This window comes from Paenibacillus sp. NPDC058071 (assembly GCF_042885235.1).
Taxonomy (GTDB): domain Bacteria; phylum Bacillota; class Bacilli; order Paenibacillales; family Paenibacillaceae; genus Pristimantibacillus.
This window is the reverse complement of record NZ_JBHVSK010000026.1, coordinates 1-57,671: the sequence shown is the minus strand read 5'-3', so window position 1 is coordinate 57,671 and position 57,671 is coordinate 1. Positions and strand designations below refer to the sequence as shown.

General features: G+C 46.0%; 56 protein-coding genes and 1 pseudogene (1 of these 57 running past the window's edge). 10 read left to right on the top strand and 47 right to left on the bottom strand.

Annotated elements, in window-relative coordinates:
- The 9 genes from ACFVTB_RS26810 to ACFVTB_RS26770 form a co-directional block, all read right to left on the bottom strand.
- Positions 1 to 1,170 carry the 5' portion of an AraC family transcriptional regulator gene (locus ACFVTB_RS26810; RefSeq protein ID WP_387756325.1) on the bottom strand. 813 nt of this gene lie to the left of the window's left edge, so the window shows 1,170 of its 1,983 coding nt (coding positions 1-1,170); its start codon is at positions 1,168 to 1,170; its stop codon lies beyond the left edge, outside the window.
- A gap of 131 nt (positions 1,171 to 1,301) precedes the next feature.
- Positions 1,302 to 2,384: a serine hydrolase domain-containing protein gene (locus tag ACFVTB_RS26805; RefSeq protein WP_387756323.1), complete on the bottom strand. Its 1,083-nt coding sequence runs from the start codon at positions 2,382 to 2,384 to the stop codon at positions 1,302 to 1,304.
- A 152-nt stretch (positions 2,385 to 2,536) separates the two neighbouring features.
- Positions 2,537 to 2,818 carry a hypothetical protein gene (locus tag ACFVTB_RS26800; protein WP_387756321.1) on the bottom strand — a complete coding sequence of 94 codons (282 nt, stop codon included), beginning with the start codon at positions 2,816 to 2,818 and terminating at the stop codon, positions 2,537 to 2,539.
- Between the two features lie 114 nt (positions 2,819 to 2,932).
- On the bottom strand, positions 2,933 to 3,307 hold the full coding sequence (locus tag ACFVTB_RS26795; RefSeq protein WP_387756319.1) for a hypothetical protein: 375 nt from the start codon (positions 3,305 to 3,307) through the stop codon (positions 2,933 to 2,935).
- 92 nt (positions 3,308 to 3,399) lie between these two features.
- Positions 3,400 to 3,861, bottom strand: coding sequence for a hypothetical protein (locus ACFVTB_RS26790; RefSeq protein WP_387756317.1), 462 nt, complete (start codon positions 3,859 to 3,861; stop codon positions 3,400 to 3,402).
- Between the two features lie 351 nt (positions 3,862 to 4,212).
- Positions 4,213 to 4,785, bottom strand: coding sequence for a hypothetical protein (locus ACFVTB_RS26785; RefSeq protein WP_387756315.1), 573 nt, complete (start codon positions 4,783 to 4,785; stop codon positions 4,213 to 4,215).
- A 111-nt stretch (positions 4,786 to 4,896) separates the two neighbouring features.
- A complete protein-coding gene (locus ACFVTB_RS26780; RefSeq protein WP_387756313.1) occupies positions 4,897 to 5,592 on the bottom strand; it encodes a GNAT family N-acetyltransferase in 696 nt (231 codons plus the stop codon).
- A gap of 472 nt (positions 5,593 to 6,064) precedes the next feature.
- Complete coding sequence (locus ACFVTB_RS26775) at positions 6,065 to 6,628, bottom strand: ATP-binding protein (protein WP_387756352.1); 564 nt, start codon at positions 6,626 to 6,628, stop codon at positions 6,065 to 6,067.
- Between the two features lie 122 nt (positions 6,629 to 6,750).
- Positions 6,751 to 7,563 (bottom strand): AAC(3) family N-acetyltransferase, encoded by an 813-nt coding sequence (locus ACFVTB_RS26770; protein ID WP_387756311.1) that lies wholly within the window; start codon positions 7,561 to 7,563, stop codon positions 6,751 to 6,753.
- A 479-nt stretch (positions 7,564 to 8,042) separates the two neighbouring features.
- On the opposite strand from ACFVTB_RS26770, the gene ACFVTB_RS26765 reads away from it, so the two are divergent.
- Positions 8,043 to 8,435 (top strand): hypothetical protein, encoded by a 393-nt coding sequence (locus ACFVTB_RS26765; RefSeq protein ID WP_387756309.1) that lies wholly within the window; start codon positions 8,043 to 8,045, stop codon positions 8,433 to 8,435.
- 309 nt (positions 8,436 to 8,744) lie between these two features.
- Here the strand turns inward: ACFVTB_RS26765 and ACFVTB_RS26760 are convergent, their stop codons facing one another.
- The 9 genes from ACFVTB_RS26760 to ACFVTB_RS26720 form a co-directional block, all read right to left on the bottom strand.
- Entirely contained in the window at positions 8,745 to 8,903 is a 159-nt protein-coding gene (locus tag ACFVTB_RS26760; RefSeq protein ID WP_387756308.1) for a hypothetical protein, read from the bottom strand.
- A 73-nt stretch (positions 8,904 to 8,976) separates the two neighbouring features.
- The gene (locus tag ACFVTB_RS26755) at positions 8,977 to 9,627 is read right to left on the bottom strand and encodes an ABC-2 transporter permease (protein WP_387756306.1); all 651 of its coding nucleotides are present in this window, start codon (positions 9,625 to 9,627) and stop codon (positions 8,977 to 8,979) included.
- A gap of 5 nt (positions 9,628 to 9,632) precedes the next feature.
- The gene (locus ACFVTB_RS26750; RefSeq protein ID WP_387756304.1) at positions 9,633 to 10,481 is read right to left on the bottom strand and encodes an ABC transporter ATP-binding protein; all 849 of its coding nucleotides are present in this window, start codon (positions 10,479 to 10,481) and stop codon (positions 9,633 to 9,635) included.
- Positions 10,478 to 10,858 carry a GntR family transcriptional regulator gene (locus tag ACFVTB_RS26745; RefSeq protein WP_387756302.1) on the bottom strand — a complete coding sequence of 127 codons (381 nt, stop codon included), beginning with the start codon at positions 10,856 to 10,858 and terminating at the stop codon, positions 10,478 to 10,480. Before ACFVTB_RS26745 ends, ACFVTB_RS26750 begins: the two co-directional genes overlap by 4 nt.
- Positions 10,859 to 11,363: 505 nt before the next feature.
- Positions 11,364 to 12,212, bottom strand: coding sequence for a TIGR02452 family protein (locus tag ACFVTB_RS26740; RefSeq protein WP_387756300.1), 849 nt, complete (start codon positions 12,210 to 12,212; stop codon positions 11,364 to 11,366).
- 41 nt (positions 12,213 to 12,253) lie between these two features.
- Complete coding sequence (locus ACFVTB_RS26735; protein WP_387756298.1) at positions 12,254 to 12,805, bottom strand: riboflavin biosynthesis intermediates N-glycosidase; 552 nt, start codon at positions 12,803 to 12,805, stop codon at positions 12,254 to 12,256.
- Positions 12,805 to 13,695, bottom strand: a complete 891-nt coding sequence (locus tag ACFVTB_RS26730; RefSeq protein ID WP_387756296.1) for an NUDIX hydrolase — start codon at positions 13,693 to 13,695, stop codon at positions 12,805 to 12,807. The genes ACFVTB_RS26735 and ACFVTB_RS26730 overlap by 1 nt, the downstream gene beginning before the upstream one ends.
- 527 nt (positions 13,696 to 14,222) lie before the next feature.
- A complete protein-coding gene (locus tag ACFVTB_RS26725) occupies positions 14,223 to 14,792 on the bottom strand; it encodes a YdeI/OmpD-associated family protein (protein WP_387756294.1) in 570 nt (189 codons plus the stop codon).
- A gap of 187 nt (positions 14,793 to 14,979) precedes the next feature.
- The gene (locus ACFVTB_RS26720) at positions 14,980 to 15,444 is read right to left on the bottom strand and encodes a VOC family protein (RefSeq protein ID WP_387756292.1); all 465 of its coding nucleotides are present in this window, start codon (positions 15,442 to 15,444) and stop codon (positions 14,980 to 14,982) included.
- Between the two features lie 99 nt (positions 15,445 to 15,543).
- On the opposite strand from ACFVTB_RS26720, the gene ACFVTB_RS26715 reads away from it, so the two are divergent.
- Positions 15,544 to 16,455 carry a helix-turn-helix transcriptional regulator gene (locus ACFVTB_RS26715; protein WP_387756290.1) on the top strand — a complete coding sequence of 304 codons (912 nt, stop codon included), beginning with the start codon at positions 15,544 to 15,546 and terminating at the stop codon, positions 16,453 to 16,455.
- 141 nt (positions 16,456 to 16,596) lie between these two features.
- Here the strand turns inward: ACFVTB_RS26715 and ACFVTB_RS26710 are convergent, their stop codons facing one another.
- The 4 genes from ACFVTB_RS26710 to ACFVTB_RS26695 are packed head-to-tail and all read right to left on the bottom strand — an operon-like array spanning position 16,597 to position 19,938.
- Positions 16,597 to 17,244, bottom strand: coding sequence for a cysteine hydrolase family protein (locus ACFVTB_RS26710; protein ID WP_387756288.1), 648 nt, complete (start codon positions 17,242 to 17,244; stop codon positions 16,597 to 16,599).
- A 2-nt stretch (positions 17,245 to 17,246) separates the two neighbouring features.
- Positions 17,247 to 18,044 (bottom strand): ABC transporter ATP-binding protein, encoded by a 798-nt coding sequence (locus ACFVTB_RS26705; RefSeq protein WP_387756286.1) that lies wholly within the window; start codon positions 18,042 to 18,044, stop codon positions 17,247 to 17,249.
- Position 18,045: 1 nt separating this feature from the next.
- The gene (locus ACFVTB_RS26700; protein ID WP_387756284.1) at positions 18,046 to 18,819 is read right to left on the bottom strand and encodes an ABC transporter permease; all 774 of its coding nucleotides are present in this window, start codon (positions 18,817 to 18,819) and stop codon (positions 18,046 to 18,048) included.
- A gap of 27 nt (positions 18,820 to 18,846) precedes the next feature.
- Positions 18,847 to 19,938: an ABC transporter substrate-binding protein gene (locus ACFVTB_RS26695; RefSeq protein ID WP_387756282.1), complete on the bottom strand. Its 1,092-nt coding sequence runs from the start codon at positions 19,936 to 19,938 to the stop codon at positions 18,847 to 18,849.
- 273 nt (positions 19,939 to 20,211) lie between these two features.
- Between ACFVTB_RS26695 and ACFVTB_RS26690 the strand changes: the two genes are divergently transcribed.
- Positions 20,212 to 21,903, top strand: a complete 1,692-nt coding sequence (locus tag ACFVTB_RS26690) for a PucR family transcriptional regulator (RefSeq protein WP_387756280.1) — start codon at positions 20,212 to 20,214, stop codon at positions 21,901 to 21,903.
- Here the strand turns inward: ACFVTB_RS26690 and ACFVTB_RS26685 are convergent.
- From ACFVTB_RS26685 to ACFVTB_RS26665, 5 genes and pseudogenes are all read right to left on the bottom strand, one after another.
- Entirely contained in the window at positions 21,890 to 22,918 is a 1,029-nt protein-coding gene (locus ACFVTB_RS26685) for an amidohydrolase family protein (RefSeq protein ID WP_387756278.1), read from the bottom strand. The genes ACFVTB_RS26690 and ACFVTB_RS26685 overlap by 14 nt on opposite strands.
- Positions 22,918 to 23,970, bottom strand: a complete 1,053-nt coding sequence (locus ACFVTB_RS26680) for a ring-opening amidohydrolase (protein ID WP_387756276.1) — start codon at positions 23,968 to 23,970, stop codon at positions 22,918 to 22,920. Before ACFVTB_RS26680 ends, ACFVTB_RS26685 begins: the two co-directional genes overlap by 1 nt.
- 147 nt (positions 23,971 to 24,117) lie before the next feature.
- Positions 24,118 to 24,975: a fumarylacetoacetate hydrolase family protein gene (locus ACFVTB_RS26675; protein ID WP_387756274.1), complete on the bottom strand. Its 858-nt coding sequence runs from the start codon at positions 24,973 to 24,975 to the stop codon at positions 24,118 to 24,120.
- Positions 24,972 to 26,189 carry an amidase gene (locus ACFVTB_RS26670; protein WP_387756272.1) on the bottom strand — a complete coding sequence of 406 codons (1,218 nt, stop codon included), beginning with the start codon at positions 26,187 to 26,189 and terminating at the stop codon, positions 24,972 to 24,974. The genes ACFVTB_RS26675 and ACFVTB_RS26670 overlap by 4 nt, the downstream gene beginning before the upstream one ends.
- A 556-nt stretch (positions 26,190 to 26,745) precedes the next feature.
- Positions 26,746 to 26,964: pseudogene (locus ACFVTB_RS26665) on the bottom strand (BBE domain-containing protein); the annotation flags it as partial.
- A gap of 663 nt (positions 26,965 to 27,627) precedes the next feature.
- On the opposite strand from ACFVTB_RS26665, the gene ACFVTB_RS26660 reads away from it, so the two are divergent.
- Positions 27,628 to 29,073 (top strand): pyridoxal phosphate-dependent decarboxylase family protein, encoded by a 1,446-nt coding sequence (locus ACFVTB_RS26660; protein ID WP_387756270.1) that lies wholly within the window; start codon positions 27,628 to 27,630, stop codon positions 29,071 to 29,073.
- 152 nt (positions 29,074 to 29,225) lie between these two features.
- Here the strand turns inward: ACFVTB_RS26660 and ACFVTB_RS26655 are convergent, their stop codons facing one another.
- Positions 29,226 to 31,499: an InlB B-repeat-containing protein gene (locus ACFVTB_RS26655; protein WP_387756268.1), complete on the bottom strand. Its 2,274-nt coding sequence runs from the start codon at positions 31,497 to 31,499 to the stop codon at positions 29,226 to 29,228.
- 497 nt (positions 31,500 to 31,996) lie between these two features.
- Positions 31,997 to 32,686 (bottom strand): LuxR C-terminal-related transcriptional regulator, encoded by a 690-nt coding sequence (locus ACFVTB_RS26650; protein ID WP_387756266.1) that lies wholly within the window; start codon positions 32,684 to 32,686, stop codon positions 31,997 to 31,999.
- Positions 32,687 to 32,848: 162 nt separating this feature from the next.
- Between ACFVTB_RS26650 and ACFVTB_RS26645 the strand changes: the two genes are divergently transcribed.
- The 3 genes from ACFVTB_RS26645 to ACFVTB_RS26635 all read left to right on the top strand — a co-directional run bounded on the left by ACFVTB_RS26645 (position 32,849) and on the right by ACFVTB_RS26635 (position 36,623).
- Positions 32,849 to 33,934, top strand: a complete 1,086-nt coding sequence (locus tag ACFVTB_RS26645) for an NAD(P)-dependent alcohol dehydrogenase (RefSeq protein WP_387756264.1) — start codon at positions 32,849 to 32,851, stop codon at positions 33,932 to 33,934.
- Between the two features lie 440 nt (positions 33,935 to 34,374).
- A complete protein-coding gene (locus tag ACFVTB_RS26640; protein WP_387756262.1) occupies positions 34,375 to 35,262 on the top strand; it encodes a hypothetical protein in 888 nt (295 codons plus the stop codon).
- Positions 35,263 to 35,855: 593 nt separating this feature from the next.
- Positions 35,856 to 36,623 carry a class I SAM-dependent methyltransferase gene (locus ACFVTB_RS26635; RefSeq protein ID WP_387756260.1) on the top strand — a complete coding sequence of 256 codons (768 nt, stop codon included), beginning with the start codon at positions 35,856 to 35,858 and terminating at the stop codon, positions 36,621 to 36,623.
- A gap of 55 nt (positions 36,624 to 36,678) precedes the next feature.
- Here the strand turns inward: ACFVTB_RS26635 and ACFVTB_RS26630 are convergent, their stop codons facing one another.
- From ACFVTB_RS26630 to ACFVTB_RS26565, 14 genes are all read right to left on the bottom strand, one after another.
- A complete protein-coding gene (locus ACFVTB_RS26630; protein WP_387756258.1) occupies positions 36,679 to 37,353 on the bottom strand; it encodes a DNA alkylation repair protein in 675 nt (224 codons plus the stop codon).
- A 200-nt stretch (positions 37,354 to 37,553) separates the two neighbouring features.
- The gene (locus ACFVTB_RS26625) at positions 37,554 to 38,708 is read right to left on the bottom strand and encodes an ABC transporter permease (RefSeq protein WP_387756256.1); all 1,155 of its coding nucleotides are present in this window, start codon (positions 38,706 to 38,708) and stop codon (positions 37,554 to 37,556) included.
- A complete protein-coding gene (locus ACFVTB_RS26620; RefSeq protein ID WP_387756254.1) occupies positions 38,708 to 39,802 on the bottom strand; it encodes an ABC transporter permease in 1,095 nt (364 codons plus the stop codon). The genes ACFVTB_RS26625 and ACFVTB_RS26620 overlap by 1 nt, the downstream gene beginning before the upstream one ends.
- 45 nt (positions 39,803 to 39,847) lie before the next feature.
- Positions 39,848 to 40,786 (bottom strand): ABC transporter ATP-binding protein, encoded by a 939-nt coding sequence (locus ACFVTB_RS26615; RefSeq protein ID WP_387756252.1) that lies wholly within the window; start codon positions 40,784 to 40,786, stop codon positions 39,848 to 39,850.
- A gap of 127 nt (positions 40,787 to 40,913) precedes the next feature.
- Positions 40,914 to 42,041: a sensor histidine kinase gene (locus tag ACFVTB_RS26610; RefSeq protein ID WP_387756250.1), complete on the bottom strand. Its 1,128-nt coding sequence runs from the start codon at positions 42,039 to 42,041 to the stop codon at positions 40,914 to 40,916.
- Entirely contained in the window at positions 42,041 to 42,736 is a 696-nt protein-coding gene (locus tag ACFVTB_RS26605) for a response regulator (protein WP_387756248.1), read from the bottom strand. The genes ACFVTB_RS26610 and ACFVTB_RS26605 overlap by 1 nt, the downstream gene beginning before the upstream one ends.
- 417 nt (positions 42,737 to 43,153) lie before the next feature.
- The gene (locus tag ACFVTB_RS26600) at positions 43,154 to 43,420 is read right to left on the bottom strand and encodes a hypothetical protein (protein ID WP_387756246.1); all 267 of its coding nucleotides are present in this window, start codon (positions 43,418 to 43,420) and stop codon (positions 43,154 to 43,156) included.
- Between the two features lie 287 nt (positions 43,421 to 43,707).
- Positions 43,708 to 44,937 (bottom strand): methyltransferase domain-containing protein, encoded by a 1,230-nt coding sequence (locus ACFVTB_RS26595; RefSeq protein ID WP_387756244.1) that lies wholly within the window; start codon positions 44,935 to 44,937, stop codon positions 43,708 to 43,710.
- Positions 44,938 to 45,044: 107 nt separating this feature from the next.
- Entirely contained in the window at positions 45,045 to 45,995 is a 951-nt protein-coding gene (gene nudK, locus ACFVTB_RS26590) for a GDP-mannose pyrophosphatase NudK (RefSeq protein WP_387756242.1), read from the bottom strand.
- Between the two features lie 135 nt (positions 45,996 to 46,130).
- On the bottom strand, positions 46,131 to 46,565 hold the full coding sequence (locus tag ACFVTB_RS26585; protein WP_387756240.1) for a gamma-glutamylcyclotransferase family protein: 435 nt from the start codon (positions 46,563 to 46,565) through the stop codon (positions 46,131 to 46,133).
- A complete protein-coding gene (locus tag ACFVTB_RS26580) occupies positions 46,562 to 47,347 on the bottom strand; it encodes a LamB/YcsF family protein (protein WP_387756238.1) in 786 nt (261 codons plus the stop codon). Before ACFVTB_RS26580 ends, ACFVTB_RS26585 begins: the two co-directional genes overlap by 4 nt.
- A 14-nt stretch (positions 47,348 to 47,361) precedes the next feature.
- Entirely contained in the window at positions 47,362 to 48,366 is a 1,005-nt protein-coding gene (locus ACFVTB_RS26575) for a 5-oxoprolinase subunit C family protein (protein ID WP_387756236.1), read from the bottom strand.
- A 135-nt stretch (positions 48,367 to 48,501) separates the two neighbouring features.
- Complete coding sequence (gene pxpB, locus ACFVTB_RS26570; RefSeq protein ID WP_387756234.1) at positions 48,502 to 49,197, bottom strand: 5-oxoprolinase subunit PxpB; 696 nt, start codon at positions 49,195 to 49,197, stop codon at positions 48,502 to 48,504.
- Positions 49,198 to 49,431: 234 nt separating this feature from the next.
- Positions 49,432 to 50,772: a vWA domain-containing protein gene (locus ACFVTB_RS26565; RefSeq protein WP_387756232.1), complete on the bottom strand. Its 1,341-nt coding sequence runs from the start codon at positions 50,770 to 50,772 to the stop codon at positions 49,432 to 49,434.
- Between the two features lie 155 nt (positions 50,773 to 50,927).
- Here ACFVTB_RS26565 and ACFVTB_RS26560 point away from each other — a divergent pair, with 155 nt between their 5' ends.
- Together ACFVTB_RS26560 and ACFVTB_RS26555 are read left to right on the top strand one after the other, a co-directional pair.
- Positions 50,928 to 51,230 (top strand): hypothetical protein, encoded by a 303-nt coding sequence (locus ACFVTB_RS26560; protein WP_387756230.1) that lies wholly within the window; start codon positions 50,928 to 50,930, stop codon positions 51,228 to 51,230.
- A gap of 173 nt (positions 51,231 to 51,403) precedes the next feature.
- Positions 51,404 to 51,841, top strand: a complete 438-nt coding sequence (locus tag ACFVTB_RS26555) for a GNAT family N-acetyltransferase (protein ID WP_387756228.1) — start codon at positions 51,404 to 51,406, stop codon at positions 51,839 to 51,841.
- Between the two features lie 220 nt (positions 51,842 to 52,061).
- Here ACFVTB_RS26555 and ACFVTB_RS26550 read toward each other — a convergent pair whose 3' ends face one another.
- The 4 genes from ACFVTB_RS26550 to ACFVTB_RS26535 all read right to left on the bottom strand — a co-directional run bounded on the left by ACFVTB_RS26550 (position 52,062) and on the right by ACFVTB_RS26535 (position 57,029).
- Complete coding sequence (locus tag ACFVTB_RS26550) at positions 52,062 to 53,024, bottom strand: aldolase catalytic domain-containing protein (protein ID WP_387756226.1); 963 nt, start codon at positions 53,022 to 53,024, stop codon at positions 52,062 to 52,064.
- A gap of 108 nt (positions 53,025 to 53,132) precedes the next feature.
- The gene (locus ACFVTB_RS26545) at positions 53,133 to 54,104 is read right to left on the bottom strand and encodes a hypothetical protein (RefSeq protein ID WP_387756224.1); all 972 of its coding nucleotides are present in this window, start codon (positions 54,102 to 54,104) and stop codon (positions 53,133 to 53,135) included.
- A gap of 1,383 nt (positions 54,105 to 55,487) precedes the next feature.
- The gene (locus ACFVTB_RS26540; protein ID WP_387756223.1) at positions 55,488 to 56,234 is read right to left on the bottom strand and encodes a GTP cyclohydrolase II; all 747 of its coding nucleotides are present in this window, start codon (positions 56,232 to 56,234) and stop codon (positions 55,488 to 55,490) included.
- A 30-nt stretch (positions 56,235 to 56,264) separates the two neighbouring features.
- Positions 56,265 to 57,029: a dioxygenase family protein gene (locus ACFVTB_RS26535; protein ID WP_387756221.1), complete on the bottom strand. Its 765-nt coding sequence runs from the start codon at positions 57,027 to 57,029 to the stop codon at positions 56,265 to 56,267.
- A 147-nt stretch (positions 57,030 to 57,176) separates the two neighbouring features.
- On the opposite strand from ACFVTB_RS26535, the gene ACFVTB_RS26530 reads away from it, so the two are divergent.
- Complete coding sequence (locus ACFVTB_RS26530; protein ID WP_387756219.1) at positions 57,177 to 57,500, top strand: winged helix-turn-helix transcriptional regulator; 324 nt, start codon at positions 57,177 to 57,179, stop codon at positions 57,498 to 57,500.
- The last annotated feature ends 171 nt before the right edge of the window (positions 57,501 to 57,671 follow it).

Genomic DNA, 57,671 nt, shown 5'->3' with positions numbered 1-57,671 from the left:
ACCTTGACTATCCGTATAATTTTTAGTTGCAGCATCCGAGGAGGGTTGTGTAGTAGCTTGTCCCGCAGACTGTTGTCCCGACACTTCCGTCCCTCCCTTGCCTGTACTGATATTTCCTGCGTTTGGACCACTAGAACATGCAGTGAGCAATAATGTAAAACATAATAGCAATGTAGCCGCAGCCATAGTGGCTGAATGATTTCCTTTGAACATGCGTAAATCTTCCCTTCCGCTTATCTGATAATGATTCTCATATACATTATCAATATAACGAAGTGGTCGGCTTGACACAATGGCAGATCGGGAACGGATACGTGGCAATTTCAGAACCGGATCTACACCAAGATTCTTCGTCCTGTATATTGCAGGCGGCACACCATAATGCTTCTTGAAGCTGCGGCTTAACGTATGCGCATCGGGATAGCCTACCTGCTGAGCAATCTCTTGCAGCGGGGCCATTGTTTCCGTTAATAGCTGCGCGGCCTTATCCATGCGAATTTGCGTGAGAAAACGAATAGGGCTTTCATTCATTTTGCTTTTGAACAGTTTGGTCAAATACCTCGTGCTGCAATCAAGCAAATCTGCCATCATATCGAGCGTTATAGGCTCCATGTAGCGCTCATTCATAAAACGAAGCGCCTGCGCAGCCAAATCGGGGCGAATAGGCTCGATACCCTGACGCTGCATTTGCCATAATAGCTCGTGCACAAATTGGTAAAAAAGCGTCCTTGCATGGAATTTATCCAACGGTTCCGGCTTCATCCAATCTTCAAATAGATGTCTCACCTTTTCCTGCAGGGAGAGCGGGTACAGCGGTATGAAACCATATTGATGCTGAAATGGTTTGTTCAATGCTATAAACCGCACCCATTCCTGAGAGGCAGGCAATGTCAACGTAGCTTTGTATAGGATCAAAAAATATTCGAACTGCTCTTCAACTGCTATATCAAGACGAGCGCCCTTCCCTCCGTGCAGCACATGGGCCCCGTCTACACTATGCATAGTATCATCCAGCCAAATATTTGCTCGTCCGCGAACGGCATATAGAAAGGCGCTGGCTGGAAGAAAATATTCCCGCACTACTTCTCCTTGCTCCAGAAGCACATAGCGTACATCCATCATTTTAATTGAAGCATGGTTCCATAGCGTAATATGTTCATTCAAATTCATCGCAGCGTATTGTTCCCTCCGGCCGCAGAACTGCGGTTATTCTCCTTTTTTCATTATATTGATAACTATTCTCAATGTAAATAATTGAAGCACCCAAACCTATAGAACTTTTTTATTTGACAGTTTTGTTTTTAATCACACTTTTCCAAAGTTCTTAGCACATGAAATAAGAAGCGAATGCACGGTCCCGTAGATCCTGCTTTGTTAAAGCTGCCTACAAGGTACACATCTAACCCCGGATTATAGAGCATGAAGGAACCCATTGAACCCAGGTGCCCCCACACATTGTATTTCTGGGAAAATAGGAACATACGCACACGCATCAAGCCATAGCCGTAATCAATCCCCACCCGCATCTTCTTCCACTGCATCATCTGAGCTACATGCTCTTTCGGCACCAATCGGTTCTCGTTCAAAGCCTTAATAAACTTGAGTAAATCCTCTGATGTACTTACAGCCTGCCCCGCAGCGAAAATACTTGTAAAGCTAAGATGCTCTTCAACATCAATCTGCTTACCCATTACGCTAAGTTTCGCAACTGACAATGGACTTTTCACCAATGGTTCCGTGTAGTGAGATAAATAGGATTGTTCCATATTCAGGCGCTGAAATAGGTACTCGTGCAAAACCTCATGGTAGGACTTCGATGTGACATTCTCAATAACTAGACCCAGCAAGTTAAATCCTGTATTGGTATAAAGCGTACCGTTACCCGGCGAGAATCGGGGAGGAAGATACTGCTTCGTCCATTCTATGGTTTCTTCAGGCGTCCATACACGTTTAGGATCATTAAGCAGCACTTCCGTGAACTGGCCATGCCTCGTTTTTCCTTCAAAATAATCGGCTAATCCCGAAGTGTTGCTGACGAGATGCTCAATTCTTATGTCGGAAGAGTAGTCTGTACCTTTGTAGGTATGCAGTCCCTCCAATAACGTGGCCGGCAAATACTTCGTTATTGGATCAGAGTAAGTAAGCTTCCCTTCTTCCACAAGAATAGCGATGATGGCTGCTGTAAATGATTTGGCGATGCTTGCCGTGTGATACGGTTGCTCCGGAATCGCATGCTCCTTATCAGATTGTCCGAAAGCCATATTCCAGTGAATGTCCAATTTGTCTGAGTGAATGAGAAGGAATGTATTGCTGCTTTTTACACTGGAATCTACTATTTTCTTTAATTTCGCTTCAATGCTGGATCTAGCAATTTCCTTTTGCATAACAAACCCCCATTTAGAATTTGATGAGATTGCTAAAATGAGCAGATTCACTTCACTAGGTTTACTGACCCTTGTCTGTAATGAAAAGTTTTAGGGCCATCCTTTGCAAGATGGCCCTTTCTTACCTTAGCTTTATTTAATTGTAGTCTCCGTTACTGTAATGTTTTATTGTAATGTACTATTTTCTTTATAGTCCGTTTTATCTCTTCTTCAAAGCAGCCCCAAAGCAATAAAAAGATACCGCAAATTATCATGATAATTGAGTAGTTGAAAGCAGTTGCTCCACCCATTTCATTCAAAGCAGTCCCTAGTCGTCCGGGAGGAGTGGTCCAACCTCCCAACTTGGATGCATGAAATGACATGGGTATATAGATTCCTAAAAATAAGATTACTCCACTTAATAATACGATTCCCCCAGCAATGATCTTCTTCAATGAAGTATTCAACTCCTTGTGTTATTTGGTATAGCTGAACCTACCAAGTAACATAATAGTAAGAAAAAATTGACTTCAGCAATGCTGATTTAAGAAGGAAAGAAATGCAATTTGTCACGGTTTTAGCGGTAAAACATCGTAACCTAGCTCACTTAGTATTTCTAGTCCATCATTGAAAACTATCCTGTTTGCTCCATTCCAGCCATTTTCCAAACCATATAATATAAAATGCTTAACTATTCTTGGATAATGCAAGTTGAAATTTTCAATATTGCCTGTCGCTTTCTTCTTTAAGTGGAAACCAACTAAAAGAGGGCTCCCTGTAATAGGATCATCCCAAGTATGAAAGTGGAATGAACAGGTTTTGTTCTTCAGTTCCTTTACTGATACTGAAAGAGAAACTTCATTTGCACCATGATTGTACTTATTGTTAATCATAAATACGTATTTCTTTTCTCCAACATTAATTGTCCTTATTTTTTTCTTCATGCTCTTGGCCCCTCTTTGGAAATTGGAGTGCCGAAGTCTCTACCCTTTAGCTTAATAGAGTATCCGCTATTATAGGATAATATTATTTTTTTTCAATCGTTAATTGCTTCCTTCCTTATTATATTAATGCAGGATTTTGTTGCCTCAAACCATCTATCAAAATTATCAAACATATGGCACCCCACCTTTTCGATGTCAAGCTCTTTTATCAGTTCGGTTAACGCCTTTGCGGACAATTCTGATACAATAAATGATCCAACTGCTGCTGATTTCTTTACAGCTTTTTGTACAACTCTATATTCTTCCTCCATTTGTTTTCGTTCCTGTTCACTAATCTCAATAATCCCAATCGAGTGCTCTGAGTACTTCTCAAAGTAATACAGTAGATAAGATATCTGTTCTATAAGATTTGAATAAGCTTCTTCCTTTTTCTCCCACCATTTTTGTGAGTAAAACTGGCTCTTGGATAGCCGAACAGTAATGTATGAACTAATCATTGCAACAATAACAGCAGGAATTATTGCCATTAGTAATCCAGATGTAAATTCATTCATAAAACTCCTGCTCTCCTTTGATCTCGCTTTTATTTCATAAAAAGTCTTAGTTTTTTTCACGAACTTATAAATACCTATGTTATAGCGTAAACCGGAATCAAATTAGCTATTCCCAATCATAATTCCCCTATTAAATCCGCTTTAGTATCAAATGCCCGCATCGACTAATGCCGGTAGGTCATGATGTCAAATTCTCAACCTCTTTGTGGGCGCAAAAGTTGGTACGTAAGCATATCATAATTATGACATTGTTTCCCCAATTATCTAATCACCCGATATACCTGCTCCAACAGCATCCGCCACATTTATAAAACCAAGTGGCACTTACCACAGCGGGAGCAAAAGGTTAAACTATTTCTTTAACATTAACTTAATTATTTTCCTGGTATCCCCATCATCAGGAATGGCTTCATCCCATCCATGCCCGTACCACCGATCAGTATTCCTTATCATAAAATCAAGTTCGATCCATCGTTCTTCAATTATTAACTTGAATATGTACGCTATTCTATTCACCATGAATTTATTTAGAGTCTCCATATCTATTTCGGAGAGTTGATTATTTGGATGTGCATGCATGTCTTCAACTGGACCATTTCTAAATGCAAAATGAGTAATGGCTTTTGCAATCATTGTTACGTTTCCTTCAACTAAAAGTTCAGCCTTTACTTTGTTATTCATTTCTTTTGCATGCCCAGTTTTAACAAATAAGTAATCATCAAGTATTGAATTTCTGATAGTAATTCCGTATTTTTTACGTCTGTACGTAATTTTTGATTCTTTTACTTCAAAAAGTTGAGAAATCATATAGTCTGATTTCTGCTCATTTACAAACATCGTTTTGAGATCTTCTTTAGTAAGATCATCTAAAGAAAGTACTTCTCCTGCAGCCTTCTTTGCCTTAAACTCATCAAAGATGCTCATGAAATAGCTCCCCCTTTGGTTTAGTGATCTCTAAGCACTATCGTTTAAGCACACAGTGACATGCAGTGAGAAATACGTTTTTAACGACGTACTTAGCACCTTGATTTACTTTCATATTTTTATTTTATGTACTTGCGCTTCCATCAAAATTGATTTACTTCTTTCTTTTGATACTCTTTTAAACCCGCAACGTCTGTAATATTTTGATAGTCTACTTGAACTATTGAAGTCTATTTGAGTTTTTGAAAGCCTTGACTGCATTGGCTTAGCAATCAAGAAAACAATACCCTGAGCGTTTCTTAACAAATACTTGAATGAATGGTTAATCAACTTTATTCCGATCCCTTCCCCCCTGAAATTAGGGTGAACATCTAACCTCTGGATATAATACAAACTTCCAAAATCGAAATCTTCTTCATAAATATCGTCGTTTACTATTTGATCTGCCCTTGCTCCAACTATAGCGTGATCCCCATCGAGAGCATCCAACCATTCAAACCATGAAGTTTCCATTTCCTCTTTCCACTCATCTGGAAACTCAGTTATTTCTAATCTTGCAATTATTATTTGATCGTCTTCCACATGATATTTAGCTTTGATTTGATTCTCAATATCCTCTGTTAAAGGGTAATCCAATTCAATAGACTCAAATGGGTATACAATTTTTACAGAATGGGAAATTGGAGAATATTCATTGAATGTTATCTCTGGGAATTCGAAAAGGCTTCCATATGTCACCAGATCAACTTGAGGTGAAATATCAATTTTTATTAATTCTTTTTCAGATGTTTCAAATTCAATAAACATTTCTCGTAAATCCCCTTTGATTCTCAAGTATTTATTCACACAAACCCTATCATTTTCCCCAATATGCTTAGTGACCGAAATCGATAACCTTTCCTCAGCATACCACACTTATGGAAAATAGTGGTCAGATTTCTAGTCACAAAGAACCAATTAGCCCTTGAGTCCAAAAATCCACTATTCCAAATGTTATCAATTTTGATAAATTTCTGCCTCTTCTTGTTTTGGTAAAGCAGTACACGTCATTAGCCGCCTTAAAATCAAAGTATTATATTTGAATGGACAAGTGTTCATTCATATCCAGCATTCTATGTTGATGTGACGCATGAACTGTTGTATCGAAATGTAAGACACGCATGCCTTTGTTGCGCTGTAAACAAGCAAGAAGCACAAATGTCTAAGAATAGACTTTGTGCTTCTTTTTCGGATAGTTATGTTAAACTTTATTTCAATCAGCCCATTTAATTTTGTTAAACTATTGGTCTCCGTTAGTTGGGAATCCATTGCTTGTTTTAAGATAATCTAGAACAATATTTACTCTTTCTTTAACGGTATGATTACCCTCAATCCTCAAGACCGGGCAATTCAAATCTGACATCCAATGCTCGTGCAAAGACTTGCTTCTAACTTCCAAGCCAGCCTCATCATAGAGCGATGCCCAATCTAAAAAAGCTTTTGATTGCTCGTAATTATTCCCTCCAGGTAATATGGTAGCGCCATATCTTTGAAATTCTCTTTCTTTTAACCTTTGTAATCTTATTTCTTCAGGTACATAAAGAAAAATAACCAAATCAAATTCTGACTTTAATTCGTCACCCCATCCACAAACAGCCCCAGAAAGGATCCATTGCTTGCAATTCGAAAGGTTTTCTTTTAATAATCGAAGCCTATCCTTTGGCTCCCTCTGTTTAGTAAATTTCTCAATCCAGTAGTAATCATCACCATCATAACTTATATGGGGTAATAGTAAGGTTAGCTCGTTTCCAAGAGTCGACGCTCCTGATCCCGAGGCTCCAAGAATATGTATTTTATTCTTCATGCTACCCTCCATCCCATTTATTTGTTCCTTACTCAATCGCAGTTCCCCCGTACCCCAGCTTTTCACCCAACGGAGCTATCAGAGAAATTTCAGGCACCTTGATCAGGTGATCCGCATTTAGATTAGTTATTCATTCGATGTTTCTCAAGATATTTACTTGCAAAATCAACCGCTTCCTTCAAATCGAATAAGACGCAGTCCGCGTTCCCGATTTTACCGCGTTGAAGATTGCTTTCTGCTTCAAAACGCTCTCCAATCATAGTAAAATCACTAGAATCATACGCAAAATCCGTAAACCACTCCCACACTCGCTCACCGTCTTTCATCATGGCCGTTCCCATCCGCTTTGTAGGCATATTAGTAAGCTTAGCCTCGGCAAGATGAAAGCTCGTACAAGAGTCAAATCCTACACCAAGCAAGAGTACCTTAGCACCGATATCGTAAAGCTTGCCAAGCGGGGAATCCACACCAAATTGCGGAGTTAAAGGATGGTCGCATGTGACATGTTCAGCATATTTGCCGTTCGAGCAAAAAGAAACCTGAGGATGCTGCGATCTAAAAGTGCCCGGGAACAGCCTAAATAACTCCGCGATGCGCCCCATCCCTCTAGTAGGAGTTATTAGAGCATCGAATGCTGGCATCTCATCATAAATCGTATTAATCCATTCGCTTGGCACAGGCGGATTTTCCCATTCCCGGGGGTCAGACCAGTCCCCGCTCTGTGCAGGCATGATTACCGTTCCACCCACCCCTATGGAGTTTAATAATGCCTGAATTACAGCCTGTGCCCCACCGCAAACCCATCCCAGACTGGACAATGAAGAATGGACAAGAACATTGTCATCCTCCTGCATGCCTAAATAACGCATATCTCGCATCATGCTGCTCACGGTAATTGGTACCGCTGTTCGGTTAATAATTTCTTGTTCGTTCAATACTCTCATTCCTTCATACACTTTTTCCCCGTCAATTATGGTACGGTTCAGCTATACAAAACCAGCTTATTTTTCTCTAAAACAATCGATACACACTCGCATTCACAGGCCTAATCGTTTTATTTTTTTATCGTCATGTTCAACACTAACTACAATCAAACGAACGAGTGGAAAAACCTTCGCAATTTGATGTAATAAACTCCCGATAGCTTTCCGATACAATTTATATGTGCCTCACAGTAGGGGCAGCTACGTTCATCCCGAAACCGAGCTTCACAAATATCTTCCAAAATCGTTAATTCTGCACTGCTCCGCTGCAATTCATTGGCTAGGACTCTTGCAGAATCTGCACCAATAATTACTTTTTTTACTTTATCAAGTTCAGTCCAGCACAGGAAACCGATAATTTAGCGCTTTAGGCGGTACTAAGGAATAATTGATGACGCCAATATTAGAAGATTACAAAGGAGAAGTTTTTTTTGGAAAAGAAAATTGAAGATTATATTAATGAATTAGAACGATTAATAGAACGAGCTGATAAGGAAAAAGATAAATATTTATTCCAAGACCCAGCATATGAAATAATGGATGAGATTAAAAAGTTAGATAATGCATTTGATTTTGTAGAGCCTATATTTCTATTAGTTGAAGGAAGTCCAGATATTGATTTTGGCGGTCCAGGACCATTTGGTAGTTTTTTAGAAAATTTTTATCATAATGGTTATGAAGACATATTAGTAAAATCATTAGAACGTAAACCTAGAGAGTATACAATATTCTTATTAGAACGTCTTTGTAATGATGAAAGTAATCAAAAAAGAAAAGAATATTGTACCTTATTAGATTCTTTAAAAAAAGAGAACAGTTTATAGCAGCTTCGTCGCCAGGATAATAGTCATGCATCTATAGAAAATCACCCTACTTATGATACGGTTCACCGCAAGTCATCCGATGGTAAAGCGGATTCCGTAAAGGAATCGTCTTCTGTGAACCAAAAGACTCAATATCTCATCGACTACAGGCTGTTGATGCTGACCATGCTAGCGGCGCTTCCTTATTCAATCTACATAACCTGATCGCTGTGTCTCAGTTAAAGTCCTGCGTATCACCCGAATGGATCAGTTGGGCGAATACACTTTCTAATAAAATGCAGTTTCTGGTCGAATCTACCCCGTCTCTCTTTATTTATTCTTCGTTCGCCAAGCACTCATGAAAAAAGCGACTGAACCTATAATCGGAAATATCGCAAGATAATTCTTTTCAATAGCTTGAGCCAAAGCGGTTGCAGCAAGAATTGTCCCCAATAAACTATAGATGATCTTTTTTTGTTTTAAGTTCATCGCTATTCCCCTTCTTTATCATTGAACAAATCTCGCTCGACATAGCAACTATTACAATAACCCCATCCTCAATTCATAAGCTTTTGTTAGAATAGATTCGAATCGAAATTCTTAGCGATATTAACCCTATAACAAGAGCCATCAAGACAAGTAACAAACCCATAATCGACTGTGAAATTGAAAGCAAGTCTACAACTGTGATTCCATTACTTTGAAAAATCTTCATCATATTTGGCAATAAGAAAGGCGTCAGAAATATCAAAAAAAAGAAGATATACCTTGATTTTTCATAGCCAAATCGATATTGAACTGGGATAATCACACTAAAAACGATAGTTACAATAAAGAATGTTTGACCAATGTCAGATATGCCGAGCATGTTGATCTTAATGGGACTGAACAGAGTTGTAAGAGTATATAAGACATAGCAACCAAGGAAAATTGCTATAATAAAAAGGTACTTCGATCTAACGATAGTATTTCTCGTGTAAGGAGTTGCACAAAGATACGCCGCCCCCCTGTGCTTGTCTTCCATCATCGAAACGGTACTGAACAACAAGAAAATGATGTACAGAGTACTAAGAAAGAAAGGTAGAAACCCTGCTTCTGAGAAAAACGCAATCTTCGTATGAATAAAGACTGGTAACGCTATTGCTGCAATAAACATTACGATCCAATATTTTTTCGTGAGCAAGAAATCCTTTTTCACAAGATTTAAGAGCATCTTGGTCACCTCCCGATGTAGCTCAGCATAATATCTTCAATCGTTGGTCTTTCAATGAGTATATTTTTCATTTGCTGACGAACAGTTGCTTTATCATCAGTCAAACCGGAAAACCCATATTCTGTTTCATGTAAAGTTAGGAACATTTTTCTTGTTAGATTATTCAGTTCCTTTTTATCCCCTTTAATAAGTCCATGACTATCCAGCAGGATATCTTTCTCTTCACTAAATACGATTCGACCATTATCAATTAATATCAGAGTGTCAGCAACCTTATCTAAGTCAGAAGTAATATGTGAAGATAAGAAAACACTTTTCCCATCTTTCACATAATCAAGTAAAATATCCATCAATTCAAGTCTAATCTGAGGATCAAGTCCACTTGTCGGCTCATCCATGATTAATAACTCTGCATGGTGGGAAATAGCCAAGGCAATTGCAAACTTCATACGCATACCTTTGGATAGTGTTCCTATTTTCTGATTCAACTGTAACCCAAACCGTTCAATATTATGGTTAAACAGAGTGTTATCCCAATCGGAATAGGCTGCCGCGATAACGCCCTTCATTTCAAACAATGTTAGCTCATCATAGAAATAACCTTCATCTAGTACAATGCCAATTCGGTTTTTGAATTCCCGTTCGTTTCTTTGAATATCGTCTCCGAAAAATTTTATTTCTCCAGCATCTTTTATTATTAATCCAAGTATCAGTTTTATTGTTGTAGTTTTTCCAGCACCGTTAACACCAATGAATCCATTAATACAGCCCTCGGTTAAAGAAAAACTAACATCATCCAACCTGAAATTTCCCAAGTGTTTCTTCAAACCATTTACCTCTAATATTGGTTTCATCCTTCCCCCTCCTCGAAAAGCAAATCCATCATGGAATATAATTCGCTTTTACTTATGCCAAGAGATCGGGCAGTTTCCCAAGCCTCGCTCAGCTTAACTTCAACCATATGCCGTTTAGATTCCAAAAGCAGTTCAAAATTTTCTTTGGCTACGAATGATCCTTTGCCTGCTTTAGTTGTAATAAATCCTTCTGACTCAAGCTCATCATATACTCTTCGAGTGGTAAGTACGCTTACGTGCAGATCATTTGCTAAAGCTCGTATAGAAGGAAGCAATTCACCTTCATTTAACTCGCCGTGGAATATGGCAGCCTTTATTTGATTTTTGATTTGCTGATATATTGGCGGGTCAGACGTATTGGAAATAATAATTTTCATGTTACCTCCATGAAACACAACTGTGTATTATATACATACACAGAATACACAGCATACACATCTTTGTCAATGCACTTCATCATGTTGTAACTTAGTCAATCAAATGTACACAAAAAAACGGCATTACTGCCGTTTTACATTAAACTGCGGAATGTAGGGATCGACCTTCCGCACCTTCGGGTCAAAATGTGCCGCATTTTATACCCCTATTTGGAGATTTAGCATTAGAACGCCAACCTTTAACTCAACTCTCTGCTTTACCACTAACGATGATACGGTTCACCGTAATGTATCTAAGCACAAAGTCCATTTTGACCACAAAATATACATCTCCATATAAAACAAAGCCACTCCAAACAATGGGGTGGCTTTGGGCATTGGAAAACTCGCTGATCTTAAACATGGCTCCTTCCTTACATTGAAGCTGGAATGAATTCCTCAGCAATTTAGTATAAACCTTCCACACGCGGGAAAAGTCAAGCAAATTCAAAAAAGAAATGAGCACCTAATCGGTCATTATGTTAGCTGTGCCATCGAACATCTTCTCAAAAGCATGAATGCACTTAGCATCCTTGGATGTATCCAATACTGCAAAGCGAATTTCTGAAAACAGTAATCCCAATCCTTCATTCTCCAGAAGCTCCCGCCACCATCCTGCCACCTTCACCGGTTCGTTCCGGAAAACGCCGCAGCCGTAAGCGCCCAATATGAGGTTCCTATCTCCTTTGTGGGCGAATATCGCCAGGGCCAGTCGCATCCGGTCTTTCATCATCATTTCCGCCTTCTGGCAGTCCTCTCCCTTAAGTAGAACCTGCCCATAATTCACGGCGGGCAGCGTCAATACCGAAGCTGTCACCGGTCGTTCAATAAGGTGGAACCGCTGGTCACGGAAAAACACTACGTCCGGTGAATAGATGGCGTGATCCGTATACATCATCGATTTCCAGGCCCGGTTAGCCTTATAGTAGCCTTCATTGCGCAGTTGCGTTTCATATAATCCGCTGGAGGCTGCCAGGCTTTCTTCCTGAGCCATTGCCCCATTTAAAAATCCTCCACCGGGATTTTTCGCGCTGGCGAAGTTTAACACCCCGACGCGTTCTTTACCTGTCTCTGCAAAATCCAAAATCGCTTTTACTGTAGCTTCGTTGGCGACAAAACAAGCGGCGCCTTGCGGCTGCTTAGGCAAACCGGCAATTCCTCGTACTAGTGCCTCTCCATGCTCCGGCGTAATCAGCTCGCTGCTGTCCTCGGAATGCTTTTGCGCAGTGGCGAATTCTACCCGTCGTCCTTCATATTCATAGAAGCCTTGCCGCTGTATCCGTAATGTTTCCTCTGCAATTTCTTTTCGGTTCATTTCATCCCCTCTTCTCTCATCAATAACAATTCCGGTAAAAGTTAACTCCGCAGCAACTCATCCCTTACTTCGGTCAGCACGAATCCGAGTAGGTTCCTCCCCCGCCATTTTACGGGATTCTCAGCGTCCGGATTGGACTGACCCATGCCGATCCCCCAAATGCGATCTCGCGGGCTGGCTTCGACGAGAATACGGTTTTTCGTTAACTTGAGATATTCGCCAAGCTTTGGATTTTGCGAAAATTTGGCCAAGTTGCCTCTTTTGACGATGTTATAGCATTCGTTGTCCCAAGTATCCTTTTCGAAGTTTCTGACTGCACGCCCGTAGGCTTTCATCTCCTTGGGATGCTTAGATTTACGGATCGCATCCAACATTTCATCATCTCCAAACAGCCTTGCTTTCTCTGCCATCATAAACTGCTCGACACAGGAATACTCAATTCCCTCTACCACAAAAGGGCTCATCCACCATTGGCTGAAGCAGCTTTTGTCGACAACGTCGTTCTTTAGCGGTGTATGTCCCCAAAAGAAAACAAACTTGAACGTTTCTCCTGCGATATATGCTTTTTTTAACTGCTCAATATTGTATATCATTAATAGTCCTCCATATTTCTTCGATATAACCGGGACGGACGGTGTCCCGCATTTTCAGTATAATGATCGGTCTCCGCCACGAGATCCGTCACTTTACGCCGAAAGGCAGCTTTCAGCAGCTCTTTGTCCAGAATTACCTCGTATACCTGCTGCAGCTCCGTCAAAGTAAAAAGTTGTGGCATCAAGTGCAGCGCAATATTGGTATAATTCACTTTTCCACGCAGTCGCTCAATAGCGTAAGCAATAATCTTCGCATGATCGAAAGCCAGTCCTTCATTTGATTCAATGGAGTATACGGTTGAGGTAGAGGCTGCCTTTGATGTTATCGTCCGAGCCACAACTGCTGTAAGCTCTGCCTCTTCGCTGCTGAGCTTGAGCTCGTATTCCATTGTTTTTACATACCCATCTTCAACAAGCTCTTTCCGCTCGCGCAGAAGCTGATAGGTTACCTTGAACCAGGCGGCTTCGACAGCGTCATCGCCCGCTTTCAGCTGTATCTGATCGCTCTTGATTAAGGCCATGTAGCTGCAGCTCATCACCCAGGTACGAGGGTCCCTTCCAACATCGCTGAAGGTGTACAACTGCTCCAAATATACGTCACCCACACCGGTTTCCTCGCGCAGCTCCCTCACTGCCGCCTGCTCCGTCGTCTCGTCCGGCCGGACGAAACCGCCCGGAAGCGCCCACTTGCCTAAGAACGGGTGACCCCCCCGACGAATGAGTAGAATTCGCAGCTCTTTTTCCGGAAGCTTGCGGTAGCTGTCCGACTCCGTATTCGTGACGGTGAAAATGACCATGTCCGTCGCCACCGAAGGCCGCTCATAATCCCCGGCACGGTACTGCTCCAAAAACTCACGTTCTGTAAGTCCATTGCGATCCAACAAATTCATTTGTCCCTGCCTCCTTTGTTCTTTATGCTAGCCATGCAGCTCTCCGAAATAGTTCCGGTAAGGCTCAAATTTCGCCAAAACCTCGTTTACTTTGTGCATTCGTTGTTCCAGGTTTCCACGCAGCGTGATAAAGGAAATCCGCCGCTCTTTCAAATCCGCAATGATTTGCTTATGAAAAACATACCGCTTCTGATCTCCGCTGCCACATGATATTTCTTAGTAACAATTTGATAATAACAATTTATTACTAACAAATATAGCAAAAAGGTGTGTGAGATGCAAGTAAAAGGTGAAGATGATTCCCCTCTAAACCTCCCTTAGCCCTTGTTAATGCTCGACACAGCAAAAAGGCACCCCTTATCGTCTCCATTGGCCTACGTATCAGGATTTTCCAATGTCGACTATATGGGGTGCACTTCGCCTAAATGTAATGATCTCTTTCATGAATGATTCTAGGTGATCTTAGAGGAATATAACGTACTGTGGCCACTGGTGATCTGCCTAGATAATGGCGCTGATAGGGCATCTCAATAATCTAGCAGGCGTCCATTATCATTCCATTGACCGTACATTTTGTTTTCTTTCGTGTTGGTTATGAATTTGTCTAATCTGCTTTTAAACAATTCTGGCTGATTCTTAATGCTTTGTATCGTGTCGATCCGAATTCTTTTATAAAGATCTGGAAATGCCATGAAATTCTCATATACTTGCCTTTCCTCTTTTAGCCTTCCTTCTATAACTCCATCTATTCTGAAAGAATCGCAATCCATATCAGGAAGAACCTTTCTTCCTTCGTCTGTCATCAACCCCAACTTTTCGAGGCGGCGGACACGTTCTTTATTCAATTCAGTCCAAGAGCTTTTTTTGCTTCGAGGAGACAGTCTCTGAGCCAGCTCCGTTTCAGATATTTTCTTCTTGACTCCATCGATCCATCCAAAGCACAAAGCTTCCTCGACCGCGTCCAAATATAAGAGCGTATCCGATTTGGGCGTCATACTGACCAAGACCCAACAACATTTTTCAGTCTTACTATTTTCCTGCAGCCAAAACCTCAACTCTTCTCTCGATTGTACAGGAACCAGATTATCCATTTCCATAATTACCTCTCCACATTTATCATATACCCGTTAATTCATGCTTGCATTCTCAAGCATACACCAATTAGAGATGGCAAACATCAGGATAGAGGAAAGTAAAATTGCTTTTCGATTCATGCCGTAAATTATGCCTCCATCGGTATATAAAAAATGGCCTTCAGTTTGGAAGACCATTTTTCAGAATGAGTTACTGTTTGTTGGATATTACGTTATCAAGAAACCGATCTGCGTCGCTATTAAATTTCCAGTTGACCCCAAACTTATCAACTAGCATTCCAAAGCACGAAGACCAAGGAGTATTGGATAACGGCATGATGACATGGCCGCCAAGGGACAAATGATTAAAGTATTGTTCCAGTTTTTTCTTATCATCGAGGACTAGACTAATCAGAATATTATTCCCTTTCACCAACTCGCCAGTTACCGCCTTCATTGAAGGCAAAACGTCCGACATCATGATTTTCCCGCCTTCGAATTCGATAGAAGATTCCATGATCATATTTAACTCATTTTCCGGCAATGGGTAGTTTGGATCTTGCGGGATATCCCCAAAAGTCACTTTTTTTACTTCTATTGCGCTTAAAGCCTCCGAATAAAATTCAATCGCTTGTTCTGCGATTCCATCAAAGTTTAAATAGGAAATAGCTGACATAAAACACAACCTCCTTCTTGTTATAAATGTAGTATAATTTATAAGAGGTGACAGCTATATGTCACCGTTTCATGCTGAAGTTGAAAAAGAGGGGAACCTATGGATAAGGTTGAGAGATTAATATCTATCATCATGATATTGCTGAAAAAAGATATCGTTTCAACAACAGAATTCGCACAATTATTTAACGTTTCCAAAAGAACGATTCTTCGTGATATGGAAACACTGAGTTTATCCAACATCCCGATCTATTCTATCATTGGAGTTAATGGCGGCTACGGCATTATGGATGAATACAAGGTGGATAAACGTCTTTTAAGCAGCTCCGACTTGGATAATATTTTGACTGCGCTCAGTGGATTGGAACAAATTCTAATTAGCGAAGAAGTTGAAGTGACGATCAAAAAAATAGAAGCCATGGTTAGCCCATTGGCTCCGAAAGGTTCCATTCAACTGTCTTTTTATGATTGGGAGGGTCGGTCTGAGATTCGTCTAACCTTGAAGACATGTCAAGAAGCCATATTAAAGAGAAGATTAGTTTCATTTAATTATATTGATAAAAATGACACTGCGACAAAAAGAACGGTCGAGCCTTATCAGCTTCATTTCAGCGAAACGAGTTGGTATCTGAAAGGATTCTGTTTACAACGAATGGGATATAGAACGTTTAAACTATCTCGGATCGATGATCTTAATATGAACGAACAAACGTTTACCCCTAGAGATGATTTGTTGGAGCACGAGCAGGAGCCAAGTTATCACCCGGAACTAGTCGCAGTCAAGGCGTTGATTTCGCCTGGCATCAAAGATCAATTTATTGAAAGGTACGGACGAAAGAGTATTGAAAACTATAGTCCTGAATATTTATTAGCAACCATTTATGTCCCTCAAAACAGTATGGGATTTGGATTTTTAGCAAGTTTCGGTACAAATCTAAAAATCGTAGAACCAAGCGCCTACGTTGAAGACTTTCGGAAATTTCTAACTAAAACAATGGATAAATATGGTTGATGAAAGGCCGGCAGCCACTTGAGTAAGTGGAAGCTGCCGGCCTTCTTAAATATCAGTATCAAATTCGAACCCTTCACGATTAAGCGAGCCGATTCAGCCGCTCGAATACCTATCGCAGCAGCTTTTAATTAAAATAGGACGTTATATCGTTCTTTTCCCAGCTGTCCTCCATTGCTGAACAATAGCCTCCGAACCGCTAACAATGCCGAAGTGCCGGTCAATGTTGCGCAGGCTAGGTTCAAAAGCATCAGGGAATGCACATGCGGTTGCATCCTCGGCAAGCACGACATGGTATCCAATGAGATGAGCATCACGCAGCGTTGATTCGACGCATGTGTTCGTGTTAATACCTGCTGCAATGATCGTTTGAATGCCCCTGTCCGCCAGAAGCTGATGCAATTTCGTTTGGACAAAGGCGCTGTAACGATGCTTCCACACAATCATTTCGTCCATACAGTTTTCAAGCTCATGATACAAATCCGCTCCCCATGTGCCCGTTCGGCAGCTGGGAGGATGATTTCGGCCCGCTCTCCGCTTCGTCCAGGCATCCTTGCCGTCATTCAATTCGTTATGAGACATTCCAATCCAGACAACGGGCACTCCCGCTTCTCTCGCTTCCTCAATCATGTGCTTCATTGTCGGAATGATCGCTTGATAAGGCTTGACGGAGTAACCCGATTGTGCGAATGCACCTCTATCATGAACAAAATCATTTTGCATATCAATAATCAACAGAGCCGTCGGAACATTCATAACAACATTTAAATTATAATCATTGTCACGCTGCATCCCTATACCTCCGCAAGTACGCCTTGTGATTGAAATACACCGCGTATTTCCCGTACATATTGAAGGAAACGACTATCCATGCGAGTGTCCATTCCCCTCGGACGTTCCAGATCAATCCGAATATCTTTAACAACAGAGCCAGGTCTGGGACTCATCACCAGTACCCGATCTGACAGGAATACGGCTTCCTCGATACTATGGGTAATGAATACGACCGTACATTTATACTGATTATACATACGAAGCAAATCATACATCATCTGTTCCCGCGTCAATGCATCCAGCGCCCCGAACGGCTCATCCATCATTAACAGCGTTGGCTTCTGTATAAGCGCCCGGCAAATCGATACCCGCTGTCTCATTCCGCCGGACAGCTCAAAGGGATACTTGTCGCCAAACCCTTCAAGCCCAACCATCTTGAGCATATCCTCAGCCAATTGGCGATTGGTTGTGCGGTCTTTTCGGTCAAACCACGTAATATTCTGCAATTCGAAGGGCAGCAAAATATTCGCCATGACCGTTCTCCACTCCAGAAGAAGATCTTTTTGAAAGACGACCGCATTCCCGTCCTGCGGCTCCTTCATGGCGACCCCGCCGATTTCAATCGTTCCGCCCGAGGGAGCATCGAGGCCGGCCAGCAGGTTCATGAGCGTACTTTTCCCGCAGCCGCTTGGACCTACGACAGATACGAAGGATAAAGGCTCGATTTCCAAACTCACCTTCGACAGCGCCTGAACGGGTCCCCCACGCGTTTGAAAGGTTTTTTCTACATCACGAATGACAATCGTTTTTTCCGGCATACTATTCTCCCCCTCTTGCTGCCCGATACCACGGAATCGCAATTTTTTCAATCCAACCCACAAGGTTGTAGCATACAAGGCCAATGATGGCCAACGTTATAATGACACAAAACTGCATCGTTATATCTAGCTTGGAGTTAGCAACCAGCTGCAAATACCCGAGCCCTCGATTCGAGGAAACAAATTCGGCAACGACGGCCCCCACGACCGCGAGTGTAATTCCCACCTTGAATCCCCCGAATATGCTTGGCAAAGCCTTTGGAAGTCTGAAGTGAAGGAATACTTGCAGCGAGTTCGCTCTCAGGGACGCGGCGAGCATCAGCATATCCTTCTCTGTCGACTTCAAACCTACTACCGCGTTTACGATAATAGGGAAAAAGGAAATCAGAAATGCGATAATAACCTTCGTGACCATGCCGAATCCCAGCCAGGTAATTAATAAAGGCGCGATCGAAATCATGGGTACGCATTGCAAACCAATCAAGATCGGAAAGATGGATCGGGAAAAATACTTGGAATACACAATAATAATCGCAGCAGGAATCCCGAATACAACAGACAAACCAAAGCCTGACAATATTTCGAATATCGTGACGCCGCTATGGCGAATCAGCACATCCCAATCCACGATTATCCGCTGGATGATATCCAGGGGTGTAGGCAGGAGATAGACTGGCACTTCAAATATGATGCATACCAATTGCCAGATGACAAGCATTCCCGCCACTGTTGCAATAACAGACAGCGATTGCGATAAATTCATTTGTTGCTTCATCTCGACGGCCCCCTTCAAAATGGTCCATTACTGCGGCAAATATTCATTTGTAAAATAATGCTCTACGGACTGCCTCTTCTCCATCAAATCGCTCTCGAGTAACCGGTCTACCATCGTGCTCAGCTTATCTCCGTCGATCCATCCATACGCTTTCCCTTCCGGACGCAGCGCAAGCTCACCCGTACGCTTGATCTGCTCAACGACGATAGCTTCATCCACCACCTCTGGGAACAGCTTCTTGGAAATTTGGGCCGCCTCCTCTGGATGCTCCAGCGTATAGGCGAAGCCTTCGTTCACTGCAGCCAGAAAACGTTTCACTGTATTCGGATTCGCTTCCATGAACTTGTCATTCGCAATTAATGATAGGCCTGTTAAATCAAAGCCGTAATCAGCCAAATAGAGGGGAACAAGCTTCTCACCTAATGTCTGCTCAAATATCGGATACTCGTTTGTCGAGAATACGGCGACGGCATCGGCCCCTTTATTCAGAAACAGCGTATTTCTCGCTCCCGTCTCGACCATAATGTGCTCCACCTGATCGTAGTTCGTATCGTTAAATGCCAGAAACTTCTCATATACGCTTGTGAACGTAGAGCCTGAGGAAGAAACAAGCGACTTGCCCTCCAGATCCTTCGGCGATTTGACCGGATTATTAGCGTAGGAAAGAATCATAATCGGAGATCTGGACATATACGATGCGATAATCTTGACCGGCATTCCCATTTCCACGCCCTGCACAGGCTCCACAGCGGAAGTAACTCCGATTTCCTCTTTATTCTGAGAGATCACCTGCAGTACAGACACCGACCCGGAGCCTTCTTCCACTGCCACTTCGAGACCATACTTTGCAAAGATCCCTTTCTCTTTTGTCACATAGAACGGCGCAAACTCGCCTTTGTACTTCCAGTTCAGTCTCAGCGTAATCTTCTGCTGCTCCGGCGGGGGCAAGTCTATGCCATCCCCTGTTCCCGTGACATCCGCGTCGCCTTGGGCTGTCACCGTCGTTTGCAGCGGCTCCTGCGCCTTGTTCCTATTTTGGTTTGTATTCGCGTTTGTACATCCTGCCAGAATCAACGTCAGCACCAATAGAAACGCAACCGCCTTGTATGCACTTTTCATTTTTTTCTCCTCCCCATACCATGGTGTTATTTTTTATAACATAAACCGAATAACTCTTGCTTAACTCTTCCTTTATGTTATATTATTTCACATATATATCCCATGGTATCGGTGCACAATTTAGATCCTCCCATAATGAGCAATATGTACAAAAAACCTATAAATCATAAAGGAATCAATGAACTTACTCATGCACAATAAAAAAGGCCCCAGTTAGGTTACAACCGAGACCTTGAACGAAGAGTCATATTTTCTTACATAGGAGTGATTGAAATGGCATTAACCATTCAAAGAATTTTAGAGCTGCCCTTATTTTCAGAAGCAGTTGTAGCAGGAGGAACCGGCGGACTAGACAGTCAGATCGATTCGGTTAATGTCATGGTGAAGCTGCCCCAGGAGAAAACGGATACTGAAGCGAACCTATCGGTTCACGACATTTCGACCTGGCTAAGCAAAGATCAACTTCTTTTCACAACAGAGCATGTTATTCATGAAAATATTGATCGCTTCCTTCTCTTCCTTCAACAAATGCATGGAGCGCAATGCTCTGGCCTTGTCATCAAAGCGAACCACCGCATTGCCACCCTGCCAGATTCCCTGCTCGCCCAATCCAACGCTCTTAACTTGCCGATTATTGCCCTGCCGAATAACACCTCTCTGGGGGAAATTATGAGTCAGGTGTTGAGCATCATATTAAACCAGAAGCAGGTAGAGCTTGAACGAACCTTCGAAATTCATCGCAAGTTCTCAAGGCTGTTCCTGAACGGAGCGACGATGTCCGATATCGCCCAGACCTTAACTGGAGTCATTCATCATCCCATCATCATTCAGAACAGCAAGCGCCAAATGGCAGGTTGGTCTGCTACAGCCCGCCAATGGGCAATGTCGGCATCCTTCCAATCCGAACTGCTCCAATTGCTTGTTAATCATGTGTCGCCGGAGAACAGGCTGTCTTATTTTACAACGGAAAAAGGAGAGAAGCTGGGCATCTATACGATTCACTCTTCCGGGATGTTTAAAGGCTGCATCATCGTCATGCATACAGATCAAACGTTGACAACGCCGTTGATGCCGCTCGAGCAGGCCGCCCAGGTCATTGCTTACGAAAGCATCAAACAGGATGCGCTGCAGGAAGGCTCTAACCGGCTTCGAGAGGAGTTTTTCAGTGAATTTCTGGAAAATGAGCTTACCTCAAGCGAAGATATTTTGAAGCGGGGCGAGAAATACGGATTGGCAAACGGGAGAAATCATTGGATCGTCGTGTGCAAGCCTTTATCTCACTCCTTCGACGGCCAGACTACCTTCCAATTAGGACCCTCTCAGCTTGATCATCTCATGAATGAAATACAGGCTTATTTTGACGCCTCCGAAATACAGACTATTGTAGTGACCAAGGGAGATCATGTTGTGATCATCCTCTCCTCTAATCCAGACACGCAGCCTGCCGAGCAGGAGGGAGATTGGATTCGTGTCCTGCTGCAGCTTCAGGCCCATCTGGAGAAAGGGAAGGATAAGTGGTCGGCATCCTTCGGGATCGGCAATCAGGCAGAGCAGCTGGAACGATTCCCCCGAGCCTATCAAGAAGCTTGCCTGGCGCTTAAGCATCGTCTCGAAACAAACAATCAGCCCTTTGTCGTATCCTATCGCGTGCAGCAAGTACCGGATTTAATCAAGCTGCTGCCTTACCACAAGCTCAATGAATTTTATATCAGTATTTTGAAGCAATTGGCTTACCCCAAGAGCGAGGAAAATCTGGAGCTGCTGCAAACCCTCGATACCTATTTACAGCATAACTGCAACGTAAAAGAGACGGCGAGCGTGTTATTTCTACACCGCAACACCGTCTTCTATCGACTGAATAAATGTGAAGCGCTGCTTGGCCTCTCCTTCAAGGACCCTGTAGACCTGCTTAAGCTGCGCATGGCAATAATCATTCATCAAATTCTATTGGCTAATGGGAAATGAGCGAGGAACCGTCCCTTACGAAGGAGGGACGAGGCGCGTGAGCCAGAAGCTCATGAGCCTCGTTGGTTTCATAAGCAACCTTAATATTTAATCGACCAAGCCGCTCGGCGGAACCTGCATCTGCCGGCTCAATCAACAGCATATTTAACAACGCCTGCTGCTCAGCCGGCTCATAGAAGCGCTGTACGTACGCGAGCAGTTGGGCATAATTCAACATATTTCCGCTGCCGAGCGGATTAAACAAGTCTTTCATATTATCGCTGCCTAGACTGATTCGTACGCCCGCCTTCATTAGCTCCTTTGTTCTGGTAATTGCCCGGGTCGCGATAGCCGTTGGACATACCACAACATGCATACCCGATTTCACGACCAGCTCAATGGCTTGCTGAGCTTCGCCATCAGATACGTTGGCAAGCGAATTGCAATGAATCGCATAAACTTTGCCTTCGCAGCCTCTATTAATGCTTTCCTTGGCGATTGCCGGCAGCAGAAAATGCTCGGGCTTTCCGCTTTCATCGGTATGAAATTCCAGCCAAGGCGCATCCTTCTTCTCCGCAAGCTCGAATAACCGGCTAATATGCGCCTCTCCGTCCGAATCCGTAAGCGTATGGCCGCCCAAGCCCATCCTGCCCATGCTAAGCGCTTCACTCAGAAGTTCAGCCGTTTCCGGAAACCGTTCAAAGCCTTCTTGATTAAATGCCGTAATATCTATAACGACTTGTTGTGAATAGTTGGCTTTCAACTCCAGAAGCGCTTCGATTCCTTTCAAGCCTACTAAAGGGTCCACATCCACATGTGTCCGTATATAGGTGGTGCCATATTGAAGCATATGCTGCAATGCGGCCTCCGCCCGTTGATAAATGTCTTGTTTCGTAAAACGAGACTTGCATTCCCGCGTCCAACCGCCGCGGACAGGCGCCGGGGCATCGGTATAGGCGATGCCGGGTACAAGCATTCCTTTGTCCAGGTGAGCATGCTCGTTCGATAATCCTCTAATGATCCAAGGCTGATCCATTATCCTGCTCCCCCCGCCTGCTGCACCTCCGCTACTACAGCAATCAGATTCGCCCCTTGCGGCCCTTGATGCTCAGATCCTGCAGAGCATAATATGGCCGCATCATTCACAACGCCGCCTACAACGGCGTGTGCTACTGCTTTAGCTACAATGCCGCTGTGCATGCTAAGCGCATCTGAATGAATGGTATGTCGCTGCCCCCTGATATGGGGCAGTGCATCCGCGCCGGCATTAATGAACACTTGCCGAATCCGCTTTTGATCCTCGCCAGCGAGCACAGGCTGCACCTGCATGCCCAATGATTCAAACACCTGATACAGTCCCGGCAGATCAAAACCGTCGTTCATCATTCCGGAGCCGATCGCGAGCGAACTGTCCGCCCCTTCCCTGTTCCCCATTACAATAACTCTTACAGCACTCTGTTCCCCTCCCGCAGATACAGATGTCCGAAGCGAATAGAGACTATGATCGCCATTGATAGAATCCTCTTGAATACGTTCTCGGTCCACCTCGCTCAGCGCAACTGCAGAGCCTAGCGCTGAAGCGGCCTTCGATCGCGCCCCTCCGATTCCCCACGGACACTTGATCTCTACGCAATGTACATCCGCCAAAGAGTCAATTCCCGCATCGGCAATCGCTTGTCTGACCGCCTCTGCGGCAATGTCAACTTGAATGCTTGTACCAATCTCTTCTGGCCTCAGCGCTCGGCTGGATGCCACGCCAAACGAAAACCGCTTGCCCGGCAGTAACTCGCCTAATTTACTGTCGCTACGCAGAAAAACCGTATAATGCGGACTCATATAACCGCCGGTCTTGCCGATCATCATCATCGGAATACGATCGAATATTTCCGCATGAGACCAGCCCAAATAGCTGGATAATAACACTTGAAAAGCTAATGTGCTATAACCTCTCGAATAGCCGTCTCCTTCGGTCTGAGCAATAATCCCCTTAATATGCTCCGCTTGAATCTGCTCGGATTTCAGCAGATGCTCCAATTCACTCACATCTCCCGGATGTGCCATGTTTAGCTTCAGCAATTCGTAACGCATATGCAACCATTCCCTTCTCATTGGCCTCTCGGCAAATTGATCAGCTTCCCTGATTACATGTTAATAAATACGGTCTAGGCAAACTATGGACTGACTGCACAAATATCAATCCCAAGATTTATTCATCAGGGACACTCGGTCATTGCGTTATTTCACAATATTAACTAGAGGCTCGAAGCCATCGATTCGGCATTCGACGCAATCCCCCGGACGAATAACGACGGAGCCCGGCGTCCCAGTCATAATGACATCTCCCGGCAACAGCGTCATAAACCGGGAATGGAAGGATACGATAAAGGCAGGCTGATAGCGCATAAGACCGACAGGCTTCCTGGCGATTACCTCTCCGTTCCTTACCGTCGCGACAGTCAAATCAGCAAGATTAGCCAGTTCCTCCGTTGTCACCAGCTCAGGGCCAAAGCTGAAGAAGGTGTCAAAGCTTTTGGAGCGAGTCAAATATCTGGGGTTGCTGCTATGAATATCATCCGCCCCAATATCAAACACCGCTGCATATCCGGCTACGTATTGCAGCGCGTCATCCTCGGATATCTCCTTGCAAGTCTGTCCAATAATAATCGCAAGCTCGGCTTCCGCTATCGTCCTTTCCGACTGCAAAGGAATTTGAATGGTATCGCCATACCCAATCAGGCTCGTATCCGGCTTCATAAAGCCAACAGGCTCTACCTCCCGGTCTACCCGCCGCAGCTCTTCTTCATCCGACGTGTAATTAAAGCCCACCCCCCATATCTTTCTGGGATGACGGTATAAAGGCGCATATTTCAGTTCCGATGATGCGATTGTCTTCCACTCGCGAACGGAAGAGGCCGGTTGACTCTGAAGCCACGACGTCAGAGCTTTCAATTGCCCCTCCTGAAGCAGGACGAACATCTCGGTGCTCCATTGCGTCCCGCAGTCCGCATTAATCGTCGCAATGAGAGCTATGCCGTGCGGAGTCACAACACCAAGCTGCTCGCGCCCGCCGCTGTGCACAGTTACGTATTTCATTTGTGTTCCTCCTTCTCCCGCGAACAGCCGATGATATCCGCAACATTCTGAACCAGTCGAATTAAATTCAGATCCTGACCCGGTCCAGCTATAAACGACAAACCCAACGGAGCCCCCTCATGCTCAATCCAGGGCACAGTAACCTGAGGCAAACCCGCCAGACCCGAGACGCAGCATAGCTGCAGGGTTTTGTTGCGGCGATGCTCTGCAGCCTCGCCCCTCAGCTGTCTCAACGGCGCAATCCCCGGAGCAGTGGGGACAATCAGCACCGTATCCCGTCCGAGAAGCTCGGCCAGCCTGTGGCTCACAGCCCACTTGATTGCCAGCGCGTTGCGGGCATCCTCCTCGCGGATCGTACTGGCCCATAGAAACCGCGCGGCAACGTCAGCCGCGAAGGACGGCTTCGTCTGCTCGATCCACTCTTTATGCGCGCTCCATATTTCGAAGCCTTGAATGAGGCGAAAGGCATCTAACCAGCCCTGTAGACCGTTCGGCGATATAGATTGCTCGCAATGAACAACCGGAAAGCTGCGTACTCGATGAAGCAACGGCTGAATACTTGATCGAACCTCTTCATCTAACAATTCCCACATCTCGGTTGCCCAGATGAATCGATTCAATGATCCCGTGCTCTGCCCTTTCTCCGGCAGCAGCACTTCGCCAACCTTAAGCAAGGAGGAGAGACTGTTCGCCATCCAGCCAGCGGTATCAAATGTGGACGCCAATGGAACGATTCCTTGCATGGAGACTTGCCCGTAGGTTGGTCTGATCCCATATACACCGCAGTAGCTGGCAGGAACTCTTACAGAACCCGCCGTATCAGTCCCCATTGCAAAATCTACTAAACCGGAGGCAACCGCTGCGGCAGAACCGCTGGACGATCCTCCTGGAATGCGCTGACTGGCCCTCGGATTGACCGGTGTGCCATAATGCTCGTTCTCGCCATTTAAGCCAAACATCAGCTCATCGGTATGCGTCATTCCCAGCAGCCTTGCTCCTTGCCCGGATAATAGACGGATCGATTCCGCGCTTGCTTGCGCCGCCTTATGCGTCCGCTTCCAATCCGGGTTGCCTGCGCTGGGAACATATCCTTGTATATCGTACACATCCTTGACTGCATACTTTAACATTTCAAGACTCCCGCCAGCTTTACGCGGCAAGCGTGACACAAACGGATTGTCCAGATCTACAAATGCATTCCAAGCATCTTTCATTTTCCCACTCTCCTGACTTTTCCTTTTATTTTAGGAGATGGGCCTCGTCTATACATTAGAATCCATAACCAAAAAAGCCCGAGGAAATTATACCCCGAGCCCAAATATGTGCCTCTAAACTAAGCAGATCGTAATAACATGAAAAAAAGGCTCCAAACCGAAATCAGTGAATGACATGAAGGGAGGGGAAAAGCTGCGTGTCCTTTACCTTCCGTAAGAGGGTTGTGCAATCAACCCGCCTCAATCGATCCGCAAGATAAGCTTGTGGGAAGGAGTGTTTGAATAGTTCACAATGGACAGCAGCGTTATCGAATCAATCAAGCGGTCAATTCTGACCGTCAGAGCAAAAAACAAAGCATATTCCCTTTCTTTAAGGACACTAGTGACCGTTAGAAGATGATTTCACGCTATTCTCCGCCCGTATCCCTTTCTTAGGGACAATAATGTCCATAAGCGAGCCGAAACTTCGAATAATCGACGCTAACGGTCACTACTGTCCATTAACCAGGCTACAAAACCGAAATCAGTGCTTGGTTCAAAAACATACGGCTCATTCTCAGACCTTTTTCCCCACCGGAATGCTTTGAGGAAAACGAAATACATTATGAGGGTCGTACTTTCGTTTCACCTGCTTCAACCTTCCGAAGTTCACTCCATAATAAGCCTTGGGCCAATTTTTAATCTGCAAATCGGGAAAGTTCACGTAATCCCCTTTAACAAAGGGACGCAGCGCTTTGCGGAACCTTTTCACCCACTGAATGTTCCGCCGCTGCTCTTACATAAAGGTTATTTCCATATGCAATAGCTCTCAAGCCCACTGGACTTGTTAATGTCCAAACGTAGGTATCTTCGGCTGAACCCGCCTTAGCTGGAGTCGGTGCAAATAGCCCTGAATTAATTAGTAAGGTGACGATTATAAAAATGGACATGCTTCTTCGCAAATAATGCTGCAATTTACTCACCACTTTCTATGTTATAAAGCGTTTCTTCTTTTACGCTCTTTTTAAAAAGTATTAAACCGACTTTTATTAATGAAATATTAATGAAATTTCAATATATTTACATTTCATAGATGAAAAACTTGACATTATGCTCTGCGTAACTTTATGCGGAAGATCGTAACGGATTATTAATGGATGAAGGAGAGGAAGTGTACGGGGCTATCGACGAAAAATGCGAAAGGACTGTCAGGAAGCACTGAACATCCCAGGTGCAACCTATCTGGTTACACAAAAATACCCCTAGAGCCATCTCTAGAGGGATAAACATATCACTATAGCACCTTTCTTCTTCACAATTCTATGGAAGAAGAAAGGAACGCTCACGAACGATACGCTGCAACGGAATAATGTTCGAATTGATGAGCAACATATCAAAATAGTTGTCGTGTTAAAATGAATTTGTTTCTAGCTCATATATTACATGGAGGTTATTTTTTTTGACCAATAACACACAAAACGATATATCGAATTTCCATGCTCTGCTTGAGCGTACACAGGCTCATGCCGTTGATTTCCTTAATAATCTGGACAAGCAGTCTGTCAGCGCAACTACAGACATAAATACATTACGGCGTCGCTTAGGCCTTCATCTCGGTAACGATGGTATTCCCGCCGAGCGTGTAATAGACGAATTGGTGGCTGCCACTGAGGGAGGACATTTAGGTTCTGCAGGGGGACGCTTTTTTGCCTGGGTGATTGGCGGCGCGCTGCCTTCAGCACTTGCAGCTGATTGGCTCACCTCCACATGGGACAATAACGCCGCCCTGTATGCTTGCGGGCCGGCCGCTTCTGTAGTAGAAGAGGTTGCCGGAAGCTGGGTCAAAGAAGTGCTTGATCTGCCTAGTACCGCTTCGTTCGCTTTTACGACAGGCTGTCAGATGGCGCACTTCACCTGCCTCGCCGCAGCACGTCACGCTCTCCTTCGAGATAGGGGGTGGGATGTAGAGAAAGACGGGTTGACCGGAGCTCCCGCAATACGTATTCTGGCATCGGAACAGCGCCATGGGAGTATCGAACGAGCTCTACGTTTCCTCGGCATCGGAACGGCTGCCTTGGTTCCTCTGACAACCGACGCAGACGCGCGTGTCACAGCAGATGTGCTATCCAAAGAGCTTAGTGCTTCTGACAGCCCAACGATTGTTATTCTGGACGCAGCCGATCTTAATGTAGCCGCGATCGATCCGTTTAGTGAACTCATCCCCATCGCGCGAACAGCGGGGGCATGGGTGCATATTGATGGTGCGTTTGGACTTTGGGCGCGTGCAAGCAGGCAACATCGGAGTAAACTGACAGGAGTCGAAATGGCGCATTCATGGGCGACGGATGCGCATAAGTGGCTGAATACACCGAAGGATCTAGGAATTGCCCTTATTACAGACTCTAATGCACATCGCGCGGCAATGGCGATTAGCGCAGACTACCTGACCCATGATGCGACAACACGTGATCAAATAGACTGGACGCCTGATTGGACGCGGCGCGCACGAGGCTTTGCGGTTTATGCCGCGTTTCGCGAGCTTGGCAGACATGGCGTGGCCGATCTCATTGATCGGAGTTGCGCCCATGCCACAGCGCTTGCAAACGGTATCGCCGCGTTGCATGGTGCCGAACTGGTTTTCGCACCCACGCTGAACCAAGGGCTGGTTAGGTTCCTTTCCCCAAAGCCCCATGCATCTGAGGAGGATCACGACGCACACACCGCTTCTGTGATTGCCGCTATCAATGCGGAAGGAACAGCATTTTTTAGCGGCACAGTTTGGAAAGGACGTCGTGCAATGCGAATCAGCGTTGTTAACTGGCGCACGTCAGACTCCGATGTGCATGCGACTATTAACGCAGTCGCGCGTGTGCTCGTTAGTATGGGTTCGAAGCCAGTATCTTAATTGACCTTAACAAATCTAAAGGCACCCGATTGGGTGCCTTTTACCACATGAGTCAGAAACGGGGATTACATAGAAGCGCCCTCTTGACCGTTCTGGCAGTACCATCCTGCCACCTAACATCTATAGAGCGAAAAGAATTGGAAGCCATTCTCCTATTTCAATTTCAACGCTCTGTACAACATGGCGACAATCTCTGCTCGCGTCACCGGTTCATCCGGCCTGAATTTCCCACTATCACCCTGCACAATCCCGTTTTCCGCTAATGCAGCGATATAAGCATAACTCCAATGGGCTGCAGGCACATCCTGGAAAGCACTTGCTCCACCTGGCTCTAGCTTAAGAGCGAGCGCCACAAATTTAGCCATCTGTGCGCGAGTCAGGAAAGCAGTTGGATTAAATTTTCCGCTTGAACCATCGACAATTCCTGCTTGTTGCAATGTCATAATGGCTTCATAGTACGAATGGTTTGGATCTACATCTAAAAAAGCAGCGGCCTGTCGTGTTGGTTCAAATTCAAAGGCACGATAGAATAACAGCGCCACATGCTGGCGTTGAATGAATTCATTCGGATGAAATGAACCGTCTGGATATCCTGTAATAATCCCTTGACCAGCTAGCACCCCTATCATTTCTTTTGCCCAATGATTGCTAATATCATTAAAGGTCATACTCGGCTGCTCTGGTCTCGATTCTTCTGGTTCAGGGGTTGTGTTTGCAATCCATTTCGCATACAGCTTCGTATCTTTTGTCACACGATCCGTTGTCAAATCCCACAGATTGATCAAATCAGCCTCTTTATACCACCCGCCAAAAGTAAATCCATTCTTCAGAGGAATCGGTAACTCTGACAGCTTTGTATTATATGCTACCGATAGATTACCTAAAAGCTCCCCGCCATTCGACTCAAAATACACCCGTGCATTTTGGGGCGATGAGCCTCCTCCACTACTTTTTACAGCCCACTTCGCATAAAGTGTCGTGTTCTCCGTTATCGTATCTATATTGAAATCCCACCGATTCGTCAATACGGCCTCTTTATACCAGCCATCAAATGTGTAACCCTGTTTGCTTGGGGCGGACGGTTCTGTTGCCTTTGTGTTGTAATCGACCAGCTCGGATGAGAGCGTACTTCCTCCATTGGTGTTATACGTCACTTCGTACTGCTCTATTTTCCACTTGGCATACAATGTCATCGGCTGATTGACTACATCATTCGTGAAATCCCACCGATTCGTCAGCGCAGCCTCTTTATACCAACCATCAAATGTGTAACCCTGTTTGGTGGGGGCGGTCGGTTCTGTTGCCTTTGTGTTGTAATCGACCATCTCGGATGAGATTGTGCTTCCTCCATTGGTGTTATACGTCACTTCATACTTCACTGCCTGCCACTTGGCATACAATGTTGTCGGTTGATTGACTACATCATTCGTGAAATCCCACCGATTTGTCAGTGCGGGCTCTTTATACCAACCATCAAATGTATAACCCTGTTTGCTTGGAGCGGACGGTTCTGTCGCCTTTGTGTTGTAGTCGACCATCTCGGATGGGAGCGTACTTCCTCCATTGGTGTTAAACGTCACTTCATATTGCTCTATTTTCCACTTGGCATAGAGAATTAAATCTCCAGAGATTGTTTTTACTGCACCTACACTATAATCCGTACCGCTACCATCTTGTTCCGTATTCCATCCCATAAACGTAAAACCTATTTTCTTTAATGATTCTTGATTTTTTACAATAAATGTATTAGTAGACTTTCCTGTGTAATCCTCTGAGACTCCGCCACTCGTTTGTCCATTCCCATCATATATGATTTTATTCCCTATCTCTTCGAATACAAATCCATTACTATCAGCGTAATCCTTAGCCTTTGATGGAATAACGCCTAATATCTTAGTGCCATTAGGTATAGAATTTAGCAGTAGTAATGTATCAGAACCAAAAATCATTATCGTTTTTAAGTTATTTCCAATAAACGCATTTTCCCCTATTTCCTTCACACTGCTTGGTATCGTTATACTAGACAAATTATTATTACTGAAAGCATAATATCCAATCCATTCAAGTTGATCGGAGAGAGTTACCGATGACAGTTGATTATTCTGAAATGCTCCGTAAGATATTAATTTCACATTATTTGACATGTCGATAGAGGTCAGTTGTTTATTTCTAAATGAATCCATCCATATTGTAGTGACAGGCTTTCCACCTAGCGTAGCTGGAATAACCAAATCTTTTCTACTAGGGTTTGAATCTCCAAAAATAGTTACCCCACCTGAGTAGTATTGTTCTGGTACCACGCCTGTTATATTGTCTCCATATATAAAACCATCCTCTACACTATTTGCAAAAACCTTATTCTCATTAAAGGGCAATAAACAAATTAATAGTGAAATTGTGGTTATTACTACTATAAACTTACGCATCTTTTCATAGATCTCCTTTTCATTTTAATGTAAATTAAACTTTATTGAGTATCCCACATCCTTCTTTTATGAATCATTTTTATGGATTGTCTTCGACTCTATCAAGACATTTTAATGCCAACTATAGGAGATTGTAGTCCTACTAAAGTAGTATGCCGCAAAAATTTTCGCCGTTACTTGTAATATGGTAAACCTACCATTCTATTAACTTCGCAATCAAGACAACTAAAGTTGTTATTTAAACATAAAAGACTGGAATCCCTCATGGATTCCAGTCTTTTTGAATGCTTATATTGGCGCCGAATGAGGCACCATACCCGAGAGGAACGAGGTGAAGTTCGACGCCAGGAAATGCCGGGAACGGAATAGAGGCTATCTCAACAGCAAGTCCGCTCCATACTTTTGCAAACGGGAAAGCAAGTCTTACAGAGCGCGGGCGTACGGCTGGTACAGCCCCTTTCTTACCATTCGAGTATACGGCAATTACCCGCTCCATTTTATATTAAGAGACTCGCGCGATACAGGTTTGCAACGGCTTCCGTTCGATTGCGGCTGGATGTCTTTGTCATTACGTTATTGATAAAATACTTGACCGTAGATTCGGCAATGTTAAGAAACGAAGCAATTTCCTTCGTCGTAAACCCGTTCGCCGTGTACTGCATGACGCGCAATTCCTTCTCGCTCAACGTAACGGCCCTCGAAGCAGACGGCACTTGCTCCACGTGCAGTAATTGCTTCATCTGCTCGCCGAATCCTTGGAGATAGCGGCTCATCTCGTTATTGAATTCAAAGTTCGTATTGATCGCGCAAATAAAGGCAACGATGACATCGTTGACGATTATCGGCAATACGATCATATTTTCGACAGGCTCGTTCAGCGTATATTTGGATGACAATCGGATTTGAAAGGATTCCCCTTCCAGATGAACGACTTTCTTCAACTGAAGCGCATCATAAAGAAACGGAATCGTACGAGCATCATCATGCCATTGCGGAATCGCTTTGATCATGCCCTGATCGCAGGAGAAGATCCCATCGATTCGCTGATCAAATATCGAATACCGAAACAGGTGAACCAACTGGCAAGGAAAGTGATGATGGAAGGCTTTTAACAGTTCGGACAGCTTTTCGTTGGCGGAATCGATCAATCGAATACGCAAGATTTCCTCATCTAAGCTTCCAACCATGTTCGTTCCCCCTCTCTTCTTGTACATAAATTATACTAAAGTATAGTTGGGTATTCAATTTTATACTTTTGTATAGGGGTAATTTATACTTTTCTCTAACTGTATAGGTGCGGTCAACCTTCTTATAATTGAAATACACCAGCTGAAAGGGGTTTCAACTATATGAAGATCAAAGCCGCACTAACGAAAGAAATCGGTTCACCGTTCGAACTCGAAGACATCGAATTAGCAGCGCCGAAAGCCAATGAAGTACTTATTAAAATTGTAGCTTCGGGCGTATGTCATACAGATGCAACCGTTCGCGATACAGGCATGACGCCGTTTCCTGCCGTTCTGGGCCATGAAGGCTCCGGCATCGTGGAAGCGGTAGGAGAAAATGTGAATACCGTTGCAAAAGGTGATCATGTCGTCATGTCATTCGCTTCCTGCGGCGAATGCAAAAATTGCAAGGAAGGCCACCCGGCTTATTGCTACAAGTTCATGCCACTAAATATGGGTGGAAAAATGGAGGACGGTTCCTCCCGCTTGCATCACCACGGCGTCGAGATTTCAAACTTCTTCGGCCAATCCTCATTCGGTACGTTCGCGATCGTACATGAACGCAATGTAGTGAAGGTAGATAAGGAGGTCGAATTAGCCTTGCTCGGCCCATTAGGCTGCGGTATTCAAACAGGGGCAGGCTCCGTATTGAACGTGCTCAAACCGGCATTCGGCTCAAGTCTTGCAGTGTTCGGCGCGGGAGGCGTGGGATTAAGCGCCGTTATGGCTGCTAAGATCGCAGGCTGCGAGAAAATAATCGTCGTCGATGTACATGAACAACGTTTGAAGCTGGCGCAAGAGTTGGGCGCTACACATGTCATTAACGGCAAAGAAACGGATGCGCAGAAGGAATTGATGCGTATTACGGGCGTAGGTGTTAATTATGCGGTAGAAACAACCGGTGTACCTCCTGTCGTCCTCCAAGCGGTTCGCTCCTTGGCGCAATTGGGCGAAATGGTTAGCTTGGCGGCAATGGCAAATATCGAAGTTCCATTCATGGAGATTACGGGATTCGGGCGTAAAATCATGGGCGTTACGGAAGGCGACTCAGTCCCACATACATTCATTCCAAAGCTCATTTCGTATTATAAGAACGGACAATTTCCATTCGATAAGTTAGTGAAATATTTCGATTTCGACCAGATCAATGATGCGTTCGCGGCATCGAAATCGGGCGAAGTCATTAAGCCGATTCTTAAAATGAACTAAACTGAATGAACTAAACTGATGGAAAAAAGGGATGGCATGCCGCCATCCTTTTTTCGTTTTCTTTTAACAGCCTCCAGAGACAGCAATGGCCCGGAAAGACTTAAAAAGAACTTGTTTAATTCAGTTCTCATTCTGTAATCTCATAATCATGGCGAGTGATCCAGTTCAGCCTAATAGGCCTATCGGCGAAAATCCAAAAGAATCAGATATCACTGTTAATCTGCTCCTTGTTTCGACTTAGGTATTACAGTAGACAACGTATAGGTGATAAAATACAGATAAGGAATTTTGGAGGTGAAGGTGTGTATGGCTAAATATAAAGATAATAAAAGTTTAAACTTTTTAGTTCGGCACCTAGAATCTGTTTGCGCTCATAACTATTCACCTTGCCCTTATCCAATATATACGATTGAAGGAATTTCCTCGGGAGGGCCATGCCAATGAGGAATACTACGGAGGGTCAACAGAAGCACGGGCAGCAAGAACAATTTGAGCCGATGCCGTTGTTCTCCACCATGGACAGGAACGGAAGGATGACTATGCTCCGGCCGGGACGTCACGTCGGACGTGTGGCTCCATTGCTGCCGTGGCTGCTCATATCAGCTGCACTGTGGGCACTGACAGGCTCAGTGCCTTTCGGAGCACTGCTCGGCCTGGCGCCGACACCGGCGATTAGCCTATTCCTCGGTCATCCGGTTACGGTGGGCGTCGCCTTGGTGCTGCTGTTTGTCGTGATCGGTGCGACCAGCGGAGTGTACTCGCAAGCGGTCGAGCAGTTCGGGCAGACCAGGGTCGCCGGCCTGTCAGCGACACTAGCGATCGCAGGAGGACTGGCCACAAGCGCGGGAGTCCTCCTGCTCTGGACGCTGACAAACGATCCGTCACGCCCCTTCGATCTCGAGGCCATAGCGACGTCGCCGACGATCCCGCCAGAGCTCGGCGCCATTGTCGGAGCTGTCTTCGCCCTCTTGGCAGCTATCGTGCTCCTGCAGTTGCCCGGCTCAATCGCCCACGCTCTGCGACGTCAGGCGGACATCGAACGCCTCCGCTTGGAGGGTTCGTTGTTCACTGGGACGTTGACCGCCGTTAACTTCACTAACCGCTGGCTCTTCAATCTCCCGATATTTACAGTCGAGGTAAGCTATATCGTCAATGATGCTCCTCTTGTCGTCTCAGCGCACATGCGCACCAGCGCCGACCGTGTTCCCGTTGTTGGCTCGCGTATGCTCGTGCTGACCGACTTTCGCGGAACTACCCATGTTGAGCTGGACCTGTCCAATGGGGCTGCATTCGAGCCGGACGCAAAGTACGCCGCACCGGACTATTGATTTTGCGCCTCGGATGCTGCGCGACTCCGCCTGAAAGAAGGCAAGAGGAAAAGGCAATGCACAGTTTAGAGAATTCACTATGTCTTTTAGAAAACGTTCTTTGTCATTACCGTACTTTTCAATAATCTTTACCCCCTGTCTGTTATGGTACGGTTCTCCGTGCTGTCTATAACGGCAAGTTTTTTATTGATTTTTCGGTTCTACATCAAAATCAGTTCTTGACGGCAAAGATGAGAGTAGCGAAGGGTCAGAGGGATTCTTGAGAAACGGCAGTGGTCGCTTTTAAAGCATGATTCCTACCTCAAAACTCAATAAAATAAAGGAATCAGGCTTTAATGGCGATCGGAAGAACCCTCTGACCCGCAGCGTTTCCCATCACCCTCACTTATAGTCAAGCACTGATTTCGGTTTTGAGCCGATTTTTCTTATTGATCAAATTTTAACTGGAATCTATAATTGAGATAATTTTACATAAAGGTGAGTGATTCTCATGCAAATGCTTAAATCCGTCGCGTCCATTAATAAGGTGCGGAAGGGATAAAATCAAAACGATCCCCTTCCGTGTTAAATCCAACCCACGGAGGGAAAAATGCATGTCTTTTAGCTATTACGGAGAACTTTGTACAGAAATTTATGACCTCACTAAGAAAATTGGTCAATCTTTCGGCGGTGATTTAGAATATTACCGTGACAGACTGAAACCTTGTAAGGGGCGTATTCTTGAAGCAATGGTCGGATCTGGACGTGTGATCATTCCGCTTCTCGAATCAGGTCTTATTGTAGATGGCCTTGACTATTCTCCCGAGATGTTGGCTTCTTGCCGTCAACGTTGTGAAGAAAGAGAATTAAAAACTAATTTGTATGAATCAAATCTCCAAGAACTTTCTTTACCTGATAAATACGAGGCTATAATTATTCCAGGCGGTTCATTCTTGTTAATCGAAAAACGAGAAGAGTCTCTTCACGCCTTAAAACGCCTTTACGACCATCTTCAGCCAGGTGGACGTCTTTTACTTGATCTTTTCCTTCCTGACAATAACTTTGAATGTGGTCAGTTTGGTGGGACGTCGACATTCACATTACCGGATGGAGACATCATCACAATGGAAGGCAAGCTTGTTGAAGCGGATTTATACAATCAATACAAAGTTTCATTATTAAAATATGAAAAATGGCGTAACGGTTCACTTATCCAGACAGAATTACAGCGTTTTGCCTTACGTTGGTATGGTGTCGAAGAATTTAAACTCGTTTTAGAAAGCATCGGTTTTTCAGATGTGGTTGTATCGGCTGATTTCGAATATGGCAAGGTACCAACACATGGCAAGCAAAAATTTGTATATGAAGCGGTACGCAAGTAAGCAACCTACGGGGGTCTCGGTTTTCAGCCAAGACCTCTGTTTTTTGCCTACCTAACTAATTATTATTTCGTTTGTTAACTTCAATCGTAATAAACTCCGGCAAATAATTGGGAGTACAGCCCTTTGATACCATTTCATCTTTATAAAGACCCGTTTTTTCACCAAGCTTGATGCAACGTTCTCGATTCTTCTGATCATAAACGCCTATCCAGCCTGCGAGAAAATTCATAGCCCATTGGACTTCCGGTTCTTCCTGCGTAATATTAGCTTCAATTGCAGATAGTAAGTCCTCGGTGTCATCAGGCGGTGTTTGTCCAGTCCATCTCAATCGCCCTTTATAATACCAGAAGGTTCGCCTTTGAAGAGCAGAAGGACTGTTTTCCCATAACTCCATCAATGCAATTGCCTTCTTGTCTTTGGTAAGCTGATTAGCCATTAACCAATCCATTAAGTTATTTCGCTCATCAAATGTGTGCAGCTGCATATCCTGATCAAGCTTATTTAACACATCTTCTGAAAGAAGTTTTTTGTCCATAATTAAGATTGCCAATAGCCTGGGCAGAAACTCTTTGGTTGACCAAAGTTCCATAGCTAGTTCGTGATCTACTTTAATGTCCTTCGCGATTTTTCGTAAGTCGCCTAGCTTCGTTTTACTATTGATATCGATCAGTGATAGAATGCTTTCTGCTTTTGAAGAACGCTTCATTTCTGTACTTTTATTGTTATTCATTTGACACAACTCCTTTATTAAAGCACTGTTTCATAATATCTCCTTGGCTCCATATATCAATAACTTAATTTCGTTATAAGTCTTCTTGCATAAAAATATACCACAACAATATTAAAAGGATGGATTCCTTTTACGCAAAACGTGCCTCAGAAGTGATTCTGGAGGCACGTTTTTATTTCTTAAATAGGCAGGCAATCCGATCAAATAAACGAACGCATCTCTCTGTTTCTTCCGAATTTATAGGCGGCTGTCAGTGCTAGAACGAGCGCAAAGGCGAGTAGAATGGCAAGATTCAACAGCATTCCAGATAGCTGTTCTCCATGTTGCAGCCCACTGACCGTATCCAAAAGCCAGTATTGCGGGAGAAATTGGGCAGCTTGCTGCATGAACGTTGGCATCGTTGTGATCGGAAATAAACATCCGGCCACCAGGCAGGTTGGAATAATGACCATAGTCTGTATCCCGTTCGCCACCATTGAGCTTGACGAGAATGCTACGATGGCCAAAGCCAGACTGACCGCCACCAGGGCAAACAGACCAAGCAGCAAAAACATTTGAATAACCGGTATTCCTGTATCCATATGAAAGAACCGGGTCATAACCACTAATGTCACAGCAACTTGGATCAGCATGACGGCAAGGTTCACAATGATGTTGGCTGCCACGTATGCGCGGCCCGTCACCGGTGCGGTAAACACTCTGAAATAGGTTCGGTTTTCTTTTTCCTTCAGAAGTATCCCAGACAAACTGACGGCTGAGAACAGCATGAGCACGATCAGGTAGCCTACCGTCTGAGCCGACTTGCGATGCTGAACGGAGTGATCCTCCACCGTTTCGGCCGAGAGTCCGGATTGCGCTTGAAGATAGTTTGTGTACATCTGGTCGAACTTCGCCTTCTCCCCTCCGGACGATTGGCCGATGGACAAGAGATTCTCAATATATGCATTCACATACGACTTGATATAAGCTGTGACTTGCGAGCCTTGAACGGAAGTCAGACCGACGTTTGTCGGTTGGTCGGACAACATACTAACTGCAAATCCTTTAGGGAATGTTAACAATGCATCTATATGACCATTCGCCAGAAGCCCCTCCGCCTCCTCCGCCCGCACTTCCCGGACTTCAACCTGATCAAGCTTGCGGATATACTCCACCATATTCACAGGTACCGCCTGACCGTCGTCATGATTGACCACGCCAACTCTCAATAGGCTCTCTTCGGAGCCGGAGCCGCTGTAGATGGATGAAGCCAACGCTATGCCAAGAACCGGTAAGCATAAATATAACAGCATCAGCTTATAGTTTTTGAACGTGCTTAACGCCATCCTACGGACCAGCCAGATCATCTCTCTCATTACAGACCCTCCCTTCTTCTCATGAGGACAATTGCCAGGGCAAGCAATAGTACCGAACATCCCAGGTTAAGCATCATTGCCGAAGGCGCAGCCGTAAGGTCCCCCGCATAAATCATTTTCAAAATAGCATCATTGGACCAATGCAGCGGAGAATATCGGGAAAGGACATTCATTATCCCTGTTGTTTGATCGACCGGCGTATATGCCCCTCCCACAAACGCTGCCGCTTGAATAACGATCATCAGTACACTTCCAGCTGCGTTGCCCTTCAGACAATAGCCTACGCCGAGTCCAAGGCTGATCGCCAACACAATTTCAGTTAATAAGACAAGGAAAGCAAGCCACAGATGTTCTCCCCAATTCGCACCGAACATATATTTGCTGAGCAGCACGATAATCGCGACAAATATGGCATTAAGCACGAGTGTCCCGACAATTTTCCCTGCGAAAATTTCTCCTTTCGTGATCGGTGACACCAACAAACGGAGATCGGTATGTCTGCTTCTTTCCGTTTCGATTAATTTCCCAGCCGTTAAGGCGCTGTACATAATGATCATGGTTGTCACTGCAACAGCAAAATAGTCCAAGCCCCCTGGCTGTCTAACGGCATCAATCGAAGCTTCAGTTACATAATTTCCATCTGGAGACGGAAGATCGGTCTCTGCTATTGTTAATCTATAGCGATCAGCCAGCGCTGCCAATAAACCCTGAACGATACCATTTTCCATCCCGTTGCCGCTGTTGCCATAATAGCTGATTCCATCATCAACGATTCGCGCATAACCCGTATAAAGGCCATTTTGCACATCCTTGACGACATCCGTTTCCGTTCTGCTCGTTACCTCTTCAAATCGGATGCCGGACGTTTCCGCTTCCAGCAGAAAAGCCTTCCACAGCGTTTCTACCGTTTTACTCGTGCTGTCATAGCTATATATCACGCGAATCGGATCGACCTTTACGGTTCCATTGAAATTACCGGATAGCGCTGTCCCCAATATGAGCATCAACAGAACAGGTGTCGCCAACATAAACAGCAGCATTTTGACATCCCTAAACATCTTTAATTCTTTCCCAGCGATACGCAAAATGTTCATTCGTTCTGCCCCCTTCCTCTTTCGTATTCGTAGTATGGCTCTTGATTACTCATCTCGCAGCGTTCGGCCGGTTAAAGTCAGGAACACGGACTCCAGACTTGGCTCCTGTGCCTCCACGCCGCGAATTTCCACGCCGCTTGCCACAAGCAGCTGAATGATTGAATTTAAGTTGTTAATTTCTACAACGGAGCTGATGTTAATCGTTTGTTCCGCCGCTTCGACCGTGTTCACACCGACAATGCTTTTCAACTGTTCCATCGGAAGACTTTCGGTCGATCGAACTGAAATGCTCATATTTTTCTGATTCGTAATAATCGCTTTAAGCTCTCCCTTCGTCCCTTCCGCAATGATCTTCCCGTGGTCGATAATCGCGATCCTAGAGCAGATTTCTTCAACCTCTTCCATATAGTGACTCGTATAAATGATTGTACTGCCCATCCGATTCAGCTTCCGAACCGAGTTCAAGATATAATTGCGGGATTGCGGATCGATACCTACCGTCGGTTCATCCATGATGATCAGCTTAGGTCTATGAGCAATCGCGCAGGCAATATTTAGCCTTCTCTTCATTCCACCTGAGAAGCTTCTCGGATAGCTCCCCCGCCGATCCGCGAGGCCTACGAATTCCAAGGCTTCGATTGCGCTGCGTTTCAGCTCTGATCCCCTTAATCCATATAGCCCGGCAAAAAAGTGAACATTTTCATAAGCAGTCATATCTTCATAGATCGCTAAATCCTGGGGCACAAAGCCGATCGATTGCTTCGCAAACCTGCTGTGCTTGGTAATATTCCGGCCCATGATCTCAATTTCGCCTTTTGTCGCGGATAACAAGGAAGCAACCATATGAATCGTCGTGCTCTTGCCTGCCCCGTTAGGCCCCAAAAATCCGAAAATTTCTCCTTCTTGCACTGCTAGCGATAAATTGTCCACAGCAGTATATTCTCCGAATTTTTTCGTTAACTGTTTGATTTCCAACATGTTCACCGTTGTTTTCCCCTCCCATTAAGTCCGTTTCTGATGTTCTTATCGTACAAAAAAAGGACGTACCTGCAGAAGTGCACAAGTTCATCCTCTTCCCATGAATTTATTCATGTTATCCCCCTTCAAACATTCATGGGGTATATGGTATTAACGTTGTGATCGAAAACCCCCGCGAACCGTCTACAATCACCTTTCCTCCTACCGCCGCCGTCCTTTCCTCCATTCCAATGATACCGAGTCCCTTCACAATCTTTGTTTTCCCTTGTCCATTATCAGTAACTGTAGCCTTAATTAGTGCAGGCAACACCTGAACATGAATTGAAACCGCGGTAGCTCCGGCGTACTTCATCATATTCGTAAATGCCTCTTTCATATTATCTTGGATGATCTTCCAATGGATCGGCGAGATGAAATCCATATTTCCTTCATATGTAAATGCCGTACGGATCGGGTGCTTGTCCGCAAATTCATCAATGAATAATTTCATCCGGTTAACGCCCATCTGTTCCGTAGGCGGTTTTATTTTCTTCAAATCGAATCGAATGCTTTCGATGCCCTCTTTTGATATCTGAATAGCATTGTCCAGCAGCAACGACGCTTGGTCTGACTGGATCTTGATTAAGCGCTTTGCCGCCTCCATCTGGATCAATGCGCTGGTCATCGCGTGTCCGATGTTATCGTGGATGTGCTGGGACAATCGGTTTCGCTCCTCCAGCTTAAGCGTATATTCCGCTTGCCGCAGAAATTCGTTATTTTCCTGCAGCCGAGTTTGCACCCGTTCAAGATCGCCGCGCATTCGCTCCAATTCAGAGTGCTGTCCGCGCAGCTTGTTATTGTAAAACTTTAATGTGGGAAAATAGATCAGAGTTACTGCCGCAATGAGTATGTAGAGAAGCATGAGTTGCCGTGGTACGAGTAGCAAGGGGATCATCATGAAGAGGAACGACGCAATCGCTTGTTTACCGACAAAGATGGACGCCAACTCGTAAAGATGAGCCGGAAGCAGTAAAATCATTAGCGGATGATCATGGAACATGGCGATAGCTATTCCTATGGATAGCACAGCGACAAGGGGGCGAACGCTCTCTTTTTTCAATATATAAAACAGCAGGTTCGTACTTAGATATAATAATACGGATAAAATATACCAGGGCGTTATACTTGTTTCAGATGATAGGGATTGGCCGACTGCAAAGACAAGCAGGGTCACTTTATAGCCTATCTTTAACAGTTCCGATCCATCTCTTGGATCACTCATCAGGTCAATTCCCCTGTCAAATAGTAAATGGCGATTTGAGTGCGGTGCGTGAGGCCGGTCTTGCCTAATATAGAAGTAACGTGATTGGCAATGGTGCCCTCAGAGATATAGATCTGTTTGGAAATTTCCTTGTTTGTCCGTCCCTTGGCGATCAGTGCCATAATATCCAGTTCTCTTTCCGTAAAGAGACTCTTGTCGATCCCGGACTCTTGGTTACGTGCAGGCAGATCTGTGTCCTTCCCCGCCTTTCCCCCGGCAAAATCCGATTTCAACTTGTCTAATACCGAGTCCTGCAGCACATTATGACCGTAATAAACGGTTTTAATCGCATCGCGGATCCGCTCAGGGTCGTTATTTTTCAGCAAATAGCCCTTGGCCCCGTATGTAATGGCATCCCTAATATATTCGTCATCATCAAACGTCGTCAAGATCAGCGGCCTTGTTGCTGTACGCTCGACGATCAGCTTGGTCGCCTCCACTCCGTTCATTTCCGGCATTCGCACGTCAAGCAGCGCTACATCAACCTCATGCCGCTCGCAATAGGCAACAGCCTCCTGTCCATTCTGAACCGTGGCGACAACCTCAAATCCTTCAAACGTGGTTAAAATAATTTTCATCCCTTCGCGAATGAATGAATTGTCGTCCGCAATCAGCACCTTAATATTCGGCACAAACCACTCCTCCTTCCCTTCCATTATTATGCATCATGAAAGGCGTCAGCACCATACTGATTATGTGTCAGCAACGTTCAGTATGTTGCTGTTGGGTAGTGATGCCTAACGGCGAAAAGGCCTAGAAAAACAACCATAGACGATATTGAAAGCCGGCGACAATCACACCTGCGCTAAATCATGAGAATTTCCAAAAACCTGCTACTAGATTTTGTATCTCATCCGTCCTGCATTTGGCGAAAATATAGAGAGACCTAAAACCAAAAGGATAACTGTAAGCATCTTGAAGCAAGGTTTTAAAAAAGACTGATCCATCGATTTCTCGTCATTACTTAGTGCCCCGTCTGAAATTGCATGTTTTATAAGACCTGGGTTAGTAAACATATCTTTGACGCTTTCAGTTGAATTTGGATGCTCAAGCACCTTTATCGAGCAATTAGGCTAAATATTGTTTTCTAGATATTCTTCATAGTCCTCAGGAATGAAGATCGAAATCATGCTCTCAGGTTTAAAGGGATGGACGAGACTCAAGTAAAAGTAATATTTTTGGTTGCCTTCGTGGATAAGGTCTGCTTGATCATTAAAGAAGTCAGGTGCATTCCCTCCGATCCAGCCTTTAGAATGTTCGTTCGATTGGCCTGATTCCGTATAATAAAGAATACAGTCTATTCTCTCAACTAAAATATTCATGTGATTTTCCATAGGCATATCACGAATCCCCCGTTGTTTAAGGATTCACTCAACTCTGCAGTATATGTAATCAATGTATCCCTATGGATGTAACTGATCTTTCAGTTATGGCAGATGCCTGATTCATTTCCAGCGGGATATTGGACTAATTCTTAGGTGTTGTTTATCCCCTAAAACAAAGTTTTAGAAGCTTATAATTCAATCTATTCTGCTGTCCCAACACACTCTAAGCATTCCTCGAGTAAACACTCGGCCCTATTTATGATATGGTTCTCCGTGCTGTCTATAACGGCAAGTTTTCAAATTCATACCGTCCTCCTTTGTAAACATGTCTTTCTGGATCGAAAAAAACCGGATTCCATCGTAATATAGATACTTCCGTCTTCTTCCGAGATCTTCTCGTTCAAATAGGCTCTGAAGGCTTTTAAATTATTGCCCTTCAGATAGTCTCTTGCGTTCATAGGCGTTGAAGTCATGTAATGAATGAGAGGCTCCGCCTCATCTACCTCCATGTAATCTTCATACCGCAGCAGATCAATGACCGAGAAATGGGACGACAAGATCTCCGCTCCGTTATCCAAATGGAACCTCTCCATAACATCATCCAACACTCGAAGGTCCGGGTCGAATGCCCTCGCGAGCTGCTCCATTTCCTGAAGATGAGCTTTGCTCATGGTAGAGGTATAGAGCATGCCCTCGTTCTTAAGGACCCTATGGCATTCGGTCAGCGCTTGTCCGATATCCAACACATGATAAAGCATGTGATTCGCAATAACCACATCAAACTCGTCATCATGGAACGGAATGGATTGAGCGTCGGCGACAAGAAACGCAAAACTGCCGCTGATGTCTCTTACATTTGCGCGAGCGGCCTCCAACATGCCCGAGGATATATCGGTAAGCATGATGCTCCAGGATGGCGGTATCCTGTCCCTATTTCGACTCCACAAGGCGGCATCTCCGCAGCCCAGTTCCAATATTTTTAGATTCGGTGCCAAACCGAGCTGATCGAAGAACCATCGGTGCCATCCGGTTTTATTGGCGCTGAAGGTATCGTACAACTGGATTCTGGCCTGTAGCCGGAGCGCGTTGCGGTATTGTTCTCCCCAATCTTTCTCGGTATGAATCGTCTGAATGATTTCGAACAAGCTATCCCATTCCATTTCCGCTTGGTGTTTCCCCAGCACATCTAGCGCTTCATCGATTGCTTTGGATACATATTGCATGTGGGCAACTTTTTTCCGGATCACTTCCTTTTGCAGCTTAAGTGAGCTTCTTAAATCCTGTTTGAGAAATAAGCCTTCATGAATGATATGCTTTATATCGACAAGACTCAGACCGATATATTTGAGCACATGAATTTTTTGCAGCCGAACTAAGTCGTCTTTACCGTACATTCGGACAGAAGCATGGTTAACATACGATGGCTTCAGCAACCCGATCTGGTCATAATACCGCAAGGTTCGGAGAGTCAATCCCGTCCGTTTCGCGATCTGTCCAGTCGTCCAATATTCTTTATCTTCACGGGCTTGCATCTACAATATCCTCCATTGCAACGATTGTTATCTTGATTATACAAATGATATCAAAAAAGGAGTACCTCCCCCTGGGAACTCCTCATTTATCCATACTATAACCTTTTCTATACAATTCGAGGAATGTCTCTTAAATCACTATAGATGATCTTTCCCATTTGTTGTGCGACGCTCACCATTTCGTCGGCACCTTGGGAGGGCCCTCCGATTCGAAGAACGGCATCGCAATGGTTCAAGAGTCGAACGGAGGATGGATGGAAAATACGATTAAAAATATCGTCTCCGATCTGCTGTGAACCTGCTTTATCGATTAATGGAAGTGCATACCACTCGCCAAGTACAGGCAAATGGCCGGCCTCATATACCTGAAGTGCGATATCGTTCATCAATTCGATGTTCCTATGAATTAAATCCGGATCGTCTCCCGTTCCCGAACGATAAGGTCCTGCAATGAGGATATGCTGCTGTCTTAAAACGGGTTCAAGCAGCCGATTGATTTGAGCGTATTGCAGCAGCATAATCGTTTTTCCGTCTTTGATCACTCCTGCTTTTATCATATCAAGCGCCTGCTGAAAGGGATATTCCAGCACTTCAATGTTTTCTTGCTCCTCCTTGACTCCTCCGCCCTCTCCAATTTTCATGACTGGCGAGTATTCCGCGACAAAAAAATGCAAAATTTCCGTTACGGAGCCTGGCGACATATAGGCTTCGCCGATTTTTTGTACATTGGCTACCCTGTAACCGGTCTCCTCTTCAGTCTCCCGACGAATGCTGTCTTCTGCGCTTTCCTTGTCCAACAAACCTGCGCAAGCTTCGATTAATAACCCCGTCTCGTTTCCGTTCAAGTAAGTCGGGATCCGGAACTGCCGCGTCAAAATAACCGTCTGCTTCTCCCGATTATAGAGCAAGATTGTTGCACCGTTCCCACGGTCGTATGATTCCCTGGACTGACTATTCCAGGAGCCATCCCTTGCTTCGCTCATGTAAGTGATTTTCTTAAGCACATACCAGTTATCGGACAAAATTTCTTCGTTTACGATTCGGATCTTTGGATTCATCGTATTCCTCCCTTTCGATGAATCTCATTATACAAGGTTACGTAACGTCATCTTCAAGCCTTTTTTCAATTAAAACTTGCCGTTACTTATGTACGGTTCACCCCGATTAATTTTAAACGCATACCTACCCTAGTCTTACTTCTCTTTTTCCGTAAAATAAACCGTCCAGCTATCCCCCACAATAGCCGGGTAATTTCGATCATTCGGCCATACGTAGACCCATCCGCTCCGTCCTGGCGATTCGCAATCGCAAGTCCATACTCTTTCGTAATCGTTCTTCTCCTCGATACCGAAAAACTCCTCCAGCTTGTCCATCTCAGCTAATCCTTCTCGCGTCACTTGTATCCATAATCCACGAATCGTTGAACGTTGCTTCATCGCTTGTTCGTCAAGGACGGCTGCCGGATAATCCCGCACATCGACTAGACGGCCTGCGATGCGGCCGGGGACGCTTCCTTCCATATAGGCGGCAGCCAGCCGATGGTTGCTCTGCCCGGGCAGCAACGTACCATAAATAAATATACGTATGAATGGTGCGGCTGCTTTTGTTATTCCGCTGCCATCGCTCATTGTCGTGCCTCAACGGGCGGACGAATGGCAACACCCTCGCTTTCCAGCGCCTCGCGAATTCGGGAAGCGAACAAAGCCGCGTGAGCGCCGTCGCCATGCAAGCAAATCGTGTCTGCTCGCACCGGCGTCTCCAGGCCTTCTAACGTAAAAGCCGTACCGCGTACAGCCATGGCGACAGCCTGTCTCGCCGCTTGATCGGCGTCGTGTATGATCGCTCTGGGCTTGTTGCGAGATGCAAGGCTGCCGTCAGGCTCATACGCCCGGTCCGCGAACGTCTCCGACACAGAGGTAAGCCCGGCTTTGCTTGCTTCAGCAAGCAGAATACTGCCGGATTGTCCGTACACCATCAGCTTATTGTCACAGTCGCAGGTAGCGCGTACGATAGCAGCCGAGATCGCTGCGTCCTGATTCGCCATATGGTAAAGCGCGCCGTGAGGCTTTACATGCCGCATCCCCACGCCTTCCGCATGGGCGAAAACCTTTAGCGCACCCAATTGATAAAGTACAATATCGTATACCTCTTCCGCCGTCATCGCCATCGAACGCCTTCCGAAGCCGAGCCGGTCAGGAAACCCCGGATGTGCGCCAATGGCAACGCCCGCTGACGCCGCTTTCCGAACCGATTCCCGCATCGTATGTGGATCGCCAGCATGGAATCCGCAAGCAATGTTCACGCTGCTCACATAGCGAAGCAACTCGTCGTCCTGACCGAATGAATAAGCGCCGAAGCCTTCCCCGAAATCGCAGTTTAAATCGACGGATATCGAATGTTGATGCGTCATATCCAATCCCCTCTCTAAGGCGTGCGGCAGCGAATCGCTGCCGACAGCAATGCCATCTCTATCTCAAAGGCCAACATTAGGCGCTGTGCCTCTTCTACCGTTATGTATTGAAAGCGAATCGTATCTCCCGGCTTCGCTTGCGCAAGAAGCGGCATGTCGACGGAAGCGACATGCGCGATTTTCGGATAGCCGCCGGTCGTCTGGCAATCGGCGCCTAACACGATCGGCTCGCCGCCTGCAGGCACCTGCACGGCGCCCGCCGTTACCCCGTGCGAGAGCAGCTCCGCGCCGCTCTCGCGCTCGATCGGGAATCCGCTAAGCCGGATTCCCATCCGGTTCGAGGCGGGAGCGACCCGGTACCGCTCCCGAAAAAAACCATCACGGGCAGCTTCGCTAAACTGCCCGTACTCGCTCCCCGGCATCGCGCGCAGCTCGATGCCGTCATCGCCTGCGCCGCCATAGGCAAGCGGCGGCGCAAACCAAGGCGCGGCCGCCATTGCGCTCCGGCGGCGGCCCGCCCCCTCAAGCGCCAGGGCCGCGAGCCATGCCGCGGCCCAGCGCCCTGCCGGCTGCGCCGCATGCACGGCGGCGCCCGCCGCCAGCCGTGCTCCCGGCTTGCCGGCCAACCCGCCTGCTGCCGCCACATAGGCGCGGCAGCCGCTCTCGGCGCGCCCGAATCGGATGACCGCGCCCCGCCGCACGAAAACCGGCCGCCACATCGGCAGCTCCTCGCCGTCGACGGTCGGCCCCATATAGGCCCCGCAGACCGCGATCAGCATATCGCTTTGCGCCGTCAACTCCGGCCTTGCCAGCGTCAGCTCCAGTCCGGTCGCCTCCTGTGCATTACCAACAAGCCAGTTCGCGACACGCAGGGCGTAGCGGTCCATAGCGCCGCCGGTCGGAATGCCTAAAGCTCGGCTGCCGGTCGTTCCCAGATGCTGAAGCGCTGTCAGCATACCCGCTCTTTCGATTGTAAAACCGCCGTTCTTCTCGCCAAAGCTCGCTGCCGTCCCCTTCATCTTGTCATTCCTTTCTATATCTATGTAGAAGCTAGTCCCAACAGAGGCTGTGCTAAAAAAGCAGCAACTTCCTTCGCCTTGCACGCACTCGGCCCCCAACGCGCAGCGGGACCGTACGAGTGTCATCCATCATCCTCACGTAACCTCCGGGATAAAACGCACTCTGTCTCCTGCTCGCAATAATACAGGCGGCTCCTGATCCGGATCGTACAGCCGGAATGAAGTACGGCCAATCAGCTGCCAGCCGCCTGGCGTCTCAATCGGATAAATGCCGGTCTGTAAGCCCGCAATCCCGACCGATCCTGCCGGAACGATCGTTCTCGGCTTTTCCTTGCGAGGCTGCGCCAAACGTTCCGGCAAACCGCTCAAATAGGGAAAGCCCGGCATAAAACCAATCATCGCAACCGTATACTCCGCTCCCGAATGCGCAGCTATAAAAGCCTCTGGCGACAGCCCGGCCCGCTCCGCCGCTTCCGCCAAATCCGGTCCGTCCTCCCCGCCGTATCGTAAAGGAATATCGATCCTTCTTGCTGTATACAGCAGTTCGTCTTGATCTAAAATGCTCGCCATTCGTCTCAACTGCCGCTCTGCAATCCCATACGGCAGCTCGTCCGCAGGATTCCCAGCAGACTGCCATAGCTGCAGCGGATCGTAAACAACCGTGACCGTTTCATAGGCAGGTACAACGTCCTCGATCCATGCCTCACGGCGATTGGCAATCGCATCGGCGAGCGCAGCCGTCCGGCGCCAGCCGCTTTCTCCTTCAAAAGAAACGCTTCTTATCACGATCGCCCGATCTCCGAGCGGTTCTATCCGTATCGAGCTTTGCACCCTTTTTTGTTCCCCCTTGCATCGCCGGACTTCAATAGCAGCGACGATTCCACACCTTATTTCTTACTACACATTTTAATTGAAATCGCCGATTACGGCTATCCGCCTTCGCTTCATTTCCTATCTCCCACATAAACTAAAAAAAGGCTGCGCGCGATCACCCCTCCATCCCTCTCGGAACCATCGCTTAACAGCCCTTTTCCTGTCCTGCCCTATTCTTCGTTTCTATGCATGTTAGTTCGTGTAGCGATTAATCGTCTCCACTAGCAAATCATTGAGCAGCTTAACCTCGTATTTACCCGCAGCCGGCTCCAGATGTTCGCCGCCGATGCCGCTGTCATCGGTCAAGAATAAATAAGTGCCGCCTGTGGCAACCGACAGAAACCGCATCAAATATTCGGTATCGACATCGATTCCGCTGGAGACGACCGGGATGACGCGAATGCCATTCTCGGCAGCCTTCCGGGTCATGTCCTGCACCTCTTCAATCGCTTGATCGTTATGATGCGGCGGAGCGTCCAGTACGAGGAACAACAGCCTTGCCCGCGCCTCCTGGCTCCAATCATGCTCCGCGATGCCGTTGCGCAGCGCCTGTTCAACAGCCTCCGGGTAATCGCCGCCGCCTCTCGCCTCCTCGGCTGCGATTTGGCGAACCACCTTGTCGATATCCTTCGTGAACGGATTCGATTTGACGACATAATCATCATGTATATCACGATAAAAATTAGCGCTAAGCCGAATGTCCAGCTGATTGCCATGCTGCTGTCCGACACGTTGGATTACATCCTTCAGCTCGGCTTCCAAGTAATCAAGTTCGTCCTGCATCGATCCGGTCGTATCGATTACAAACATAATATCGACCTGTTCCGGCTTTTTCGCTTCTTCGTCCAATGTCATCTTCAGCGATTCCTGTTCGGATAGACGAATATTTTCGAGCTTTTTGCTGCTCTGACCATGACGAACAACGACATCGTAGCGGCCTCGTCCACCGCTTCCGCTTCTATCGTCCTTAGTTCGCTCGACATTATCGCGCTGTGGCCCAAGATCAAATAGGTCGGCAAAGAGATACGCTTTGCCTTCCCCGTTCGTACGCGCCTCCCATTCTGTACGCCCGCCGTCCATCAGCTGCACAATGGCATCCGTTACCGGCCTTCCGCCCGCAGTCACGGACACTTCCAGGCGATTGAATCCGCGAAATGACCAATACCGCATGCTGGAGTCGCCTTCTCCGCCATTCAGCAAGTTTTTAAAGCTTTGCCACGCGGCAAGATCATCCCATTCCCCCGCTGTTAATTGACCCGCTTGAACAGGAGCATTCCGGTTTTCATAGCGCCTTACATTTTTGCCGTCCTTCTCTCTCTCCGGCCTGGGTTCCTTCCCGGCTGGCGCATCGTCTTTATTACGCTCTTTTACCGCTTCCGAGGTAGTCTCTCCGGACTTATTGGACCGATCCGAGTTGACGCTTCTATCGTCGGTGCTGCCGGAGCAGCCTCCCGCCACCAGCGCAACAGCCAATAGCAGCAGTACGGCCGATCTCTTTCGTTTATTCGCAAACCAATTGTATAGATCAGGCATTTTTGACAACCCCCTCTATCTTTTCCTTCTATAACGTGAACAGTTTGTCTATTGTTGCAAAACCGGATAAGGAACATTACAATCGAATTCAGGCGATGCGGCCAACTTACCGATACAAATGCCGGTCGCTACATGCGGAGGGAAGAAATCGACAGATGGAAACGATTGAATTGATCGCGATAACGATGGATTATGAAGGAAAAGTCATCGAGCTAGGCTTCGAAAAAGCTGAGCTGATTGTCATATCCGAGTACGGGTCTCGGCTCTGGTACGCGAACGTAGACGGCATCGCAGACTCTGAGCTTTTAAGGCGGTTCGGGCAAAGCGAAAATATCGGAATCGAGCTGAATGCGTCGGCCAAGGACGGCCGCAAGTTCCGTGGCTCGGCCTATTTGCATCCGAACGAGCCGCATCAAGCTGCTGCCATTCGCGGTGACGGCGAGCTCCACATGAGCTAATTGGCTACCCTGAATAGTATGAACGTCACCCGTACACTGCCATGACGAAGATTACGACAACGACAAGTACAAACTGAGCACGCTTGGACAGCCTTTGACAATCGGCGGCGAAGCGCCGCCCGCGCCAGAGCAGTCCGGTTGCTCCCGTCTTAGGAAGAAACGGAGGAACATCTATGGATTCAAATACAACAGTAAAGCAAGTGCAAACAAATGAAGACCGGGATGCCATTTATCAAATACGCAAGCATGTTTTCGTTGAGGAGCAAGGCGTAGCGGAAGACCGGGAATATGACGAATATGAAGACAGCTCGCAGCATGTGCTTGTCCTTCATAAAGGAGAGCCTGTGGCGACGGGCCGAGTCCGCAGCGTGGACGGCATCGCCAAGCTTGAGCGTATTTGCGTGCTGTCTTCGCATCGGGGACTCGGTCTTGGCAAAGTTGTCGTAGAAGCGCTTGAGGATACGGCGAAGGCGAATGGCTGGAAGAAAGCGAAGCTGAACGGACAAACGCATGCAGAATCGTTTTACGAAAAGCTCGGATATAAGACCACGTCCGATATTTTTATGGAAGAAGGCATTCCTCACGTCACAATGACGAAACTGCTTGACTAAGCGGATTGCGAATTCCACACACAATGCCCATAAAAAACGGACATCCGGCGATACGATGCAATCGTTCGCTGATGATGTCCGTGTTCGAGAAAAACAGGCGGCCCTGTCCCATACGGTGACAAGGCCGCCTGTTTTTGCAGGTGCTTGCTGTTGACCCCCGTCGGAAAAATACCGTCAGCGAATCAGTAGCCATTTATTCATTTTCGTCGTCCCAACGGGCTTACTTGCCGTGAGCGATTTCAGGCGTCGTCAGACGATCATAGAAATCGACGAATTTGTCTTTGTCTTCCGAGCTGCGCAGCGCCATAGCGGAACGCGGGTGCTCATCCAAAATACCGGTAACCATGTAAGGGATAATATAGCCCCACTCTTCTTTCTCACGAAGAGGGATCATATATTTCTCGATCATGTCGAGAAGCGGACGTACGTTGTATTTCGTGTTTTGAAGCTCAGCTACAAGCAGCTCCGTGTTGCAGTTGCCTGCAGCGCGGCCCATGCCGTATACGGAAGCGTCAAGCAGCTCGACGCCGTTCTCGGCGGCAATCAGCGTGTTGGCAAACGCCAGCTGCATATTGTTGTGCGTATGTACGCCCAGACGCTTGTTTGGCAAGTGCTTGCGGAACTTTTCCACCAGATAGCTGAGATCGTTTGGCTTCAGACTGCCATAGGAATCGACGATATAAACAACGTCTACAACGCTGTTATTAATAAGCTCGAACGCTTCAAGCAGCTGGTTCTCCATAACATTGGAAAGCGCCATAATGTTCAGCGTCGTTTCGTAGCCGCGTTCATGGAACACTTTTACGAGCTCAAGCGCCTTATCGACGTCTTGAATGTAGCAGGCAACGCGAATCAGGTCGAGCAGGCTCTCGCTGCGCGGCAAAATATCGTTCTCATCAACGCGTCCGATATCAACCAGTGCGGAAAGCTTCGTGTTTCCTTTGTTCGGAATCACTTTTTTCAGAAAATCGTCGTTCAGGAAACGCCAAGGACCGGCCGATTCGGCGCCCTTCAGCAATTTCGGAGAGTTTTTATAGCCGATTTCCATATAATCAACGCCGGCTTCATTCAACGAGGCGTATAAGTGCTGGACGAACTCAACGCTGAAATCCCAGTTGTTTACGAGTCCGCCGTCACGGATTGTACAATCGACAATTTTGCAATGGCTTGTTTTCGAATTCATGCGCTTGCTCCTTCGTTTACGAGGTCTAACTCTTTTTATCTCCCATCATACTTGAAAACACCCGATAAATCAAAATAATTTTGTCGTTTTTTGGCTATCAGCAGACAGCTATGTCCCTGATTTGGCAAGCAGTAACGATTTCGCTTCCGCCTGGAACCGCTCGTGAAATTGTGTAACCGCAGGGATGCTTGTCTGCATACCTTCCCGGTTTTCGTACACCATTCCATTCGAATGCTCCAGCACCTTCAGAAAACGCTCAACGATGACGGCTGTCACCGTATCCGGCTGCTCCTGTATTATTTTTTTGTAGCTGTCCTTCACTTCATCCTTCAGCTTGTAAGTGTCATAATCAAAGACAGGCGTATTGTTCAAGCCGTAAATATACATCGGTAAGTAAGAATCCAAATAAAGCCCGAGCGCCTCCTCTGCTTCCGGCACGCCTGGGTAAGCGGCAACAAAAGCTTCGGCCATCACGGCTCTCTCGGAAAGCTGCTTCCACGTAATGACAAGTCCTCCGTCTTTCGCTGCCGGCTCATCCGACTCCACTGCTTTTAGCTGGACGTAATTGTTCATTTCCTCCGATAAAAAAGAGGTGAATTTGATTTGCATCGCATAATCGACAATCGGAAAAATCGTTCCTTCCGCTTGCTCCAGCTTATAACCGCCGGAAAGCTTGGTCACAACAAGCTGACGAACGTCCTTATCTTCGATGGAAGCGGCGTTCGACGAAGTAATCGGCCAAGACTGCTCAAGCAGTACCTCCTGCACGTTCGGCTTCACGAAAGCGTCTTGGGACTTGTCCAAGTCTGCCGTATAGAAAGCGTTCAATTCACGAATCATCGTATCCGCGTTCCGCTGTCCCGCTTTGCTCATGTTTTCGTTTAAATAGGACAATATTTCGGCAGCCTCTTTCGCCTGCTTCACCGTGCTGCGGAATTTATCCAAAATAACGTCCTTATTGTCATCCTCCTCGCTGCGATTTTTCTGAAGCTGGGCTTCCTCAGCGCCTTGCCTTGCCACGTCAGTCTCCTTGTTGTTCGAGCAGCCGGCGGCAAGCGCAAGCAGGAGTGTTAATATCATTATCATAAAGGCCCTTCGGCCTGCCTCATTCTTAGTCATTGAAGCCCACCCAACCTTCCGTCTTCCTAGTGTATGCCAGATTGAGCATAACCATTAGACGAAAAAGTCGGCCGGAAGTTTCGGTCGCTGCCCCTCGGAAAACATGCTTTCTGTGCCCATTTCGTGAAATATTTCCGAAAATTCGACTTAAAAGCGGATATACTGGGTCAAAATAGAAATTAGTACTTGACTGATTATCGCTTATTTGAGTCGTGCCGTGTGTTGTTGCGTTGTTGAATAGCTCGATTTATGGTTCGTTCGGAGACACTTCTTATTCGTAACGGGTCGTCAGATGCTGGATAGTATGGAGAGTCCATTTTGTCACATGCATTCAGCCAGATCTTCATCTGAGGGCGTAATGTATATGATTTTTCGTATATAATTTTCGAAAATCGAACCTGAGCGCTTAATATGTATGAAATTTCATATATAATTAGCCATATCTCCACCTTAGAGCGAAATTATATACGATTTTTCGCACATATTTAACCAAATCTCCACATCAGAGAAAATTATGTATGATTTTTCGCACATATTCCGCCAAGTCTCCCCTCTGAGTCCAAAATGTATAGGTTTTTCCGCTCTAAACCGAAATCAGAAACTTGACTTGAAGTGAGGAGAAGCGCTGCGGATCAGAGGGTTCTTCCAATCGCCATTAAAGCCTGATCCCTTGATTTTATTGAGGGTTGCGGTAGGAATCATGCTTTAAAAGCGACCACTGCCGTTTCTCCAGAATCCCTCTGACCCTTCGCTACTCTCTTCTTTTCCGTCAAGAACTGATTTTGATGTAGAACCGTTTTTTCGACTCATAGCCGCATCAATGTTTAACCTCCAGTATGAGGGAGCGCTGAGGATCAGAGGATTCCTACGATCGCCGCTAAAGCCTGTTTTCTTTATTTTATCCAAGTTTGCAGTAGGAATCTGGCTTTGAAAACGACTACTTTCGTTCTCCAGATTCGCTCTACCCCGTTAATTTTCACTCTCTTCCCGCCAAAGCTCGATTTTAAGTTTAAGCCGATGTTGAAAAACCGGATATACGTGGTGCCGTCGCGGCATGCTGAGCTCCGTGCTCGGTACGCGGTGCTCCGTGCTCGATGCTTGGTACTCGGTACGCGGTGCTCGATGCTCGGTGCTCGGTGCTCCGTGCTCGATGCTCGATGCTCGGTGCTCGGTGTTCGGTGCTCGGTGTTCGGTGCTCCTGCTCCCTGCTCCGCGCTCGCTCACACTTCGGCGGTCAAACCTCTTCCGCACCGCACGCCTCCCATAAAACTACAAAACCCCCGTCATTAAAAATGACGAGGGTTTCTCTGCAAGCTGAGCCGGACAGCGCCCGGCTATTTCTTATTAACGAGCGAGCAAACGCTCGAAATGTCCTGATTTCTCAACCTTAGTCGCCAAATACTTCTCGTTATAAACCGTTGCCTCGCCCCAGAGCGGCACGCGGTTCGCAATATTCATGCCCGCTTGGCGCAGCGCTTCGACTTTGCGCGGATTGTTCGTGATGATCGATACAGGATGCTCGCGCAGCGACTTCAGCACAGCGATCGCTTCGCTGTAATCGCGAGAGTCGTCGGCAAAGCCAAGCGCAAGGTTCGCATCAACCGTATCAAGACCTTCCTCCTGCAAAATATAAGCCATCGCTTTGCTGAACAAGCCAATGCCCCGGCCCTCATGATTCGCCAAGTAAAAGAGCGCACCCGTCCCATGCTCCGTAATCATTCGCATCGACTGCTTCAATTGGAAGCCGCAGTCGCAGCGCTGGCTGCCGAAAATATCGCCGGTATGGCAAATGCTATGCATCCGAATGAGCGCTTCCGTGTCTTCTTCGAAATCGCCGTACACCAGCACGCTTGATTGCTGCAGATCGGCATAATGGAACTTGTTCAGTTCGCCGATCAATTGCTCGGTCGAAAGCGGCTGTTCGCCATTCGCTTTTTCTTTCTTCATCCAGCTGTACCAGTTGAAAATTTTCGTCTCTCCATCCAACTCGACCGGAAGACGAACGGGACCAACTACGTATAAATCATATTGCTCGCCTTCGATAGCGCGGAGCTTCTTGCTGATAATCGAGGCTGTATCGATCTTATTCATATATGCTGCACCTACTTAACTGTATAAGTTTTAAAATTGGAATGAAAGGTAGCTCAAATTGCCCATGTCGTAGCTTCGATGGATAATAGCCGGTTTTTCCTCCGGCTTGCCGCTGCCCAGCGCGATAAAAAGAGGGACGAAATGCTCCGGCCGCGGAACCGCCGTTTTCGCATTTGGAGCCAGCTCAGCATACCGGAATAATGATTCCAGATCGTGCTTCTCCAGCTTGTCGATAAGCCAGTCGTCAAATTCAACGGCCCATGGCTCCGGCGTTTTTTGTCCCCATTTCAAAATTCTTAAATTATGAACGGTTACGCCGCTTCCAATTACTAATATGTTGCGATCCGACAATTCGCGCAGCGCCTCGCCAATCCTGTACTGCTCCTCGGGCGACCCGTACGGATTGACCGACACCTGCACGACAGGCACATCCGCTTTCGGGAACATATGGTGGAGCATCGTCCACGACCCATGGTCGAGTCCACGCACTTTATCGAACTCGGACGGAATTCCTTTATCCTCCAGCAATTTTCTCACAAGTTCTGCGATTTGGGTAGACCCCGAGGCCGGATATTGAATTTGATACAATTCATCCGGGAAACCGCCGAAATCGTAAATCGTTTCATATACATCGTCTTTCGAGCTAATCGTCGTCGTTTCCGTCTCCCAGTGCGCCGTGAAAATAACGATGGCGTCCGGCTTCAGTCCAGCTCCGGTTTTCTTCAATAATTGTGTATAATCATTATCCTCAACGGCCAGCATAGGCGATCCATGTGCAACAAATAAAGGGTTCATTCTGAAACCTCCTCGTCAATTCACTTACTATTAGTAACTAATTATATATTCACAATCATATAACGTCAAGTTATGTGCATGTAAAAAGTTTGGTTGTATAAAAATGATATTAAGAATATAATAGTACTTACAAAGAGGTGATCGAAAATGGAGGAAACGAACCTTTGTCCTCGTCTCCAGAAAGGAATGGATTTAATCGGCAAACGGTGGACCGGGCTTATTATTTATCAGCTGCTGTCCGGGCCTCAGCGGTTTTGCACGGTACAATCCGCCCTGCCGATTAGCGGAAGACTGCTGTCCGAACGTTTCAAGGATCTGGAGAGTGAAGGCATCGTGACAAGAACCGTATATCCGGAAATTCCCGTTCGCATCGAATATGCATTAACCGAGAAGGGGCTGGCATGGGAGCCTGTCGTTCGGGAGATTGAACGCTGGTCGACGGATTGGATCGATCCGTCAGAGCTAGACTGACAGTAACACGTCTTCTATCTATATATCTTTTATAACCGTTTCCCGCCGCGCACGATACGCGACGATGGAAGCGGTTTTTCGTATTATTAGGTCAGCCAGAATGTTCTGGTTGGCCTTTTTTAATTGGTCGTTATACGATGGCGGTAGCCGGGAGAACGAAGCGGTTTTTGG

Bases quoted from the DNA above. Each gene is read 5' to 3' on its own strand.
- ACFVTB_RS26805 (WP_387756323.1), bottom strand. From the start codon at position 2,384: ATGCAAAAGGAAATTGCTAGATCCAGCATTGAAGCGAAATTAAAGAAA.
- ACFVTB_RS26795 (WP_387756319.1), bottom strand. From the start codon at position 3,307: ATGAAGAAAAAAATAAGGACAATTAATGTTGGAGAAAAGAAATACGTA.
- ACFVTB_RS26790 (WP_387756317.1), bottom strand. From the start codon at position 3,861: ATGAATGAATTTACATCTGGATTACTAATGGCAATAATTCCTGCTGTT.
- ACFVTB_RS26785 (WP_387756315.1), bottom strand. From the start codon at position 4,785: ATGAGCATCTTTGATGAGTTTAAGGCAAAGAAGGCTGCAGGAGAAGTA.
- ACFVTB_RS26780 (WP_387756313.1), bottom strand. From the start codon at position 5,592: ATGTTTATTGAATTTGAAACATCTGAAAAAGAATTAATAAAAATTGAT.
- ACFVTB_RS26775 (WP_387756352.1), bottom strand. From the start codon at position 6,628: ATGAAGAATAAAATACATATTCTTGGAGCCTCGGGATCAGGAGCGTCG.
- ACFVTB_RS26760 (WP_387756308.1), bottom strand. From the start codon at position 8,903: ATGAACTTAAAACAAAAAAAGATCATCTATAGTTTATTGGGGACAATT.
- ACFVTB_RS26755 (WP_387756306.1), bottom strand. From the start codon at position 9,627: ATGCTCTTAAATCTTGTGAAAAAGGATTTCTTGCTCACGAAAAAATAT.
- ACFVTB_RS26750 (WP_387756304.1), bottom strand. From the start codon at position 10,481: ATGAAACCAATATTAGAGGTAAATGGTTTGAAGAAACACTTGGGAAAT.
- ACFVTB_RS26745 (WP_387756302.1), bottom strand. From the start codon at position 10,858: ATGAAAATTATTATTTCCAATACGTCTGACCCGCCAATATATCAGCAA.
- ACFVTB_RS26740 (WP_387756300.1), bottom strand. From the start codon at position 12,212: ATGAACCGAAAAGAAATTGCAGAGGAAACATTACGGATACAGCGGCAA.
- ACFVTB_RS26735 (WP_387756298.1), bottom strand. From the start codon at position 12,805: ATGATATACAATATTGAGCAGTTAAAAAAAGCATATATCGCAGGAGAA.
- ACFVTB_RS26730 (WP_387756296.1), bottom strand. From the start codon at position 13,695: ATGAATTTGTTGGATCGCAATGGACTTACAGAACGTGAGTTTTTGGAG.
- ACFVTB_RS26725 (WP_387756294.1), bottom strand. From the start codon at position 14,792: ATGGAAATGGATAATCTGGTTCCTGTACAATCGAGAGAAGAGTTGAGG.
- ACFVTB_RS26720 (WP_387756292.1), bottom strand. From the start codon at position 15,444: ATGTCAGCTATTTCCTATTTAAACTTTGATGGAATCGCAGAACAAGCG.
- ACFVTB_RS26715 (WP_387756290.1), top strand. From the start codon at position 15,544: ATGGATAAGGTTGAGAGATTAATATCTATCATCATGATATTGCTGAAA.
- ACFVTB_RS26710 (WP_387756288.1), bottom strand. From the start codon at position 17,244: ATGCAGCGTGACAATGATTATAATTTAAATGTTGTTATGAATGTTCCG.
- ACFVTB_RS26705 (WP_387756286.1), bottom strand. From the start codon at position 18,044: ATGCCGGAAAAAACGATTGTCATTCGTGATGTAGAAAAAACCTTTCAA.
- ACFVTB_RS26700 (WP_387756284.1), bottom strand. From the start codon at position 18,819: ATGAAGCAACAAATGAATTTATCGCAATCGCTGTCTGTTATTGCAACA.
- ACFVTB_RS26695 (WP_387756282.1), bottom strand. From the start codon at position 19,938: ATGAAAAGTGCATACAAGGCGGTTGCGTTTCTATTGGTGCTGACGTTG.
- ACFVTB_RS26690 (WP_387756280.1), top strand. From the start codon at position 20,212: ATGGCATTAACCATTCAAAGAATTTTAGAGCTGCCCTTATTTTCAGAA.
- ACFVTB_RS26685 (WP_387756278.1), bottom strand. From the start codon at position 22,918: ATGGATCAGCCTTGGATCATTAGAGGATTATCGAACGAGCATGCTCAC.
- ACFVTB_RS26680 (WP_387756276.1), bottom strand. From the start codon at position 23,970: ATGCGTTACGAATTGCTGAAGCTAAACATGGCACATCCGGGAGATGTG.
- ACFVTB_RS26675 (WP_387756274.1), bottom strand. From the start codon at position 24,975: ATGAAATACGTAACTGTGCACAGCGGCGGGCGCGAGCAGCTTGGTGTT.
- ACFVTB_RS26670 (WP_387756272.1), bottom strand. From the start codon at position 26,189: ATGAAAGATGCTTGGAATGCATTTGTAGATCTGGACAATCCGTTTGTG.
- ACFVTB_RS26655 (WP_387756268.1), bottom strand. From the start codon at position 31,499: ATGCGTAAGTTTATAGTAGTAATAACCACAATTTCACTATTAATTTGT.
- ACFVTB_RS26650 (WP_387756266.1), bottom strand. From the start codon at position 32,686: ATGGTTGGAAGCTTAGATGAGGAAATCTTGCGTATTCGATTGATCGAT.
- ACFVTB_RS26645 (WP_387756264.1), top strand. From the start codon at position 32,849: ATGAAGATCAAAGCCGCACTAACGAAAGAAATCGGTTCACCGTTCGAA.
- ACFVTB_RS26640 (WP_387756262.1), top strand. From the start codon at position 34,375: ATGAGGAATACTACGGAGGGTCAACAGAAGCACGGGCAGCAAGAACAA.
- ACFVTB_RS26635 (WP_387756260.1), top strand. From the start codon at position 35,856: ATGTCTTTTAGCTATTACGGAGAACTTTGTACAGAAATTTATGACCTC.
- ACFVTB_RS26630 (WP_387756258.1), bottom strand. From the start codon at position 37,353: ATGAATAACAATAAAAGTACAGAAATGAAGCGTTCTTCAAAAGCAGAA.
- ACFVTB_RS26625 (WP_387756256.1), bottom strand. From the start codon at position 38,708: ATGAGAGAGATGATCTGGCTGGTCCGTAGGATGGCGTTAAGCACGTTC.
- ACFVTB_RS26620 (WP_387756254.1), bottom strand. From the start codon at position 39,802: ATGAACATTTTGCGTATCGCTGGGAAAGAATTAAAGATGTTTAGGGAT.
- ACFVTB_RS26610 (WP_387756250.1), bottom strand. From the start codon at position 42,041: ATGAGTGATCCAAGAGATGGATCGGAACTGTTAAAGATAGGCTATAAA.
- ACFVTB_RS26605 (WP_387756248.1), bottom strand. From the start codon at position 42,736: ATGGAAGGGAAGGAGGAGTGGTTTGTGCCGAATATTAAGGTGCTGATT.
- ACFVTB_RS26600 (WP_387756246.1), bottom strand. From the start codon at position 43,420: ATGCCTATGGAAAATCACATGAATATTTTAGTTGAGAGAATAGACTGT.
- ACFVTB_RS26595 (WP_387756244.1), bottom strand. From the start codon at position 44,937: ATGCAAGCCCGTGAAGATAAAGAATATTGGACGACTGGACAGATCGCG.
- nudK (WP_387756242.1), bottom strand. From the start codon at position 45,995: ATGAATCCAAAGATCCGAATCGTAAACGAAGAAATTTTGTCCGATAAC.
- ACFVTB_RS26585 (WP_387756240.1), bottom strand. From the start codon at position 46,565: ATGAGCGATGGCAGCGGAATAACAAAAGCAGCCGCACCATTCATACGT.
- ACFVTB_RS26580 (WP_387756238.1), bottom strand. From the start codon at position 47,347: ATGACGCATCAACATTCGATATCCGTCGATTTAAACTGCGATTTCGGG.
- ACFVTB_RS26575 (WP_387756236.1), bottom strand. From the start codon at position 48,366: ATGAAGGGGACGGCAGCGAGCTTTGGCGAGAAGAACGGCGGTTTTACA.
- ACFVTB_RS26565 (WP_387756232.1), bottom strand. From the start codon at position 50,772: ATGCCTGATCTATACAATTGGTTTGCGAATAAACGAAAGAGATCGGCC.
- ACFVTB_RS26560 (WP_387756230.1), top strand. From the start codon at position 50,928: ATGGAAACGATTGAATTGATCGCGATAACGATGGATTATGAAGGAAAA.
- ACFVTB_RS26555 (WP_387756228.1), top strand. From the start codon at position 51,404: ATGGATTCAAATACAACAGTAAAGCAAGTGCAAACAAATGAAGACCGG.
- ACFVTB_RS26550 (WP_387756226.1), bottom strand. From the start codon at position 53,024: ATGAATTCGAAAACAAGCCATTGCAAAATTGTCGATTGTACAATCCGT.
- ACFVTB_RS26545 (WP_387756224.1), bottom strand. From the start codon at position 54,104: ATGATATTAACACTCCTGCTTGCGCTTGCCGCCGGCTGCTCGAACAAC.
- ACFVTB_RS26540 (WP_387756223.1), bottom strand. From the start codon at position 56,234: ATGAATAAGATCGATACAGCCTCGATTATCAGCAAGAAGCTCCGCGCT.
- ACFVTB_RS26535 (WP_387756221.1), bottom strand. From the start codon at position 57,029: ATGAACCCTTTATTTGTTGCACATGGATCGCCTATGCTGGCCGTTGAG.
- ACFVTB_RS26530 (WP_387756219.1), top strand. From the start codon at position 57,177: ATGGAGGAAACGAACCTTTGTCCTCGTCTCCAGAAAGGAATGGATTTA.